General features: G+C 66.4%; 52 protein-coding genes and 1 riboswitch (2 of these 53 cut by a window edge). Of the genes, 20 read left to right on the forward strand and 32 right to left on the reverse strand.

Going from position 1 to position 57128, the window contains the following annotated elements; genetic code table 11:
- Positions 1-112 carry the end of a GNAT family acetyltransferase gene (locus tag GD627_RS08735; RefSeq protein ID WP_152272181.1) on the forward strand. It extends 335 nt beyond the left edge of the window, so 112 of the gene's 447 nt are visible here — the last part of the coding sequence; its start codon lies beyond the left edge, outside the window; it ends in the stop codon at positions 110-112.
- 24 nt (positions 113-136) lie between these two features.
- Here GD627_RS08735 and GD627_RS08740 read toward each other — a convergent pair whose 3' ends face one another.
- The gene (locus GD627_RS08740) at positions 137-544 is read right to left on the reverse strand and encodes a GntR family transcriptional regulator (protein ID WP_104161272.1); all 408 of its coding nucleotides are present in this window, start codon (positions 542-544) and stop codon (positions 137-139) included.
- Positions 541-1116 carry a hypothetical protein gene (locus GD627_RS08745; RefSeq protein WP_152272182.1) on the reverse strand — a complete coding sequence of 192 codons (576 nt, stop codon included), beginning with the start codon at positions 1114-1116 and terminating at the stop codon, positions 541-543. The genes GD627_RS08740 and GD627_RS08745 overlap by 4 nt, the downstream gene beginning before the upstream one ends.
- A gap of 1540 nt (positions 1117-2656) precedes the next feature.
- Between GD627_RS08745 and GD627_RS08755 the strand changes: the two genes are divergently transcribed.
- On the forward strand, positions 2657-3520 hold the full coding sequence (locus tag GD627_RS08755; protein WP_152272183.1) for a MerR family transcriptional regulator: 864 nt from the start codon (positions 2657-2659) through the stop codon (positions 3518-3520).
- On the opposite strand, the gene GD627_RS08760 is transcribed toward GD627_RS08755, so the two are convergent.
- Together GD627_RS08760 and GD627_RS08765 are read right to left on the reverse strand one after the other, a co-directional pair.
- Complete coding sequence (locus GD627_RS08760; RefSeq protein WP_152272184.1) at positions 3513-3986, reverse strand: hypothetical protein; 474 nt, start codon at positions 3984-3986, stop codon at positions 3513-3515. The two genes, GD627_RS08755 and GD627_RS08760, sit on opposite strands and share 8 nt — an antisense overlap.
- Positions 3987-4139: 153 nt before the next feature.
- Complete coding sequence (locus tag GD627_RS08765) at positions 4140-4727, reverse strand: DUF3060 domain-containing protein (RefSeq protein ID WP_152272185.1); 588 nt, start codon at positions 4725-4727, stop codon at positions 4140-4142.
- A 198-nt stretch (positions 4728-4925) separates the two neighbouring features.
- On the opposite strand from GD627_RS08765, the gene GD627_RS08770 reads away from it, so the two are divergent.
- Positions 4926-6263, forward strand: a complete 1338-nt coding sequence (locus GD627_RS08770) for an APC family permease (RefSeq protein ID WP_146362088.1) — start codon at positions 4926-4928, stop codon at positions 6261-6263.
- Between the two features lie 60 nt (positions 6264-6323).
- Here the strand turns inward: GD627_RS08770 and GD627_RS08775 are convergent, their stop codons facing one another.
- Positions 6324-7424 (reverse strand): glycosyltransferase, encoded by a 1101-nt coding sequence (locus tag GD627_RS08775; protein WP_152272186.1) that lies wholly within the window; start codon positions 7422-7424, stop codon positions 6324-6326.
- Positions 7425-7514: 90 nt separating this feature from the next.
- Between GD627_RS08775 and GD627_RS08780 the strand changes: the two genes are divergently transcribed.
- A complete protein-coding gene (locus GD627_RS08780; protein WP_152272187.1) occupies positions 7515-8408 on the forward strand; it encodes a glycosyltransferase family 2 protein in 894 nt (297 codons plus the stop codon).
- Here the strand turns inward: GD627_RS08780 and GD627_RS08785 are convergent.
- The 9 genes from GD627_RS08785 to abc-f form a co-directional block, all read right to left on the reverse strand.
- Positions 8392-9441 (reverse strand): glycosyltransferase, encoded by a 1050-nt coding sequence (locus GD627_RS08785; protein ID WP_152272188.1) that lies wholly within the window; start codon positions 9439-9441, stop codon positions 8392-8394. The two genes, GD627_RS08780 and GD627_RS08785, sit on opposite strands and share 17 nt — an antisense overlap.
- Before the next feature lie 12 nt (positions 9442-9453).
- Positions 9454-10479, reverse strand: a complete 1026-nt coding sequence (locus tag GD627_RS08790) for a glycosyltransferase (RefSeq protein ID WP_152272189.1) — start codon at positions 10477-10479, stop codon at positions 9454-9456.
- Positions 10480-10666: 187 nt separating this feature from the next.
- Positions 10667-11119 carry an acyl-CoA thioesterase gene (locus GD627_RS08795; protein ID WP_152272190.1) on the reverse strand — a complete coding sequence of 151 codons (453 nt, stop codon included), beginning with the start codon at positions 11117-11119 and terminating at the stop codon, positions 10667-10669.
- A 171-nt stretch (positions 11120-11290) separates the two neighbouring features.
- Entirely contained in the window at positions 11291-12043 is a 753-nt protein-coding gene (locus GD627_RS08800) for a hypothetical protein (RefSeq protein ID WP_152272191.1), read from the reverse strand.
- Between the two features lie 27 nt (positions 12044-12070).
- Entirely contained in the window at positions 12071-13615 is a 1545-nt protein-coding gene (locus GD627_RS08805) for a DUF4389 domain-containing protein (RefSeq protein ID WP_152272192.1), read from the reverse strand.
- Positions 13616-13647: 32 nt separating this feature from the next.
- On the reverse strand, positions 13648-15048 hold the full coding sequence (gene lpdA / locus GD627_RS08810; RefSeq protein ID WP_152272193.1) for a dihydrolipoyl dehydrogenase: 1401 nt from the start codon (positions 15046-15048) through the stop codon (positions 13648-13650).
- Positions 15049-15142: 94 nt separating this feature from the next.
- Positions 15143-16660, reverse strand: a complete 1518-nt coding sequence (locus tag GD627_RS08815) for a carboxylesterase/lipase family protein (protein WP_246165404.1) — start codon at positions 16658-16660, stop codon at positions 15143-15145.
- A 133-nt stretch (positions 16661-16793) separates the two neighbouring features.
- Positions 16794-17009 carry a hypothetical protein gene (locus GD627_RS08820; protein ID WP_152272194.1) on the reverse strand — a complete coding sequence of 72 codons (216 nt, stop codon included), beginning with the start codon at positions 17007-17009 and terminating at the stop codon, positions 16794-16796.
- A gap of 287 nt (positions 17010-17296) precedes the next feature.
- Positions 17297-18934 (reverse strand): ribosomal protection-like ABC-F family protein, encoded by a 1638-nt coding sequence (gene abc-f / locus GD627_RS08825; RefSeq protein WP_152272195.1) that lies wholly within the window; start codon positions 18932-18934, stop codon positions 17297-17299.
- An 86-nt stretch (positions 18935-19020) separates the two neighbouring features.
- On the opposite strand from abc-f, the gene GD627_RS08830 reads away from it, so the two are divergent.
- The gene (locus GD627_RS08830; RefSeq protein ID WP_146362099.1) at positions 19021-19914 is read left to right on the forward strand and encodes an arginase family protein; all 894 of its coding nucleotides are present in this window, start codon (positions 19021-19023) and stop codon (positions 19912-19914) included.
- Positions 19915-19917: 3 nt separating this feature from the next.
- Here GD627_RS08830 and GD627_RS08835 read toward each other — a convergent pair whose 3' ends face one another.
- Entirely contained in the window at positions 19918-21435 is a 1518-nt protein-coding gene (locus GD627_RS08835; protein ID WP_246165405.1) for a carboxylesterase/lipase family protein, read from the reverse strand.
- A 184-nt stretch (positions 21436-21619) separates the two neighbouring features.
- Between GD627_RS08835 and GD627_RS08840 the strand changes: the two genes are divergently transcribed.
- Positions 21620-22273, forward strand: a complete 654-nt coding sequence (locus tag GD627_RS08840) for an SDR family oxidoreductase (RefSeq protein ID WP_152272197.1) — start codon at positions 21620-21622, stop codon at positions 22271-22273.
- Positions 22274-22370: 97 nt separating this feature from the next.
- Entirely contained in the window at positions 22371-23210 is an 840-nt protein-coding gene (locus GD627_RS08845; RefSeq protein WP_152272198.1) for an SDR family oxidoreductase, read from the forward strand.
- A 98-nt stretch (positions 23211-23308) separates the two neighbouring features.
- On the opposite strand, the gene GD627_RS08850 is transcribed toward GD627_RS08845, so the two are convergent.
- Positions 23309-24121, reverse strand: a complete 813-nt coding sequence (locus tag GD627_RS08850) for a lysophospholipid acyltransferase family protein (protein WP_152272199.1) — start codon at positions 24119-24121, stop codon at positions 23309-23311.
- Positions 24122-24285: 164 nt separating this feature from the next.
- On the opposite strand from GD627_RS08850, the gene GD627_RS08855 reads away from it, so the two are divergent.
- Entirely contained in the window at positions 24286-25230 is a 945-nt protein-coding gene (locus GD627_RS08855) for an alpha/beta fold hydrolase (protein WP_152272200.1), read from the forward strand.
- Here GD627_RS08855 and GD627_RS08860 read toward each other — a convergent pair.
- Positions 25190-25951 (reverse strand): glycosyltransferase family 2 protein, encoded by a 762-nt coding sequence (locus GD627_RS08860; protein ID WP_152272201.1) that lies wholly within the window; start codon positions 25949-25951, stop codon positions 25190-25192. The genes GD627_RS08855 and GD627_RS08860 overlap by 41 nt on opposite strands.
- Before the next feature lie 268 nt (positions 25952-26219).
- On the opposite strand from GD627_RS08860, the gene GD627_RS08865 reads away from it, so the two are divergent.
- Together GD627_RS08865 and GD627_RS08870 are read left to right on the forward strand one after the other, a co-directional pair.
- Complete coding sequence (locus tag GD627_RS08865) at positions 26220-27272, forward strand: YeeE/YedE family protein (protein WP_152272202.1); 1053 nt, start codon at positions 26220-26222, stop codon at positions 27270-27272.
- Between the two features lie 35 nt (positions 27273-27307).
- Positions 27308-27535, forward strand: coding sequence for a sulfurtransferase TusA family protein (locus GD627_RS08870; protein WP_152272203.1), 228 nt, complete (start codon positions 27308-27310; stop codon positions 27533-27535).
- Between the two features lie 51 nt (positions 27536-27586).
- Here the strand turns inward: GD627_RS08870 and GD627_RS08875 are convergent, their stop codons facing one another.
- On the reverse strand, positions 27587-28228 hold the full coding sequence (locus GD627_RS08875; protein WP_152272204.1) for a response regulator transcription factor: 642 nt from the start codon (positions 28226-28228) through the stop codon (positions 27587-27589).
- Positions 28225-29562 (reverse strand): sensor histidine kinase, encoded by a 1338-nt coding sequence (locus GD627_RS08880; RefSeq protein ID WP_152272205.1) that lies wholly within the window; start codon positions 29560-29562, stop codon positions 28225-28227. Before GD627_RS08880 ends, GD627_RS08875 begins: the two co-directional genes overlap by 4 nt.
- 177 nt (positions 29563-29739) lie before the next feature.
- On the opposite strand from GD627_RS08880, the gene GD627_RS08885 reads away from it, so the two are divergent.
- Together GD627_RS08885 and GD627_RS08890 are read left to right on the forward strand one after the other, a co-directional pair.
- Positions 29740-30822: an ABC transporter permease gene (locus GD627_RS08885; RefSeq protein ID WP_152272206.1), complete on the forward strand. Its 1083-nt coding sequence runs from the start codon at positions 29740-29742 to the stop codon at positions 30820-30822.
- 40 nt (positions 30823-30862) lie between these two features.
- Positions 30863-31600 (forward strand): ABC transporter ATP-binding protein, encoded by a 738-nt coding sequence (locus GD627_RS08890; protein ID WP_152272207.1) that lies wholly within the window; start codon positions 30863-30865, stop codon positions 31598-31600.
- Here GD627_RS08890 and ligD read toward each other — a convergent pair.
- Together ligD and GD627_RS08900 are read right to left on the reverse strand one after the other, a co-directional pair.
- A complete protein-coding gene (ligD, locus tag GD627_RS08895; protein WP_152272208.1) occupies positions 31597-32619 on the reverse strand; it encodes a non-homologous end-joining DNA ligase in 1023 nt (340 codons plus the stop codon). The two genes, GD627_RS08890 and ligD, sit on opposite strands and share 4 nt — an antisense overlap.
- 78 nt (positions 32620-32697) lie before the next feature.
- Positions 32698-33888, reverse strand: a complete 1191-nt coding sequence (locus tag GD627_RS08900; protein WP_152272209.1) for an MFS transporter — start codon at positions 33886-33888, stop codon at positions 32698-32700.
- 506 nt (positions 33889-34394) lie between these two features.
- A riboswitch (cyclic di-AMP (ydaO/yuaA leader) is annotated at positions 34395-34540 on the forward strand.
- 6 nt (positions 34541-34546) lie between these two features.
- Between GD627_RS08900 and GD627_RS08905 the strand changes: the two genes are divergently transcribed.
- Positions 34547-35467 (forward strand): LysM peptidoglycan-binding domain-containing protein, encoded by a 921-nt coding sequence (locus tag GD627_RS08905; protein WP_152272210.1) that lies wholly within the window; start codon positions 34547-34549, stop codon positions 35465-35467.
- Positions 35468-35554: 87 nt separating this feature from the next.
- Here GD627_RS08905 and GD627_RS08910 read toward each other — a convergent pair whose 3' ends face one another.
- The 6 genes from GD627_RS08910 to GD627_RS08935 all read right to left on the reverse strand — a co-directional run bounded on the left by GD627_RS08910 (position 35555) and on the right by GD627_RS08935 (position 43336).
- Entirely contained in the window at positions 35555-36229 is a 675-nt protein-coding gene (locus tag GD627_RS08910; RefSeq protein ID WP_146362110.1) for a response regulator, read from the reverse strand.
- Positions 36226-38748 (reverse strand): ATP-binding protein, encoded by a 2523-nt coding sequence (locus GD627_RS08915; RefSeq protein ID WP_152272211.1) that lies wholly within the window; start codon positions 38746-38748, stop codon positions 36226-36228. The genes GD627_RS08910 and GD627_RS08915 overlap by 4 nt, the downstream gene beginning before the upstream one ends.
- A 3-nt stretch (positions 38749-38751) precedes the next feature.
- Positions 38752-39360, reverse strand: coding sequence for a potassium-transporting ATPase subunit KdpC (kdpC, locus tag GD627_RS08920; protein ID WP_152272212.1), 609 nt, complete (start codon positions 39358-39360; stop codon positions 38752-38754).
- A gap of 72 nt (positions 39361-39432) precedes the next feature.
- Positions 39433-41583, reverse strand: coding sequence for a potassium-transporting ATPase subunit KdpB (gene kdpB / locus GD627_RS08925; RefSeq protein WP_152272213.1), 2151 nt, complete (start codon positions 41581-41583; stop codon positions 39433-39435).
- Between the two features lie 2 nt (positions 41584-41585).
- The gene (gene kdpA, locus GD627_RS08930) at positions 41586-43247 is read right to left on the reverse strand and encodes a potassium-transporting ATPase subunit KdpA (protein WP_152272214.1); all 1662 of its coding nucleotides are present in this window, start codon (positions 43245-43247) and stop codon (positions 41586-41588) included.
- Positions 43247-43336, reverse strand: coding sequence for a potassium-transporting ATPase subunit F (locus tag GD627_RS08935; protein WP_146362115.1), 90 nt, complete (start codon positions 43334-43336; stop codon positions 43247-43249). The genes kdpA and GD627_RS08935 overlap by 1 nt, the downstream gene beginning before the upstream one ends.
- A 322-nt stretch (positions 43337-43658) precedes the next feature.
- Between GD627_RS08935 and GD627_RS16570 the strand changes: the two genes are divergently transcribed.
- Both GD627_RS16570 and GD627_RS08945 read left to right on the forward strand, forming a co-directional pair.
- A complete protein-coding gene (locus tag GD627_RS16570; RefSeq protein WP_194266010.1) occupies positions 43659-44369 on the forward strand; it encodes a TetR/AcrR family transcriptional regulator in 711 nt (236 codons plus the stop codon).
- The gene (locus GD627_RS08945; RefSeq protein WP_152272215.1) at positions 44353-45102 is read left to right on the forward strand and encodes an SDR family NAD(P)-dependent oxidoreductase; all 750 of its coding nucleotides are present in this window, start codon (positions 44353-44355) and stop codon (positions 45100-45102) included. The genes GD627_RS16570 and GD627_RS08945 overlap by 17 nt, the downstream gene beginning before the upstream one ends.
- Positions 45103-45113: 11 nt before the next feature.
- Here GD627_RS08945 and GD627_RS08950 read toward each other — a convergent pair whose 3' ends face one another.
- Positions 45114-46451: an alpha-amylase family glycosyl hydrolase gene (locus tag GD627_RS08950; RefSeq protein WP_152272216.1), complete on the reverse strand. Its 1338-nt coding sequence runs from the start codon at positions 46449-46451 to the stop codon at positions 45114-45116.
- Between the two features lie 132 nt (positions 46452-46583).
- Between GD627_RS08950 and GD627_RS08955 the strand changes: the two genes are divergently transcribed.
- On the forward strand, positions 46584-46835 hold the full coding sequence (locus GD627_RS08955; RefSeq protein ID WP_146362119.1) for a hypothetical protein: 252 nt from the start codon (positions 46584-46586) through the stop codon (positions 46833-46835).
- A 10-nt stretch (positions 46836-46845) separates the two neighbouring features.
- Here GD627_RS08955 and GD627_RS08960 read toward each other — a convergent pair whose 3' ends face one another.
- The 4 genes from GD627_RS08960 to GD627_RS08975 all read right to left on the reverse strand — a co-directional run bounded on the left by GD627_RS08960 (position 46846) and on the right by GD627_RS08975 (position 51961).
- Positions 46846-48936, reverse strand: coding sequence for a transglycosylase domain-containing protein (locus tag GD627_RS08960; RefSeq protein WP_246165406.1), 2091 nt, complete (start codon positions 48934-48936; stop codon positions 46846-46848).
- 315 nt (positions 48937-49251) lie between these two features.
- Positions 49252-50883 (reverse strand): ribonuclease J, encoded by a 1632-nt coding sequence (locus GD627_RS08965; protein ID WP_146362422.1) that lies wholly within the window; start codon positions 50881-50883, stop codon positions 49252-49254.
- Positions 50884-51127: 244 nt separating this feature from the next.
- Positions 51128-51361 carry a zinc-ribbon domain-containing protein gene (locus GD627_RS08970; RefSeq protein WP_146362120.1) on the reverse strand — a complete coding sequence of 78 codons (234 nt, stop codon included), beginning with the start codon at positions 51359-51361 and terminating at the stop codon, positions 51128-51130.
- 9 nt (positions 51362-51370) lie between these two features.
- Positions 51371-51961: a sugar O-acetyltransferase gene (locus GD627_RS08975; protein WP_152272217.1), complete on the reverse strand. Its 591-nt coding sequence runs from the start codon at positions 51959-51961 to the stop codon at positions 51371-51373.
- A gap of 97 nt (positions 51962-52058) precedes the next feature.
- Here GD627_RS08975 and GD627_RS08980 point away from each other — a divergent pair, with 97 nt between their 5' ends.
- From GD627_RS08980 to GD627_RS08995, 4 genes are all read left to right on the forward strand, one after another.
- Entirely contained in the window at positions 52059-53036 is a 978-nt protein-coding gene (locus tag GD627_RS08980; protein ID WP_152272218.1) for a glycosyltransferase family 2 protein, read from the forward strand.
- A gap of 161 nt (positions 53037-53197) precedes the next feature.
- Complete coding sequence (locus tag GD627_RS16815) at positions 53198-54865, forward strand: HNH endonuclease (protein ID WP_152272219.1); 1668 nt, start codon at positions 53198-53200, stop codon at positions 54863-54865.
- 146 nt (positions 54866-55011) lie between these two features.
- Positions 55012-55632: an L-threonylcarbamoyladenylate synthase gene (locus tag GD627_RS08990; protein WP_146362124.1), complete on the forward strand. Its 621-nt coding sequence runs from the start codon at positions 55012-55014 to the stop codon at positions 55630-55632.
- Positions 55633-55746: 114 nt separating this feature from the next.
- Positions 55747-57128, forward strand: the 5' portion of a protein-coding gene (locus GD627_RS08995; RefSeq protein WP_152272220.1) for an alkaline phosphatase. Its footprint extends 976 nt past the window's final position; 1382 of the gene's 2358 nt are visible here — the first part of the coding sequence; it begins with the start codon at positions 55747-55749; its stop codon lies off the right edge, out of view.

Consider the following 57128-nt stretch of genomic DNA (forward strand, 5'->3'; position numbering starts at 1 on the left):
TCCGGTTATCGGGTTCTATGACCAGCTCGGATACGAGCTCTCAGACGTTCAGGTTAGGGCTAAGTGGCTCAAGGCAGGTGATCACGCCCACACAGGTTCAGCTGCCCTCTGAAGGATCCCTCAACGGGCGCTTTTCTTACCGCGATGGGGTAGGTGGGTCGTCTGGGTTCGGGCGTGAACTGGGTTCCTGGTGTAGCTGTGTCCAGGCATGGGCGAGAAGGTCTTGTGTCTCTCGAAGGCTGAGTCCTTCTTGGATTGCCCGATGAGCAAGGTCTCCAACTGTTTTGATGAGGGGTTCTGTGCTGGTGTGACCGGGGTTGACCCGGGTGCCTGCTGCCCGCTTGGTGCGGATGAGCCCTGCTTTCTCGAGTTCTTTGTAGGCCTTTGCCACGGATCCTGGTGCTACTCGAAGGTCAGCGGCGAGCTGGCGGACCGGGGGCAGCCGTGTGTCGGCGGCTAACTGGCCGGCGCGGATCCGAGCGGCTATTTGGGAACGGATTTGCTCCACAGGGGACACTGATGATGAGGAGTCGATGCTGATCATCGCTCTGGCCCATGGTTAGAGGCGCGTGCTGTTCTTTCAGCGGACCAAAGGTCCGCTACTACGGTAAGAGCTTTGATGAGGAGGATAACCGCGGCCACGGCGACGGCCAGGGAGGACAAGATCGCAATCAGTGCGAGTGTGTGCCCAGGCTCGACCGGGACCGTGTTAGCAGTTGCGAAGGTATCGGCAGTAGGGACTGCGTCGAGGTGACTGACCCGTAAGACGTTGCCGGTTACGGCCAGGAGTCCTGCGACTTGGAAAGCGAGGGCTGCACTGGAGGTGGCCATGACGAACACGGTTCTTAGTGATCTGAGAGTCGTATCCACGTGGAAAAGACCCGGTGAGGTCGGTCTGGCTGCGGCGGCGATGCGGCGTAGCGACCAGTACACGACGATGATCAGCAGGACCGTGCTGATCATGACGGGGACGCCGTAGTACCAGCCGGGGAAAGGACCAGTCGAGGACAGGTTGTACTGCACGTCCACTACCAGTCCGTCCTCGATACCCCAGCCTGAGAGCCCGCGGCGCTGGTAGATGCGATGCAGCCCGTTTTCGTCGGTCGATGAGTACAACCCGGTGAGTACCAGTCCGAGAATGAGGGTGAGTGCCGTAGCAAGTGGAAGGGCGAATACCCACTGACGGGCAAACGAGGCGGGCCCCCTGGGTGTGAGCTCCGCATGAGTCCGCTCCCCTGGAGGTGAGTCCCAGAGTGTCCTTCGATGCAGGTTGTAAGTGATGAGTCCTGCGAGAGCGCCTACTGACGCGGCGAGAGCGTATGGGAGCCCGTACCCCTGCGGCCACCAAATGCCGACCTGCCACGTCAGGACAGTGGCGGACACCCCGATGAGTAAAGCTGTCAGTGATGCCCGCACCTCGCTGCGGTATACCGGAGCATGGTCACGGTCCCCGGATGCAGATGCAGGAACAGGTACGAGTGTCACTTGGGAGCCCCGGATGGCTCGTCGGACGAGAACCCACAAGCCGGCTCCGAGCAAGGCTGCTACAGCAACCGCTAACACTACCGCCATCGACCCCATGGAATGTCCTCCTAGGACTGCTTGTATCTTGACGACAATACAAACGGAAGGCAAAGCCTTGTGTCAAGGCAGCGATACAAGAGGTGCCTGATCACATCCGTGCTTGAGGCCCGCAAGCCGGTCCCCCAATGCGCCGCGCTACCGCCACTTCCCCCCCCACCAGCACTGTCATGTCGATGCTGGTGGGGAGGATTTGCATATACCCCGCTCTCAAAGATGCCCGGTGAAGGTGGCCCAAACGCTACGGCTCACCTGACGGACCACGGGATCCCCAAGCGGGCCATTTGGGCCTGCAGCCCATTCCCGTTCACACATATCCTCGTTTGTAGTCAAGGCATGAGCATGGTTGGCATTCTCCCTGAAGACGCCCCCGCCCCCGTGCTGAACGGGCCGAGAACCTGAAGCGCATGCCTATTCCTGTGCTGGGGCTTATGCCCCAGCCGTCGCTGGAGGACACGGACTCCGTCAGCATGAACTACGCCCGTACTGACCTTGGGTACAGCGAAATGACAGCGAGCATACCCGCAGGCGGACGAGGAGGTTCCGCCCTGGCCCCGGCCCCCTTGGCTGATCGAACAAGTGGCGCGAATGCGCTATCCGCAGCTGTGGGAGGCCGTTGCGAACCACATGGCACCGCGAACCGCATTCTTCGCTTCAAAGCGTCCTGGGTAACCACGTCAACCACATCCTCATGAACCAGTACCGGCAGGAGATCTGGCCAGGCGGCAAAGCCCTGGAGCAGCACCACGCGCTGAACTCAATCGGATCCAGGTCCGCTTTGCGACCCGGAGCTAACGACGATAGCCCGCTGGCAACGTTCGTAGACGCCGAGATGCCACACCGATCCCTCGCACCCAGAAACGTATTGCGGCATCCATATCCGTGGTCGGCCGTGCAATTCTCATGTGGGCAGTTGAGCTGGTCATATATGACGGCTACCCAAGTGACATAGTGCAGTTCAGCGGGATCCGGGTGGCCTCCGCGCGGTAGTGTCATGCGGGAAGCTGCACCGTCCGCACCGCCACGGAGTTCAACCGGGGCGTGACGTTCCGCCCCCTTCTGGAAGGCACCGCACATGCATTCATCGCTTATCCCGCTTCCGCCGCGCCAGGTCGGGATCGCCGACGCGGCACAGTTCGCCGGCACCACTCCGGAAGCGATCCGCCGTTACCACGGGATCGGCCTGCTGCCCGAGCCCGAACAGGGCAGCGAAGGCCACCGCCAATACGGCTATGACGACATGATCCGGCTGCTGTGGATCCGCAAGATGGTCGACGCCGGGATGGGGATGGACGACATCCGTGAAGTCTTTGCCGACCCCGCTCCTGTCGGCGCCGACAGCGGCCGCGGTGCCGCCGTCGGCGTGAAGCGCATGCGCACCTTGGAGGGCCGGATGGGCCTGCTCTCCGACGTCGTCACCGGCCGCCTCAAGGAGCTGCCGGAGGGCTGGCTGCGCCAGACGGACCTGGACAACCTGCTGGTCATGGAGCAGATCTTCGGGCCGCTCGGTGCGGCCGTCAACGCCGGCCGTTACGCCGCCATGGCCGCCCACCCGGGTCTGCGGGAGGAATCCGACCGTGTGGAGGCCGCCGAGGAGGCACTCGACGACACGGTCGCCGTCGACGACCCCCGGGTGGCGCGGGCTGCTGCCGAAAGGCACGCCTTCGAAGGGAAGCTGGACGCCGCCATCATCAATTGCGGCCAGGCGCAGAGAGACGATGAGCTTTTCGAGTCTTGGGATGCTCTGCACTCCGCTGGCGCGGCGAGTGAGAATGCCACCGGCCAGGACGTCAGCAGAGGGGAAAAGCACGTGAGCCTCATCGACGCCGTTGGAATGATGCCCTACGACTACTCCCCGGCCCGCCTGCAGTGCCTGAAATTGACCGGAGAGCTCGCCGCCAACGAGCCGCCCGCTGCCCCTGCTGCCGCTGCTAGGTAGCAGAAACGGCAGCTACGCCGTCGCCGGATCCATGCTTGAAGAGCGGGCCTGGCATGTCGCTGATACGGGTACCCTGCTCGGTCGTGGCGGCCATGACCATCACACCAAACTCGAAGCCTGAATAGCGTGTCCGTTTAAACAGGCCGGCCTTGGGCTCAGCGTGCGCGCCGGGCCCGATAGCCGAGACAAAGACATCGCTGGCCTCGTCGCCACTGGCAATGAAGGCCACCCGGCGCTCGAAGATCTCAGACTCGAAGCGGGCGCGCAACTCAACGACAAACTCGCCACCGACTTCCACATAGGGATGCATAACACTCCCGTCCCCCAAGGCGAATTCACCTGCGGGCTTCAACGTTCCGTCAGGCTGGCGGACCCATACCGTCGCGCGACCTTCCCGAACCTTGCCGTCTTTCGCCCATGCGACATCATCACGCGGATAACATCCCAAGGTCACCTCTGCATTCACAACGTCCACCCTTTCCGAAGCCATTAGGGCACAACGTTACGACGGCATTCGAGGTCCGATCCACATGACGCCCTCAGCCGCGCCGACCCGGTCCTCTCCATGCCGCCATCCTGCCGCAACAGGGCGGTGAGGGTTGTCCGGCCATGCCCGTGTTCAGCGGACCGAGACGGTGTTTGTCCCCTCGGTTTCGATGACGGGATCCCCGGAGGCGTAGGTGACGCTGTTGTTCTGCCCTTCGACCTCGATGTCTCCGGTCTGCTCAACGCCGACGGTGTTGGTGGTGCCGTCGACGTCGATCTCGGGCACATTCCGAAGGTCTGCCTTGTTGTTACTTCCCTCGACGTCGAGGCTCTCCGCATCCTCTCCGCTGACAGAGTTGTCATTGCCGCGGAGCTCGATGTCTTCACACTGACCGGTTGTCCGCACGCTGGCGCCATTAGTCTCGACGTCGATGTCCCCGCCGCCGGAGCAGGTAATGCTAACGCTGGTGTTCGCATCCGTAATCCTGTGCTCCTGACCGCGGCTAAGCGTGATCGCAGCACTGGAGGCAGACTGTGCCGCTGACGCGCTTGGATCCGTGGGGGAGGCGGAAGCCGTGCTTTCCGGTGTCCCGACGGTGGTTGACGAAGCGGTTCCGGTTTCCTCGGGTGCCGGCGCCGGGTCGGCGGTGCACCCGGTGATGAGTGCCAGGCCGGCGACGGCGGTGAGCACGGGCGCGGTGATGCGCAGATTACGGTACATGCGGGTTCTCCTCAGCTAGGCGGGCTGGTGTGGTGTGGCCTGCCCCAGGGAAGTTCGAGCAATTCCTCGCTTGGGGCTCTTCCGCTTGCCTGTTTATTGTCCGGCATCCCGGGCCGGACAATAGGAAGAAGGATTATGTCTTGCAGGTAGTTTCACCCAAGTATTGCGCAGGGGCGGCAAACGGTTTCCAATAGCCCAATGACGGAAGAGACCGGCACCACCACAGAAAAAACATCACCCGGACTGAAGCGTGCCGTTGGTGTGCCGCTGCTGTTCGCGTTTATCGTGGGCGACACCCTCGGTGCCGGCATCTACACCCTCGTGGGGACCATGGCCTCCGACGTCGGCGGTGCGATCTGGCTACCCCTGCTGATCGCCCTGGTGGTCGCGCTGCTCACTGCCGCAACCTACGCGGAACTGATCACCAAGTACCCGCACGCCGGCGGAGCCGCACGCTATGCCGACCGGGCCTTTGGCATCCCCTACGTGTCATTCCTCGTCGGATTCCTGATGATGGCTTCTGGAATCACCACGGCCGCTGCCCTGGCGAACGCCTTCGCGGGCGACTACCTCACGGCGCTCATCGACGTACCGGCCGCCCCCGCAGCCGTCGTCTTCATCATCCTGCTGACCCTGATCAACCTTCGCGGCGTCAAAGAGTCCCTCGCCGCGAACCTGATAGCTTCCATCATCGAGGTCACCGGCCTCGTCATCGTCATCGTCGTCTGCGCCATCGTCTTCGCCTCCGGCAACGGGGAACCCTCCCGGCTCCTCGAATTCGCACCGGACGTGCCGCCCCTGCAGGGCGCCTTCGCGGCGTCGATCGTCGCCTTTTTCTCCTTCCTCGGCTTCGAGGCGGCAGCAAACATGGCCGAGGAAGTCCGCAACCCGTCCAAGGCCTACCCCCGGGCACTGTTCGGCGCCATCTGCACCGCCGGGGTGGTCTATCTCCTGATCGCCCTCGGTGCCGTCATCGTGATGGACCCGACGGAGCTGGCAGAGTCCACCGGCCCCCTCCTCGCCGTCGTCGCCGCCAGCGGCGTCGGAATCCCGCCGGGACTCTTCAGCATCATCGCGCTGATCGCCATTGCCAACGGAGCGCTGCTGTTCATGGTCATGGCCAGCCGGGTCGGCTACGGCTTGGCGGAAGCGGACTTACTCCCGCGGGCCTTCAGCCGCGTGCTGCCGGGCCGCCGCACCCCGTGGGTCTCCATTGTTGTTGTTGCCGGATTGACGATTGTCCTGACCCTCACCGGAAATGTCGCCACCCTGGCGGAAACCACCGTGCTGCTCCTGCTCCTGGTGTTCCTTTCGGCCAACGTCAGCGTCCTCGTCCTCAAAAAGGACAAAGTGGACCATGACCACTTCTCAGCGCCCCGGTTCATGCCGGTCCTCGCCATCATCGCCAGCATCGCACTCCTCACCCAGCAATCCGCGGCCATCTGGCTCAGCGCCGCCGTCTACGTTGCGATCGGATCCTTGTTGTTCCTCGCTGCGCGGGCCGGACGCAAACACGAGGAACGCGCGAACGCGTAGCTGACCTGCGGCCCCCGCTGCCCGCTGGACCAGCCCGCACAAGCGGAACGACGCCGGCGGTTACAGCAGGGAGCGGTAGATCGCCTCATGGGCGGCGGCCACCCGGCGTCGCTCGGCGGTCCGTTCCTCCCGGCTTAGTCCGGACCAGTGCCGGGACGCGTGGACCTGCTTGAGCGCGGCGGCGAGGGACTGGGCGTCGAGCCCGTCCTCGTCATGGATGAACTCGGTGACGGCGGAGCGCTGCTGGGCATAGAAGCCGCAGGACGGTGCCAGCACGTTTGTGCCCAGGTCCGCGCAGGCCTCCAGCCAGCCGGAATGGGTGCCGAAACGGTACGGCAGCACGGACACGTCCAGGCTGGAGAGGTAGTCCCACAGCGCCGGCTCGTCGAAGTAGTCGCGCACCTGCAGCTCCAGCCGCCCGGCGGCGGCGGCCTCCGTGAGCCAGCGGTGCAGGTCCGGACGGAACTTATCCCCTCCCGGTGTGAGGATGTCCGGGTGTCCGTTCACCTGCAGCACGGCGCCGGGCAGCTGCTCCACGGCGTCGAGCAGGTCCGGCAGGATTGCCCCGTCCATCATGTTCGGGCGCAGGCTCTTCAGGTGCACGCCGACGCGGAACTGCGTCCGGGGCCCGGCAGCGAGCCGCTGCGACTGGCGGCGTTCCAGCTCATCAAGATCCACCACATGCGGGTGCGGCAGCACCTGCGGGCGGCGGCCCCATCGACGCTCGACGACGTCGGCGGCTCCGGGGGTGAGCGTGATCAGCGCATCGGCCGCGGAGACCAGCACGTCAAGCTGCGCATCGTGGGCCTGAGGCGTGAGATGGTGCGGATTGCGCAGGTCATGGACCGTGTAGACCAGCGGTTTGCCCTGCGCCTTCAACTCCGCGGTGACGGCCCGCAGATCCGCCGGGGAAATAGCATCGAAGCCGAAGTGGATATGCATCAGGTCGAAACCATCCGCGTTCTCCCGGATCCAGGCGGGGTCCAGCATGACCGGCGGCCACCACGTCGCTTCCGTGGACTGGCCCGGATTGCGGGGGTCCGGGTCCGGCAGGCGCACAACGGGGTTCGGCTCCCCCGGGACGGCTCCGGTGTGCCGGATATAGACCTGGCTGTGCGGCACCGATGCCACCCGGATGATCGAACCCGCCGCCGTGCCCATGCCTGCTCCTTCTCCGCCGCAAATTCCTTTCTTCAGTATACTTAGTTCTTTCCGGCGCCCGGCTGTGGGCGCCTCCGGCGGAAGGTAACAATGCAGCCCACGGGCTCTGGATTTTCGGTCCTGATCATCAGCTCCGGGCGGGACGCCCACCTCGCGAACACCGTCCGCGGCATCGGACGCTCCACCCACCTGCCCGCAGAAATCGTGGTCTGCTACCTGAACCAGCCCGACGCCGTTCCCCCGCGGAGCGGAGTACCGCTGCGGGTGGTCCATGTGTCGTCCGGGCCCGGAGACCCGCTCCCCCTGGGTGCGGGCAGGAATGCCGCGGCAGCTGCGGCCCGGTCCCGCACGCTGGTTTTCCTCGATGTGGACTGCATCCCGGCCCCGGCAATGTTCGAGCATCTGCTGGCGGACCTGGACCGCAGCGGCGGCCTGGTGATGGCAGCACCCCGCTACCTGGCAGCCGACGCAGACGTCCAGGCCTGGGTGGCCGACGGCGACGAGTCAGTGCTCCTGCATGGTTCCGTTCCTCACCACGCACGCGCTGCCCTGGCGCCTGTGCCGGGAGAGCCGGCACTTAGCTCGCAGGACTATGCCCTGTTCTGGTCCCTCGGATTTGCGGTGCACCGGGACACGTTCGCCCGGATCGGCGGCTTTGATGAATCCTTCGCCGGCTACGGCGGAGAGGACACGGACTTCGCCTTCACGGCCCGGCGGAAGGCTGTGCCCCTGGCGTTCTCCGCGGCCACAATGTTCCACCAGCACCACGGCGTGCACCGCCCGCCCCTGCAGCATCTGGACTCCATTGTGGTCAATGCCGCGGCATTCCGGCGCAAATGGGGCAGCTGGCCGATGACCGGCTGGCTGGAGGCCTTCGCCCGGGACGGCTACGTCCGGTGGGACCGCGACGGAGACGAGCTGCGCCTGCTGCGCCGCCCCGATCCCGCCGAACTGGCAGCGGTCAGGGTCAACGCGCCTTACTAACGGCTGCGAGGAACCGTTCCCGGTAATCCTCCTCGGACACCAGCAGTGTGCGGGCCAGCAGCTCCGGGTCCGCTCCGCGCAGATCCTCCAGCAGACCCGCCCAGTCCGACACTGAAGCGAAGTCCGCCGCGGCGGCTGCCCCGGCCGCGGCCAGCGACGAAGCAAAGACCGCCTGCTCGCGGAACGGCCGGGGTTCGGGGATCAGCAGTGCCGGACGCCGGGCAGCGGCCGCAGCGGCAACCGCATTGTGTCCGGCGGAGGTGATGACCACGTCTGCGGCGGCCAGCCGGGGTCCCGGGTCCGCCACCACGCCGGGCAGGGACACGTTCACAGGGACCTCCCCCGGCGCGCCGGCGGCGTGGCCCAGGACCTCCCATTGCCATCCCGGGGTCTGCCGGGCCGCGGCGAACACATCCTCGAGGGGTACGCCGCTGCCGCCTAATGAGGTCTGCACCGCAACGGTCCGGGGCTGCACCGGAATGAGCCCGGGCCGCGGCGCCGTGTGCGGGGCGAGCATGCCCACGTAGGTGCTCTTGGCGCCGTAGGCCTGCAGGTGCGCCGGGTCCTCGACGGCTTCCGGGAAGTAGGCGACCAGCCCGTGCACGGATTCGTACGCCAGCCGGTGGGCCTGGTCTGTCCGTTCCCCGTGCATCCGCCGGTGAATCACCGGGTAGCCGGCCAGCCGAGCAAAAACCGCCACCTCCACGGACACGTCCACCACCACTACGTCCGGGGCAAATTCCTCCCACAGCCGGTGCAGCCGGGCGAACCTGGCCTGCAGTTCGGGGCCGGCCGGTGCGTAGTGCAGGAACTGCCCCGGTCCGGACGCAAAGGGACCCTCGGGGGCGACGTCGGGAGGCAACGGAGCGAACCGCGCGCCGCCGGGCAGCCGGGGCGCTCCTCCGGCGGGGGCGGTGCCGGTCACCAGCAGCTCCACGCAGTTGAGCCGGGCCAGGTTCGCGGCATGCCGCAGGTGCCCGGTGCCGTGGTGATGGGCGTAGTAGGCGACACGGGGAAGGCGCAGGGAAGGCAATTACGGCTCCGGTTACGGGACGAGGGCTTCGGCGTGCGGGGCGGACGGCACGTCCGGAGTGAGCAGGGACCGGATCTGGTCTTCGTAGGAGTTCACCATGGCTGCCGCGCTGAAGCGGGCAGCCGATGCCCGCACGCGGTCCCGGTCCAGGCGGCGCGCGGCCGTGACGGCGGCAGCCAGGGCAGCTGCGCCGAGTCCGTCGGCGAGCCGCCCGCCGTCGTCGTCAATGATTTCCGGCATGGCGCCCAGCGGCAGGGCTGCAACCGGGGTGCCGCAGGCCATGGCTTCCAGTGCCGTGAGCCCAAAGGGCTCGGACCAGACCGGGGAGGCGATGAAGACCTCGCCGGATCCGAGGAAGGCGGCGAGGTCCCGGTGATCGAGGTGGCCGACGTGGCGGACTCCGCTGCCCAGATGCGGCGCCACGGTGCGTTCGAAGTATTTTGCGTCGCTGATGGGCCCTGCGAAATGCAGTTCCATGCCTGCCGCCTGCGCCGCGTCGATGGCAATGTGCAGGCCCTTTTCCGGTGTGACCCGCCCGGCCCAGACTGCAGTTCCGGAACGGGATCCCGTACCGGCCGGCCAGTCCGCCAGGCGGATGCCGTTGTGGATCACGTGCAGGTCCGGCAGGTGCGCAGACCAGCCCGTGGCATTGCGGGCGGACACGCTGACAAACCGGTGCAGCGGCGGCAGGGGTGCCCGCCCCTCCTCGACGGCGTCCACGATCCACGGCAGCGGCGGGGTGTGCAGGATGGTCAGCATGGGCACATCCGCGAGTTCGAGATACGGAAGCAGGCTCAGGGAGTTGTTGACCACGACGTCGAACCCGCCCTCCCGGACGGCCGTAACGGCGGAGCCCAGTGCGGTGTCGAGGACCTGCTGCTGGCGGCTCATCCGCTCCGGGGCAAGGCTGCGGCGGAACTCAAAGGTTTCCGGAAGGACCTCCACCACCCGTGCCCGGGACACGGAGCCGGCTTTGGCGAAAAGGGTGACATCGTGGCCGCGTGAGGCGAATTCATCCGCCATCAGGGAGGTGTGCATTTCCAGCCCGCCGAGGAACGGGCTGGAAATCGGGTGATGGAGGTGGGACAGGATGGCGATCCGCAGTGGCTTCCCGCCCGCCGCGTGCCCCTGCGGCAGGGGAAGTCGAGACTCATATTAGTAAGTATGCCTTGTATCCCGGTCCCGGGCCGGGAAGGGCACAGGCTCAGGACAGGTGCCGCTGGGGCTACTCAGAGAGGGCAGGTTCCGTGCCGAACGGCACCGGCGGGATGTGGTGGGACGGCAGTCGGTCACGGTCGTAGCTGATGGTGGTGTAGCCGTGCGGGACGGGTTTGCCGTGCTCATCCAGGTTGACGAACACAATCTTGTCGATGGTCAGGATGCTGCGGCGGGTGATCATGTTCCGCACCTCGGCCTGCATGGTCAGGGACGTCCGTCCGAACTTGGTTGCCGTGAGCCCCATTTCGATCAGGTCTCCCTGCACCGCCGAACTGACGAAGTTGATCTCCGACATAAACTTGGTGACTACCCTGCCGTTGCCCATCTGGAGGATGGCGTACACGGTGGCCTCTTCGTCGATCCAGCGCAGCAGGCTGCCGCCGAACAGGGTGCCGTTGGCGTTCAGGTCCTCGGGGCGGACCCATTTACGGGTATGGAAATTGATGTTTTCAAGGGGCATAACTTCAGCTTATCCACAGGTTTGCGGCGGACCGGGCCGATCCGTGGATGCTTTGATCACAGACCCCTGTTAGGTGCCCGACCCCCTGTGACGCCGCACGCGGGAAGGTCCCCTGCGGGCCGCCCGCCGCCGGCAGGAGCCGGCCGCGGGGCGTCGCAGATTCAGATTAATTCAGTCCGGGGCCTCATTAAGGACGTCTCCGATCCGGGTCACGTCGCCGTCGAGCGGCACCTCCACGGCTTCAAACGTACCGCCCTGCAGCAGGTTCCGGATCAGCTCCGCCGATCCGCCCACAAGCGTGGAGTCGCTATCCACCTCTGACGCCAGGAACCATGCCGCGTCCGCCGGCCATAGCAGGTTGGGGCTTTGGATCGGATCCCAGCCGTTGCGTTCCTGCCACCCGAGCTCGCTGAATACCGCCAGCTCCCCGGCAAACAGCAGGTAGTTCCGTGCCGGAAGTTCCAGACGCGGAGCCGGGTCCGCCGGCGCGGCCACCCAGCCCCATCCGTCCCACAACCCGGCAAGGCAGCGGTCCGGGGTCGACGTATGCAGGGTGAGGAGGGTAACGACGTCGGCCAGTGTCCGGGCGGGCAGCGCACCGACCAGGGGATCCTCGTAATGCCATCCCGGCTCGTTCCACACCGGATTGCGGTAGCCGGCCAGGATGGCGGGCCACTGCATCAGCGGGTGCGCCACGGTCCCCCGCATCTGTGCGAGTTCCTCCCAGCGCAGGGAGCGGGATTCGACCGTGACGGGTCCGTCCTCCTGCCAGTTCAGCAGCTGCGCCCGGATCGGATGGAAGATCCTCGCATAGGCCGCATATCCCTGCGGGACCGCACCGGAGACGGTCCCCGCCCGAGCAAGCCGCGGGGCAATCCACAACCCCGGCCGAGGGTCGGCAAGCGGTCCTTCCAGCCTCGTCATCCGGCCAGTATGCCCTAACCGGCCCCGTTAGGGATCCGTGCCGGCGATGGTTCGCACCGGCAGGTCGCGGGCATCCACCGGGCCCTGGTCCAGCCGGAACGGGGGATACTCGTCGCGCAGCAGCGCCGTGTAGGCCAGCACCCGGTAGGACCACCGCTGCAGTCCCATCACCAGGTCGAACAGCGGACGCGGGTAGCGGCCGGTGAAAAGCAGGGCCACGGCGGCCACCAGCACCAGCAGGGCGAGCAGGGAAACGCCGACGGTCCAGCTGCCCGCCGAGCGCAGGCTTTCGGCGGCCGGGTCCGTTGCCCAGTTCATCGCCCCGTCCCAGTCCCAGTTGCCGGCCTGCCGGACCATGACGTACCCCGAACCGCTGAACGCGCCGACGATCAGCGCCTGCGGGAGAACCAGCAGCCACCACTTCACCAGCACCAGCCCGCGGGACAGATGCTCCGGATACGTCACGTCGAAGTCCGCCGGATAGTCGGTCCGCTCAAGGCTGAAGGGCGGATACCGGTCCGTGCCCAGGACTCCGTTGGCATAAAAGGCCACCCGCCAGCTCCACCGGATTACCCCTACATTGAAATCGAAGAGGGCCCGTGGATAGCGGGTGGTGAAGAGGATCGCGAAACCGGCAACAAGGGTCGCCACTGCGAAGGCAATCCAGAGGAAGGCGAGCAGGAGGTAATGCGGGATGGCCAGGAACCACTTCACCAGCCACAGCCAGCGGGACAGTCCCGGATCCAGTTCCCCGTAAAGCCGGGCCGGGTAAGGCGCACCGGATCTTCCTGCGGTCAGCTGTTCCGCCCTGGCCGGCGTGTACGCCGGCGCGGCTGCTGCCGCCGGAGCCGCGGCATGACCGTAGGGTCCGTGGCCTCCTTCCGGGCCCGGATACCCGCCCGCCGCCGGATGGGGTCCGCCGCCTTTGCGGCCGGTGAGGATGCCGGCGAGGATCAGCGCTATGCCGCCGAGCACCAGGACGACGGCGCCGAGGATGAGCCATCCTGCCAGCGGGCCCAGCACCTCCACGCGCACGCCCGCCTGCAGATCGGCCGTAACCCGGGGCGCGGCGTCGGCGTTCATCACGACGACGGTCCAGTTCCCTTCCTGCAGCGGCCAGTCAATCTCCCGGGTGCCCGGCCCTTCGGAGGAGGCGGCCCAGAAATCCTGGAGCCCCGGCGGGGCGGGGATGCCGGCACCCGCGGTCTCCTCATACTCCGCGGAGAACGGGTCAAAGCGCACATCGCCGAGCTGTGAGTGCGGCACGCCGGCCAGGTACCGGTCGACGTCGGCCCGGGCGGCAATCCCGATGAACAGCTCGCCGTCCGGAGCGGTGCCCCGGATCTGCACCCTGCCGACGTTGTCCCCGGCGCTGATTCCGTTGATGTCGACGTCGTCACTGATCAGGGCATAGGTGCCCACGCTGTAGGTCTCTTCGGGAACGGACAGGTAGCCGTTTTCGGACTGGCCTGTCGCCAGGATGCCCACGGCAGCGGCAGCGGCCCCTGCGGTGAGCCCGGCCAGAAGCAGCAGGGAACCAATGACGATCAGAGCGATTCTGCCGGCATTCATAACTGTGCCCTTCGCTCAAGCGAGGCGGAAAACTAGAAGTTGATCATGTGGCCGGTCAATCCGTGGAAGGCTTCCTGCAGGGCCTCGCTCAGGGTGGGGTGGGTATGCACATTGCGGGCCAGCTCATGGGCAGTCAGGTCCCATTTCTGCGCCAGCGTCAGTTCAGGCAGCAGCTCGGAAACATCCGGTCCGATCAGATGACCGCCCAGCAGCTCCAGGTGCTCCTTGTCCGCCACGAGCTTCACGAAGCCCACCGGTTCCCCCAGCCCGTGTGCCTTGCCGTTGGCGGTGAACGGGAAGGTGCTCACCACGACGTCGTGCCCTTCGTCGCGTGCCTGCTGTTCGGTGAGTCCAAAGCTGGCCACCTGCGGCTGGCAGAACGTGGCACGCGGCATCATGCGGTAGTCGCCCAGCGGAAGGGTTTCCGCCTTGCCGATGGTTTCGGCAGCCACTACCCCCATCGCCTCCGCCACGTGGGCGAGCTGCAGCTTGGCGGTGATGTCCCCGATGGCATAAATGTGCGGGACATTGGTGCGCATGTACTCGTCGATCCCGATGGCCCCGCGCTCCGTCAGCTGCACCCCGGTCTTTTCCAGGCCGTAGCCCTCCGTCCGCGGGGCGAATCCGATGGACATCATGACCCGGTCCGCTTCGATGCTCCCCTCCCTGCCGTCCTTGTCCGTATAGGTGACGGTGACGGACGAGCCGTTGTCCTTTACCGTTTCCACCTTGGTGGAGGTCAGGATGGGGATGCCGAGTTTCTTGTACTGCTTGGCGATTTCCTTGGAGACATCCGCATCCTCATTGGGCAGCGCCCGGTCCATGAATTCGATGATGGTGACGTCCACGCCGTAGCTTCGGTGCACATAGCCGAATTCCATCCCGATGGCACCCGCACCGACGATCACTATTTTCTTCGGCAGGTCACGTTCCATGATCTGCTTTTCGTAGGTGACCACGTTCTCACTCAGTTCGACGCCGGGAAGCAGCCGCACATAGGTGCCGGTGGCGATGATCGCGTTGTCGAAGGTGATGGTCTCGGTGCCGCCTTTGGCCAGGTCCACTTCGATGGTGTGGCCATCGGAAAAAACGCCGTGGCCGTCATACTCCGTGATCTTGTTCTTCTTCATGAGGAAATGGACGCCTTTGACCCGGCCGTCGGCCACCTGGCGGCTGCGGTCAAAGGCAGCCCCGTAGTCGAAGCCGACCTCGCCGGTCATGCCGAAGGTTTTCGCCTGGTTGGTGAAGATCTGCGCCAGTTCGGCATTGCGGAGCAACGCCTTGGACGGGATGCACCCCACGTTGAGGCAGACACCGCCCCAGTATTTCTCCTCGATGATGGCTGTCCTCAAACCCAGCTGCGCGGCACGGATTGCTGCCACATAGCCGCCCGGTCCGGCCCCGAGGACCGCGACGTCGTAATGTTCGCTCATGGGAACCAACTCTCCTTGCCTGGGGTGCGGGAAAATGCCGAGCCGGCTTAAGGCTCTCACGCGGTGCGGCTGGGGGCACGGGTGCCCGGAAGCTTCAGACGTAGCCCCGGTACCCGGACCAGGCAAGGCGCCGCTCCGGGAAGGGATCCGACTCGATCCGGTCGAGCTTGTCGAATACCCGGGTGTGCCGGTGGAACTCGTCATAGGCGGGCCACCCGGCGCCCGGGTGGGAGTGCTTGGCAAGGCTCAGCAGCGAGCCCTGGAACCGTTCGGACAGGGCCTTCAGGTTCCCGGTTCCGCCCAGCAGGGTCAAGGCCCTCGCCGTCCCGGTGTTGATGTCTCCGAACATCACCGGCACATCGAAGGAATGGGTGGCGCCGAACCCGAGAAGGTTCATTGCCGGCGTTGCATAGTCATAGCGGTATGACCACGTGGGGGCAATGCGGGAGTGCCCCTCGGCCACCATCTGGCTCGGATACCAGAACACCAGGTCGCCGCTGATCTCCACGGACCGCCTGCGGGAAGGGTATCCGGGATAGGCAGCAACGACCCGGTCCCGGGCCAGCGGATCAGTGCCCGCAAACATCTTTTCGATCCGTTCGGGAGTGGAAGGCAGGATGTTGGAGACCTTGGCAAAAAGCGCGCCTTCCTGTGCCATGGTTCCCAGCACGAGGGGAACGGGAAGGGATTCACCGGCCAGGAAGGCGTCAATCGGATGCCGGGGCAGGAAATCCCCGTCAATGACCGGAGAGACGCTGAGCGATCCTGGTTGCTTGACCGGGCCGATCTTCGTTGTCAGTTTCCGGGTGGCATTCACCAGCTTGGCCGCCGGCATGGTGGTCAGGGCCTCCACGGCTGCCGAGGCGGGAACGCCCAGGATCTCCAGCAGGTCAGCGGCCCAGGAGGCATGGATGGCCGGGGAATAGGCCGCGGACGATGCAGGACTCTGCGCGTAGGCCTGATGGAACAGGCCCCGGGCGGCGGGAACGCACATCAGCGTCGTGAGGGCGAGGCCTCCGGCGGATTCACCGAACACGGTGACATTGGCGGGATTCCCTCCGAAGGCCTCGATGTTCTGCTGCACCCATTCCAGGGCAGCGAGCTGGTCCCGCAGGCCCATGTTGGCGTCGAACTGCCGTTCCGGCGTCGAATACGCACGGAAGTCCATGAAGCCCAGCGCGCCTATGCGGTAATTGAGCGAAACGTAGAGGACCTGGCCGTCCCGGACCAGCTTGGTTCCCCGGTAGGTGGGCTCCGCAGAGGATCCGGAGCTGAAGGCTCCCCCGTACAGGTAGACGAGGACCGGGAGCAGCCCGTCCTCCGGTTCCAGCGGTGCCGAGACATTCAGGGACAGGCAGTCCTCAGCCATGGGCACCTTGCGCAGGGTTCCCGTGAGGCTCGGCGCCTTGGACTGCGGGGGCACCGGGCCGAATTTCCCGGCCCTGCGGATGCCGCTCCAGCTCCGCGGCGACTGCGGCGCCCGGAGCCGCAGTTCACCGACCGGCGCTGCCGCGTAAGGAATGCCGCGCCACGTCCGCACGCCGTCGTCCACAATGCCCTGCACCAGTCCGTTGCTGGTTTCAACCACCAGCGACGCAACGTCAATAGTCACGGTCGACTCTTTTCAGCCGGGGATGCTCCCTTGCGACTATCCACGATAGGCCCGCCTCAGGGGCGCCGCCAGATGCAGGGCCGGTTGGCAGCCGCCACGGCCGGAGATCCGCGGCGGGATGCCAGGTGACGGGCTACGCGGCGGTGACCAGCCGGCGGCCCGCGACGGCGCGCCGTTCCTGCGCCGGACGGGTCATCAGGCGGCGGTGCTGGAGCACTTCCTTGAGGCAGAGCGCAGTGACCGCTGCTACGTTGAGGGCGATCTTCGTGCCGGTGGACCAATCGGTTCCCACGCACAGCATCCAGACCAGGATGAGGACCGGCACCTCAGCCGACCTCAGGGCCTTCACAGGGTGCTTTCGAGGCGAGTCGACGGAGTAGTCGCATGTGCTGCGGGTCCGTAAGAGTTGATCACCGCATTGCGGCGGCTACTGCCGCTGTGCACGGAGACTTTGCTGCACTTTCCAATCCATGGAGCCATGAGGACACTTCTTCCGTGAAATCGCCCGAGACCTAACGCGCCGCACCTCCCAAGGGTGCACCACAGCATACTTTTTATCACATTTTCGGGTACGCCGACGCCGCGCCGGTTCCGATGCGGTTTCACCGGCTCCGGGGCGGCGGCGGCTCGGGAACCTCAGCCGGCGCTGACTCTTCCGTCCTTCACTTCCCAGCGGCTGTCCAGGCGGACGTTTTCCAGCAGCCGGCGGTCGTGTGAGACCAGCAGGAGGGCGCCCTCATAGCTTTCCAGGGCCTCCTCGAGCTGTTCGATGGCGGGCAGGTCCAAATGGTTGGTGGGCTCGTCCAGAACCAGCAGGTTCACGCCGCGGGCCTGCAGGAGGGCCAGGGATGCGCGGGTCCGCTCCCCCGGCGACAGTGCCTGAACCCGGCTGCCGACCTGGTCCGCCTTGAGTCCGAACTTGGCCAGCAGGGTCCGGGCCTCCGACGAGGAGAGGTCCGGAACAGCGGCCTCGAAAGCCTCGCCCAGCGGGAGGTGCGGAGGCAGCTGGCCGCGGCCCTGGTCGATTTCCCCCACGGCTACGGAGGTGCCCAGGGAGGCGGTGCCGGCGTCGGGCACCTCGCGCCCGAGCAGCAGCCGCAGCAGGGTGGATTTGCCCGCTCCGTTGGGTCCGGTGATGCCGATCCGCTCCCCCGCGTTGACCTGCACCGACACCGGGCCCAGGGTGAACCCTCCCCGGCGCAGCACTGCTTCGTTCAGGGTGGAGACCACCGAGCTGGAGCGGGGCGCGGATCCGATGCGCAGCTGCAGCTGCCATTCCTTCCGCGGCTCCTCCACCTCGTCCAGGCGGGCGATGCGCGATTCCATCTGCCGGACTTTCCGTGCCTGCTTTTCGGAGGATTCGGTGCTGGCCTTGCGCCGGATCTTGTCATTGTCCGGGTTCTTCTTCATGGCGTTGCGGACGCCCTGCGAACTCCATTCCCTCGTGGTCCGGGCGCGGGACACCAGATCGGCCTTCTTGTCCGCGAACTCGTCATAGGCTTCCCTGGCATGGCGCCGGGCGACGGCGCGTTCCTCCAGATAGGCCTCGTAACCGCCTTCGTACACGGCCGTGCTGTTCTGCGCCAGGTCCAGTTCCACCACCGTTGTCACACACCTGGCCAGGAATTCCCGGTCATGGGATACCAGGACGACGCCGCCGCGCAGGCCGCGGACAAACTGTTCCAGGCGTTCCAGGCCGTCCAGGTCCAGGTCATTGGTGGGTTCATCGAGCAGCACGATGTCGAAGCGGCTCAGCAGCAGGGCGGCCAGCGCCACGCGCGCCGTCTGACCGCCCGAAAGCCCCGCCATCGGCGTATCCAGTGCAAGCTCCAGGCCCAAATCGGCCAGGACCGCAGGTGCGCGGTCCTCAAGATCGGCGGCACCGGAGGCAAGCCACCGGTCCAGGGCGGATGCGTAGGTGTCATCAGCCCCCGGGAGCTCCGACCCCAGCGCTTCGGCCGCCGCTTCCATCGCCTCGGTGGCAGCGGCCGCCCCCGTGCGGCGGGCCAGGTAGGCTCCGACGGTTTCACCGGCCAGCCGCACATGTTCCTGCGGAAGCCAGCCAACAAAGGCATCCGCCGGCGACGTGCTGACCGTGCCGGCCTGCGGCTCGGATGCCCCTGCCAGCAACCGCAGCAGCGTCGATTTTCCGGCGCCGTTGGCACCCACCACACCCACGACGTCCCCCGGTGAGACGGTGAGGGAAAGATGCTCGAAAAGGGTGCGGTGTGCGTGGCCGCCGGATAGGTCCCGGGCGACGAGGGTTGCAGTCATTCCTCCATTCTATTTTGTGCCTGCACCTGTTTAGGCCCGCCGGAGCGGCGGTAAGGTGGGCTTCTCCGACGTACCAAAGGACGATCATGACCTCCATGCATCCATCCGGACCAGGTAGTCTTCGGCTGATTTTTCCGCAGTGGCAGGGTGCTGCCGGAGCAGCCGCCGTCGGCTCGCTGCCCGCCGGGCCGCCGCACCAGACGCAGCTGTCCTACCACCTTGGACCGGCCCTGCTGGAGCTGCTCTCCCCGGAGCACGACGGACCCGCCGCCTACGTGCCGGTCAGCATTGATACCTCGGATGAGGCCGTGGAAACGGTGGACGGAATTTATGCCCGCGGGACAGTCCTGCACCAGCTCCGGGAGGCGCTGGCGCTGGTCTCCGAAACCGCTCCGGACTCGGTGGTCACCTTCGGCGGGGAATGCTCGGTGAGCGTGGCTCCCTTCAGCTATCTGGCCTCGCAGTACGGAACGGACCTGGCCGTGCTCTGGGTGGACGCCCACCCTGACACGGGGTTGCCCGGTGACAGCTACACCGGTTTCCGGTCCATGTCGCTGGCCACCCTCGCCGGAGAGGGTGACGCGGAATTCATCGACGCCCTGCCGGCAGTGGTGCCGCCGTCGAACATCCTCCATGTGGGCCTGCAGGACTGGCAGGATCCCGGCATTGCCAATAAGCAGCGGATGGGCATCGCCAGCGTAGGCATCACGGACACCCCGGAGGACACCCGCAGGATCGTGGACTGGCTGGCGCTGACCGGTGCCGCCAAGCTGGCGGTCCATGTTGACCTCGACGTGCTGGACCGGCGGGACTTCTCCGGCTCAACGGGCAACGGCACCCGCGGCATGCGTGCGCCTGATCTGCTGCGGATCATCGATGTTTTGGGCGACGCCGGGGAGATAGTCGGCCTCACCCTGGCGCAGCACGCCCCGCTGGAACTCCTCCGGCTCGGCGGGCTGCTCCGGGACCTGCCGGTCTAGGGGTCAGCGGTAGCCGCGGTAGCCGTTCCAGGCTTCGCGGCGGGTCCGGTGCGGATCATGCATGACCCGGTCGGTGCTGTCGAAAATCTTGGTGGTCCGTGTCCCGGTGCTGTAGCCCGGCCAGAGCCCCGGACGGCCGGTACGGGCGAACCTCAGCAGGGAGGCGCGGAAGCGGTTGCCGACGGCCACGGCGGTCCGCCTGCCGCCGGCCAGCGTCAGGAACCGTCCCACGCCGTCGTCGTAGTTTCCAAACACCGCGGGGATGTCCATGGCGTGGGTAGCGCCCATCCCCAGCAGGTTCGCCATGCGCGGCGCGTAGTCGAACCGGTACGCCCACGTTGGTGCGTGGGCGGAGTGTGCCTCCGCCACCTGGACGCTGGGCAGCCAGAAGACGACGTCACCGCCCACGTCCACCGCAGCGCGTTTGGACGGGTAGCCCGGGTAGGCCGCGAGGACCCGGTCCTTCAGTTCCGGCGCCGTGCGGGCAAACATGGTGTCGATCCGTTCCGCCGTGGTGGGAAGGATGTCCTGCACCCGGTCAAACAGTGCACCCTCCCGGAACATGGTGCCGATGACCAGCGGAATCCGGTGTGCCCGGCCCGTCCGGAAGGCATCAACGGGATGCAGCGGCAGGAACTCCCCGTCAACCACCGGCGCCACGGCCCGGGCGCCGGGCTCGGACTGCGGCGTCACCTTGCCGGCGAGTTTGCCGACCGCCTCCACCAGACGCTGCGCCGGAAGCGTCTGAAGCGCGGCGGGGGCCTCCGCCTCCGACACCCCCAGCAGGTCCATCAGGCTGCCGGCCCATTTTTCCGGCAGGCCGGGACCATAGGCGGTGGCCGGTGCCGAGCTCTGCACGAAGGCCCGGTGGAGCAGTCCCTCGGCAGACGGAACGCACATCAACGCGGTGATCGACATGCCCCCGGCAGACTCGCCAAAGACCGTGACATTCTCCGGGTCCCCGCCGAAGCCGGCGATATTGCGCTGCACCCAGCGCAGGGCGGCGACCTGGTCAGCCAGGCCCACGTTGACGTCGAAGGGCCGCTCGGGTGTCGAATACCGGCGGAAATCCATAAAGCCGAGCGCTCCCAGCCGGTAATTCATGCAGACGTAGATGACGTCCCCCTGCTCCACCAGTTTCCGGCCGTCGTATGCCGGGGAAGACGCTGCACCGAAGGTGAACGCCCCGCCGTAGAAGTACACCAGGACGGGGCGGGGCGGCGCGTTGTCCAGCGGCGCCGTGACGTTGATGGTGAGGCAGTCCTCGTCCATCGGAGTCTTCCGGCCGGCACCCATGGACGGCAGGTTGGGTTCCTGCGGCGGAACGGGCCCGAAGGCCGTGGCCTCCAGCGTCCCTTCCCAGGGCTCCGGGGGCCGGGGCAGGCGCAGCCGCAGGTCCCCGGTCGGCGGGGCCGCGTAGGGGATCCCCCGCCACGTCCGCACCCCGTGGGCGACCATCCCGCGCACCCTTCCGTCCGCCGTCTGCACAGTGAGATCCGGTGTTGCCGTAGTAGTTGCCACAGGGTTCCTTCCGCGGTTTTGCTGCCCTGCGCGATCATATCCGCGCCCCGATGCTGCGGCCATCCCCGACGGCACTATTCAGTGCGGCGGACTAAGCCCTCGGCGGACGCCGGGCTCTATTGCGGCGAAAAAAGGACAGCATGCTTATGGTGGAAGGACAGTTATTCAACCGAAGGAGTGCAATATGTCCCGCATCGCCATTATCGGAGGACACGGCAAGGTAGCCCTGCATCTGGCCCGCCGGCTCAGCGGCAAGGGCCACACCGTCACATCCCTGTTCCGCAATCCGGACCACACCGCCGACGTCGAAGAAACCGGCGCCCAGGCCGTCGTGGCCGACGTCGAGAACCTCTCCACCGAGCAGATCACCGATCTTCTCCGCGGCCAGGACGCCGTGGTCTGGACGGCCGGAGCCGGCGGCGGCGCTCCCGAACGCACCTACGCAGTGGACCGCGATGCCGCCATCCGCTCCATGGACGCCGCAGAGGCCGCCGGAGCGAACCGCTATGTCATGGTTTCCTACTTCGGTGCCGGCAAGAACCACGGGGTTCCCGAAGACGACGGGTTCTACGCCTACGCCGAGGCCAAGGCCGACGCCGATGAGCACCTGCGGGCCAGCAGCCTGAACTGGACCATCCTCGGCCCCAGCGCGCTGACCATGGACCCGGGCACCGGCCTCATCGAAACCGGCGCCGGTGTCGAGGGCTCCTCGGTGTCACGCGAGGATGTAGCCCAGGTGGCAGCCGAAGTCCTTGAGCGCCCCGAAACCGCCGGCCGGACCATCGAGTTCAACAACGGGTCGACCCCGGTGGCCGAGGCCCTGGATTCACTCGCCTAGTCCCGCCTTTGGCGGACACCGCCGCCGCACGGCCGCCCCGCACCGCACCGCCACGTCCCGCACCGCCACGTCCCGCACCGCCACGTAGAGGAGCATCATGAACCAGCCCGAACAGCAGCAGGAAGTACCCGGAACCCAGGCCCGGATGACACCGGTTCCGGATTGCGGTGAGGAAAGCTACCGCGGCAGCGGCAAGCTCCAGGGCAAGGCCGCCGTCATTACCGGCGGCGACAGCGGTATCGGCCGGGCCGTGGCCATCGCCTTTGCACGCGAAGGCGCGGACGTCCTGATCTCCTATCTGAGCGAGGACGAGGACGCGCGGGACACTGCCCGCCTGGTGGAAGAGGCCGGCCGCAAAGCCGTCCTGGTGCGGGGCGATCTGGACACCGCCGAACAGTGCCGGAAAGTCATCAGCACGGCCGTCGACGAGTTCGGCAGGATCGATGTCCTGATTCACAACGCGGCCTTCCAGATGGACCGTCAAACCATTGAAGAGATCCCGGATGAGGAATGGGAGTACACCTTCAAGGTCAACATCAATGCGATGTTCTTCCTGGTGAAGGCCGCGCTGCCGCACATGGCGGCGGGCTCCTCCATCATCGGCACTTCCTCGGTGAACTCGGACATGCCGGTGCCCACACTGGCACCGTACTCGGCCACCAAGTCCGCCATTGCCAATTTCTCCGCGAGCCTGTCCCAGCTGCTGGGCGAGCGGGGCATCCGCGTGAACAGCGTGGCACCCGGACCCATCTGGACGCCGCTGATCCCTGCCACCATGCCTGCGGACAAGGTGGCTTCCTTCGGCACAGATACTCCGCTGGGCCGGCCCGGACAGCCCGCCGAACTGGCGCCGGCCTACGTGCTGCTCGCCTCCGATGACGGCAGCTACATGTCCGGTGCCCGGATTGCCGTCACCGGCGGCAACCCGATTCTGTAACCGGTCCCGACACAAGGAACGGCAGCCGCTGATCGGCTGCCGTTCCTTTTTTGCCGTGGCCCAACCAACGCAACCGCGCTGGTGCACTCTGGGCGGTGCTAGCCGGTGATTTTGTACTTCTCCCGGTCCGCGGCGTCGAGGACCTGCTGTTCCTCCACGCCCATGGCGCTGCCGCCCCGGCTGCGCGGCATCCACCAGGCACCGGGCTCCGCGGCCACGGGGTAGGTGTCAATGCAATGGTCAATTCCAGCCTGCAGTTCATCCTGCAGCCGGCGGGTTTCCTTAACGACGTCGGCATCCGCGTCAACGCGGATCATTTCACTGACGTGCACCCGCACCGGAGTCTTCCAGACGGACTTCAGGCTCAGACCGTGGGCCCGGGTTTTCATCCGGTGGGCGCCCCAGATCGATACGGGAATGATCGGCACCCCGGCCTCGGCGGCCATGCGCACGGCACCGGTCTTCAGCTGCCGTACCGTGAAGCTGCGGCTGACTCCCGCCTCCGGCAGGACGGCAAGGTAATGCCCGGCACGCAGTTTCTCCACCGACTCCCGGTAGGCGGCGGCCCCGTCGGCGCGGTCCACAACCACGTGCTCGCACCAGTCACAGACGGCCTTGACGAACTTCTTCTTAGCGGCCTTCTTGGTCACGAGGAACCGCATGTGGACCTTCAGCTTCCGCCACATCAGCAGCTCCGCAAACGCAAAATCCAGATACCCGAAGTGCGTGATGGCCACCACGGCTCCTTTGCCCGGGACCCTGGTGCGGTTGAGGCCGCGGATCTCTTCATCCGCAGGGAGGTTCTCCAGCCCGGACGGGATCACCGGGATCCGAAAGAGGCTGCGGGCTGCAAGGCCCGTGAACACGATGCCTCGATAGACGAACTTGTTGGGGTTACGCTTTGCGGGCAACGTCGGCTCCTGAGTTGGGGAATTTCGGGGCAGGCAACGAAATTCTACCGCGGCAACGGCCCGGCGCGGATTCGCCGGTACGCCTACCGGGTAAATCGCCGGATCCCGTCCTCCAGGCACCGGAACAGGCGACGGCGGCAGCTGCGGGCGGCTATGTTTTAGCCATGGTGCTACACGGGAGGTTCGCCGGCCGGGGGTCTCCCGGCAAGGCCGGCGCGGAAGAGCCGGGGACGGTTGACCCGGCTGCCCTCCGGGACGCGGAACTGGGTGACGTTGACTGGTTCGCTCTTCCGGAGGGAGCGGTCCGTTCACGGTTCGCGGCGCCCAGCGGGTCCCTGGCTGCCGTCAGCATGGGAGAGCCGGGCAACCCACCGGTGGTCCTCGTGCCCGGTGCCATGGGGTCGAAGGAGGACTTCTCCCTGGTTCTGCCGGAGCTTGCGGCTGCAGGGTATTTCGCCTTCTCCTTCGATCTTGCCGGGCAGTACGAATCGGCGGGCGCGGGCCCTGAGCATCTCCGCCCGCCGCGCCGGCGGTACGACTTCGATCTGTTTACGGACGACCTCACGGCAGTGCTGACAGCGTGCGGCCCGGCCCATGTGGTGGGCTATTCATTTGCCGGCATTGTTGCCCAGCTGACCCTGCTGAAACGGCCGGACCTGTTCCGCAGTATTACCCTGCTCGGCTGCCCGCCCCAGGGCGGGCAGAGTTTCCGCGGCGTGAGCTGGATCGGCTGGGCGGCCCCCCTGGTCGGGGACAGGATCAGCGCGGACCTGATCGTCTGGGGCGTGAAGCGCAATTTCATCCGCGCTTCCCCGGGCCGGATGGCGCTTGTCATGCACCGGTTCACGCTCACCCGGAAGGATTCGATCCGGGACATGGTGGGACTGATGCGCCACGCCCCGGACCTGAGGCCGGCCCTGCGCGCCACTCCGGTTCCCAAATTAGTGGCCGTGGGCGAGCATGATGTGTGGCCGCTTCAGCTGCACCGCAGTTTTGCCGACAGCATCGGGGCGTCCTTTGCGTCCTACAGCAGCGGACACAGTCCCAGCGAGCAATCGCCGTACGAGTTCACCCGCGACCTGCTGCGTCTGTTCGGTTCCGCGTCCTGAGAGCGGCCCGCTCCCTGCGGCGCCGCAGCGGCGGCTCCTCGCGGAACTCCACTTTGAAGGTGTCATAGGCCATGGCCACCCGCCGGCCGAGGCCGCGCCACGTGCTGAACGGCCGTGCGGAGACGGCCACGCGCAGGTCCGGATCCCACCGGACCTGCATCCCGGGACGCACCTGATAGCAAAGGTCAAGGTCATCATGCACCCGCGGATTGTCCCGGTGCACCCGGGTCCTTAGCCGGTTCCACATGCTGCGGTGGAGGCCGAAGTTGGAGCCGAAGATCGGCGGGTGGCCCATCAACAGGGTCATGGACCAGCGGTACCCGCCGATGTAAAGGTGCTCCGCGATCCACCGGATCAGCCGGTTCGAACCGTAGAACTGACCCGGTCCGGTCACCGCAGTGTCTTCCCCCGCTTCAAGCAGGTCTGCTTCCAGCCGTTCCAGCCAATGCGGCGGCGGTACAGAGTCCGCATCCAGCCGGGCCAGCCATTCGCCCCGCGCCTCGTCAAAGCCGCGGAACGTCGCGGAGGAGACCCCCACGCGGGGTTCGTAGATCCGGCGCACTCCCGCTGCCCGGCAGACGTCCGCCGTTGCGTCGGTACTCGCGTTGTCCACCACCAGCACCTCGTCCGGTGCCCTGGTCTGCCGGGACACCGCGTCCAGGCAGGCGGCCAGCATGACGGCGTCGTTATGGGAAGGGATTACCACTGTGATAGTTGACATCGCGTCCTGGCTGCCGGTTGTCCGCTGCGTGCCCTCCCGATTGTGCCACCGCACCCCTTCCTCGGCCATGCCACGGGCGGCTGGGGCGGTGCCGGGCACCAAAACGGGAACCGCCCCTCCCGGACCGGCCTTCGTCCAGCCGCCCGTCACACGGCTTAACCCGCGGACATACGGGGCCACAATCCTTGGCGGGGCGAAACCTGCTCAATTAGCGTGGCAGGGCTGCGGCAGTCGGCTGCGCAATCCTCTTTTCCTAGGAGCAGTTTCCATGCTTATTTCAGGCCTGCTGGTTGGACTGGCGCTCGGGTTCGTGATGCAGCGCGGCCGCTTCTGCGTCACCGGTGCCTTCCGGGACGTCTGGGTCACCCGCAACACCCGGTGGCTCACCGCGTTCCTGGTGGTGGTGGCAGTGCAGAGCGTCGGCGTTTTCGCGCTGGACGCCGCCGGGGTCATCACCCTGGAAGCCAACGCGTTTCCCTGGCTCGCCACTATCGTGGGCGGCTTCATTTTCGGCTTTGCCATTGTCCTCGCCGGCGGCTGCGCCACCGGAACGTATTACCGGGCAGGCGAAGGCCTGGTCGGCAGCTGGCTGGCGCTGATCAGCTACGCCCTGTTTGCGGCCATCATGAAAACGGGACCGTTGGCGGGATTCAACACTGCAATGCGTTCGGTCACCGTGGAACAGAGCAACTTCTACAGCATCCTGGGTGTCTCGCCGTGGCTGTTCGTCGCGGTGCTGGTGGCGGCTGTGGCACTGGCTGTCCGGCATCACCTGGCCAAGCCCAAATTCACGATGGCGGCCCTGCCGGCGTCGAAAACCGGGTTGGCGCACCTCCTGTTCGAAAAGCCGTGGAACGCCTTCGCCACCGCCGTCGTCATCGGCCTCATCGCCATTGCCGCGTGGCCGCTGAGCTGGGCCACCGGCCGTGAAGACGGCCTGGGCATCACCACCCCCTCCTCCAAGCTGGTCACCTACCTTGTCACCGGCGATGCCGAGCTCGTGGACTGGGGTGTGTACCTGGTCATCGGCATCCTGCTCGGCTCCTTCATCGCAGCCAAGGGCAGCGGTGAATTCCGGGTCCGGGTCCCCGACGCCGCAACCGCTGTGAAGAGCCTCGGCGGCGGTGCCCTGATGGGCATCGGCGCCGCCCTGGCCGGCGGCTGCACCATCGGCAACGCCATGGTGCAGACGGCCCAGTTCACCTTCCAAGGCTGGACCGCGCTGATCTTCATGATCCTCGGCACGGGCGTCGCTGCGAAGCTCACCATCATGAACCACCGACCGGCGCCTGCCTCCGCACGCGTCCCCGTCGGCGTCTGATTCCCCCACCCAAAAGCTCGAAAAGGAAATACACCATGGCACAGGTCACCCTGGAAACCAACGGATCCGTCTGCCCCTTCCCCCTCGTGGAGGCCAAGCAGGCTATGACAACACTGACCAGCGGCGATGAACTCGTCATCCACTTCGACTGCACCCAGGCCACGGACGCAATTCCGCGCTGGGCTGCCGAAAGCGGCTACCCCGTCACGGATTTCTCCAAGCGCGGCCCCGCGGAGTGGTCCATCACGGTGCAGAAGCCCTAGCACCGCTTGACCGCCGCACCGCTGAAGCCCGGCTCCGCCGTTCCGCGCCAGTCAAGAGCGCAGGATCCGCTGGCGCCGGGCTTCGGCGATGGCGGCGGTCCGGTTGTCCACACCGAGCTTTTCGTAGATGTGCACCAAGTGCGTTTTCACGGTCGCTTCAGAGATAAACAGCTTCCGGGCGATGGCCCGGTTCCCGAGGCCCGTTGCCAGCAGCTCAAGCAGTTCGAGTTCACGGCTGCTGAGGGCCGGTGCCGGACTCCGCAGATGGCCCATCAGCCGGGCTGCAACCAGCGGCGACAATGCCGTCCGCCCGTCCGCAGCAGCAGTGACCGCGGTACGGATCTCCCCTGGATCCGCATCCTTGAGCATGTAACCGGCCGCCCCGGCTTCGATGGCCGCCAGGATATCGGCGTCAGTGTCATAGGTGGTCAGAATCAACACCGGCGGGCCGTCGGCCGCCCGGATTCTCCGCGTGGCCTCCACTCCGTCCATGCCCGCGCCCATCTGCAGATCCATCAGTACAAGATCGACTGGGGTGCCCAGCACCTCCTGTTTACGGACTTCGGCCACGGCTGATTCCCCGTCCGCGGATTCGGCGGCAACCCGAATGCCTTCAAAGTCCTCCAGCATGGCGCGCAGACCGGCCCGAACCACCGGGTGATCGTCAACCAGCAGGATCCGCATCACTCTCATGTCCGTGTCTTCGCCGGAGCCGGTTGCGCCGGTTGCTCGGCAGCCGGCAGCGGAAGCCGTACCGCCACCACCGCGCCTTCGCCGGGCGCGGATTCGATGCTCAGCACCCCGCCCAGATCCGCTGCCCGCTCGCGCAGGGAGAGCAGCCCGAATCCGCTGCCGTCCCGGCGGGGGACGTCCGGGAGCGTTGCGGTGCTGAAGCCCGCACCGTCATCGAAGACATCCAGCGTCACTGCGTCGGGGGCGTAGCTGAGGGTCAGTACCGCGGTATGTGCGCAGGAATGCGCCCGCACGTTGGCGAGGGAAGCCTGCGCCGCCCTCAGCAGGGTGGTTTCATACCGGGCATCGAGGTCCACTGGCTCTCCGTCCACCCGGAGGGTGCACTCCAGCGGCTGACCGCCGGAAGCCGCCTGCCGGGAGTTATCGGCGCAAAGGCGCTCCAGCCCCGCGATGAGGGTCCCGCTCCCCGTTGCCGGTTCGGTCAGGCCGCGCACAAACTTCCTGGCCTCGGCCAGGTTTTCCGACGCAGTGGCCTGGACGGTGGCAATGCGTTCCCGGGCCAGATCCGCCTGTCCGCTTTCCAGTGCCGCGCCGGCCGCCCGCGACATCAGGACAATGCTGGAAAACCCCTGGGCCAAGGTGTCATGGATCTCGCGGGCCAGGCGTTCCCGTTCCGCCAGGACGCCCGCACGATGCTGGGACGCTGCCAGCTGCCCGCGGGTACGCCGAAGCTCGGCCAGCGCACGCCGCTGGTTCACGCTTTCTCCGTGCAGCGCCGCGTAGGCGAAACCCATCACCACCGCAAAAAGGGCCCCCACCACCGGGCCCAACAGGACTGCGAGAGTAAACCCTCCGGAGTGCACGCCTTGGGCGGCGACCACCGCAGCCGTCATCGCGGTTACTGCCGCCAACGCGGGCACGGTCCGCAGCAGATGCAGGTCCAGGAAGAACAGGGGGAAGGCCAGCCAGGAAAAATCGGCGCTTATCAGCAGCAGAAGAAGCCATAGGAACGTTACGGCCGCCAGCCAATAGGGCCCGGCACGGCCGGGGTCCGGCCCGGTCCCCGTTACTGCGTAGCGTTTCTCTGCCACGGTTCCGGCGAGATAGACGACGGCGAGCACACAGGCGCAGGCATAGGCAGCCACGAGGCGGGGTGTTCCGGGCCCGTCCAGGGTCAGCTGGACCAAAGCCAGAACAAGCAGCCCGGCGAAGGCAACGTGCAGTGCTACCCGCAGCAGGCGGAGCACGGCGTCCCCTGCGACGGTCGCTGCAGCGGCAGACACGGTGCCGGCGCCGCCGTCGGGACCCCCACTGCTTTGATTCGGCGCGCTCATGATTCCAGCCTAGGTCCGGCAGTCGGCGTCGGCATCAACCAAACGGTTGAGCGCAGGACCAACCGGTTTCTCCGCCCGGATCATCCGTCCATGCGATGGGTTCGCCCCGGAACCGGCGGAGGGTTGAAAGGTACCCTCCACTGCCGCTGCGGCGGCCGATCCGAAAGGAAGCAAAACGTGTATCTGGCACTCCGCGACATTCGCTTCGCCAAGGGGCGGTTTGCCCTGATGGGCAGCGTCGTCGCCCTGATTACCCTCCTTCTGGTGCTGCTCTCCGGGCTTACCGCGGGCCTGGGCAACCAAAACACTGCGGCGATCAAGGACCTTGGCTCCGCCGGGGTGAACATCGTTGCCTTCGGTGCACCCGACGGCGGTGAAGCCAAGGTCTCCTATACGGAATCAACCGTCACAGCTGAGCAGTTGGCTGAGTGGCGGAAGACGCCCGGCATCGAGACCGCTGAACCCGTAGGCATCACCCAAACGCGCATTACCGGCGGGGCCAGCGCAAACGTGGCTGTCTTCGGCGTCGAACCGGGCAGCACTCTCGCGCCCCGCCAGGTCGGCGACGGACAGATCCTCATTGGATCGGAAACAGCGGATTCCCTGTCCCTGGATCCGGGGGACGAAGTGCGCCTGGGCGGCCGGGTCCTGACTGTTGAAGACATTGTCGACCAGTCCTACTACAGCCATACGCCGCTCGTCTGGACGTCCCTGGCTACGTGGCAGGCTGCGGCCCATACCAACGATGAGGGCTCCGACGCGGCGCCGGTGGCCACCGTGATCGCTGCCTCGGGCTCCGCCGCCGAGCAGGCAGACGACGCCGCAGGCACAGTCTCCACGGGTATCCGCGGCTCTTTCAACGGACTGGGCGCCTACACCTCGGAAAACGGTTCGCTGCTGATGATGCAGGCGTTCCTGTACGGCATCTCCGCACTGGTCATTGTGGCCTTCCTGGCGGTCTGGACCATCCAGCGCACCCGCGACATCGCCGTGCTGAAGGCCTTGGGCGGCAGCTCCGCTTACCTGATGCGTGACGCACTGGCCCAGGCCGGGACCATCGTTGCCGCAGGTGCCGTCACCGGCGGGGTGCTCGCCGTACTGATCGGCCTGGCCGCCGCTGCGGTTGCTCCGTTCATCCTGTCGGTTTCCACCGCACTGCTGCCGATCCTCGGCATCGTGGTGCTCGGGCTTGCCGGGGCGGCCGGCGCCGTACGCCGGGTTGCCAAGGTAGATCCGCTGACTGCTCTCGGCGGCAACTAGGGACCTCCAGTCTGTATTCCCAAGAAAGGACCAGCACAACATGGCAGAAACCTCAGCTTCGGCATTTGTTCCACCCACCCGCGCAGCCACTGCCGCACTGCACCTGCAGGACGTAACCCTCGAATACCCCGACGGCGTCAGCACGCTGAAGGCACTGGACCGGGTCAGCCTGGCTGTTCCCCGGGGAAAGATCCTCTCGCTGGTGGGTCCGTCCGGGTCCGGCAAGTCCTCCCTCCTCGCCGTTGCCGCCACTCTGATACGCCCGGCGTCGGGCACCGTGACGGTGAGCGGCCGGGATGCCGGCGAACTGGACGACGCCGGCCGGACTGCACTGCGGCGTACCGCACTTGGCATTGTCTTCCAGCAGGCGAACCTGCTTCCGTCCCTCACGGCCGTGGAGCAGCTCGTCATCACTGACCGGCTGCGCGGCAGGGCCGGGAAGGAATCCGAGTCCCGGGCGCGGGAGCTCCTGGAACTCGTGGGGCTGTCCCAATCCACCGCGGCGCGCCATCCCCACCAGCTCTCCGGCGGACAGCGTCAGCGGGTCAACATTGCCCGTGCCCTGATGGGCAGTCCGTCCCTGCTGCTGGTGGATGAACCCACCGCCGCGCTGGACCACGACCGGTCCGAGGCGATTGTCCGCCTATTGGTTGCCGTGACACGCGAATTCGACCTGGGTACGGTGATGGTGACCCACGATACCGAGTTCGTGCCCCTGACCGATGAGGTGGCGGCCATGCGGGACGGCAGGCTTATTGAACACGGCCCCGCAGCCTAGTCCTTCCGACGGGCGCGGCTGGGCTGGACCCGGGGCGGCTCCCCCGGCATCTTCGGATAGTCCGGCGGGAAGGGCAGCTCGCCCAGCCCGTTGGCCAGGTCCCGCTCCCACCAGCCCAGCAGCACATCAATGGAGCCCGGCCTGGCGTACATGTCTGCCCACGGGTCCCCCACTGTACGCAGCCGTTGAGGGATGGTGGCAATGGTGAAATCCGCCGGATGCACCCGCTCGAGCTCATCCCAGCTGACGGGGCAGGACACCGGGGCGTCCGGCAGGGCGCGCGGGCTGTAGGCACCGGCCATGGTGCGGTCCCGGTTGGCCTGGTTGAAGTCCACGAACACCCGCCGGCCGCGCTCTTCCTTCCACCACGCCGTGGTGACCTTCTCGGGCATCCGCCTCTCCACCTCCCGCGCTGCGGCGATCACCGCATGCCGCACGTCCTGGAACTCATACTCGGCCCGGATCGGTGCGAACAGGTGGATGCCGCGGTTGCCCGAGGTTTTGATGTACCCCTCCAGCCCGGCCTCGGCGAGAATCGCCCGCAGTTCCAGGGCGGCGGGAACGGCGTCGTCGAAGTCCGTGCCGGGCTGCGGATCCAGGTCGATGCGCAGCTGGTCCGGATTGTCCGTGTTTTCCGCCCGGGAGGGCCAGGGATGGAAAACCACCGTATTCATCTGCACCGCCCAGACAGCGGCCGCCGGCTCATCCAGCACCACCTGCGGATGGGACCGCGCGCTGGGATAAGTGACGGTAACGCCGCGCATCCACTCCGGCATGCCCCGCGGCGGGTTCTTCGAGAAGAACACCTCGCCCTCGATCCCGGCGGGAAACCGCTCCAGGGACACAGGCCGGTCCCCGTTGGCCCGGATAAACGCCTCGCCCACGTCCGCCATATAGCGGGCCAGATCAAGTTTGGTGATCCCGGGACGCGGCCAGAGCACCCGCCCGGGACTCGATATCCGTATTTCCCGGTCACCCTGCGGACCGGGAACCGTCAGTGTGGTTTCCTCGCGTGCCATGGTGCTGCTTTCCCTTGACGGAGCCGTTGTGGGAAAGAGGCTACCGTGCCGGGCGGCAGGAACACCCCGGGACATGCCCTACGGTGTGCCCGGGCGGTAGTTCCGCTGTCCGTGGACAAAGTGGTAGAGCACGGTGCTGGCCAGCAGGACGGCGGCGAGCACCCAGTACATTCCGTGGAAACCCGTGAGCGGCAGGAGCGCACCCAGCAGCAGTGGGCCGAGGCCCACACCCGCATCCATCAGGATAAAGAAGGTGGAGGTGGCCAGCCCGATCCGGGACGCCGGGGCCGTGCTGACGGCAATCGCCTGGGCACACGGCATCAGGGCGCCGAAGCCGAAGCCCACGAAAACCCCGGCCACGGCCATCACGGCGTCATTCGGTGCGTAGGCCAGCAGGGCCAGCCCGGCGGCAAAGGAGACCAGGGTCGGGTAGATCACCGCGTTGTCTCCGTGCCGGTCCTGGATGCGGCCCACAAACAACCGCGAAACCAGCACCACGCACGCGTAGACCACAAAGAAGAGGCTGGCGCCGAGCAGCAGACCCTCGTCCTGCGCATAGGAGTTGAGGAAGGAAAGGATGCCTGCATAGGCGGCGCCGGCAATGAACATGACCGAGGCGATGGCCAGCGCGGACGGGTCGATGATGTCCGTCAGATGCATCCGCCACTTGTTCTTTTGTTCCTCGGGACCCGGGGTGCGTTCGGGCAGGCGGAGCACCAGGGCCAGGACCAGGGCGACGGCGGCGCAGCCGGCCGCGAACAGGAACAGGGCACGGTAGCTGACCGAGTTCGCGAGGTAGACGGCCAGGAAGGGACCCACGGCGGTGGCCAGCGTGGTGGAAATACCGAAATATCCGGTTCCTTCACCGCGCCGGTGGACGGGAATGAGACTCATGACCGAGGCGGAAATACTCGTGCTGGCGGCCCCGAACGCCATGCCGTGCAGGATCCTCACGGTCAGCAGCAGCGCCAGGCTCGAGGCCGGGATGTACAGGAGCGAGGCGGCCACGAACACCGCGAGGCTGATGACGAGCAGGCGGCGGCGTCCCACGAAGTCCAGGAATTTCCCCGCGAACACCCGCGCCGTCAGGGCGCCGAGCACGAAGGATCCGGAGGCAAATCCGGCGGCGCCGTCCGAGGCGTTGAACTCCTGCACCGCGTACAGCGCCATGCTGGTCATCAGTAGATAAAACACCATGGAGATAAAGAGGTTGGTGATGATCGCCAGCACAAATCCCCTGGTCCATAGTTTCGAACCGCTGCCAGCCACTGCACTCTCCTGATCTGCTCGTCGATACTTGGCCCTGTATTGAAAGGCTCCCTAACAATATTAGGCATGCCGTGAGGCTGGTAAGGCGAGATTCCACCCCTAATAGCCGTGATCCCGGACACAGTTTGAGGAGCACTGGGATTGACGTTGCAGATGGGGTCACGCCTGTCACTCCCGTTTCAGCGGCGGAAAACGGCTCCGAGGAAACCAGGTCCGACGGAGGGCCGGTTTCCGCCGGTTGGTACGCATGTGATTTCTGGGAAAACATCCGTAACTTGCGCCCCGGCGGCTGAACGCCAAGCGTCTCGGCAGCAGAAGAATCCTTGTGACTGGCGTGGCTGAAAGCATGAAGTGAGACCCCTGTAATGCCGATTTAGCGGCCAAAAGCGAAGCAGCTCACACAATGGTTATCCAACCGTAACTTTCTTGTACGGTTATTCCCATGCCGCTTTCTGATGCGGCTCCTCCGGGGCTTGTTACCTAGCTCTGCCGCTGGTTCCGGGGGTCCACAGAACGCACCACACGGCAGAGGCGGGGGAACCAATTACGGGTTCCTTGAATCCTTGGGGTTAAGTCGACCGGTTTCCGCCGGCGGCCGGGTGTCTCCCATCCGAATCCGACAGCTCACCTCGCAGGTATTGGGAGAGGTATATTTCAAATGACTTTCAACAAAACTCGTGGCCGTCACCGTGCCGAGAACACCGCCGCATCGACCATCTCGCAGGCCGTTGCAGGCCGCGGACGGACCATGGGCAGCGCCGCAGCCGTAGTCCTCGCCGGTTCGGGCCTGATGCTCAGCATGGCAGCACCCGCTTCCGCCGGAGTTGTCGCCAATGACAACTACACCCCGACGCAGGCAGCTGCACCGGCCGCTGCGGTAGCTCCGGTTGCTCCGGTTGCACCCGTCGCCGCTCCGGAAGCTGCACCCGCCACCACCCACACCGTGGTATCCGGTGACACCCTCGGCCAGATCTCCGCCGCTTACGGTGTTGGCCTGGACTCCGTCCTGGCGCTGAACGGCCTCTCGCTGGCGTCCATCATCTACCCCGGCGATGTCATCACCGTTGCCGGCGAAGCCGCACCGGCCGTCGCAGCTGCACCCGTGGCCGCACCCGCAGCTGCACCCGCTGCTGCACCCGCCGCCGCTTACGAAACCGCTGCCGCCTACACGCCGGCTGCTCCGGCTGAGGCCGTCAACACCGGCGTCATCACCACGCAGTCGCAGTCGATCACCCCTGCAGCAACCCCCGCAGCCAGCGGCACCAACGCCATCATGCTGGCTTCGGCACAGTCGCAGCTGGGCGCAGCCCAGGACTGCACCGTGCTGGTTGAGGTTGCCCTGCGCGCCGCAGGCCACAGCGTGGGGGACCTTGCTCCCGCACAGCTGGCCGCCTACGGCACCCAGGTCTCCACCCCGGAGCCCGGTGACATGGTCTACTACGCCGACGGCGGCATGGGCCTGGCCCACATTGCCATCTACGTTGGCAACGGCGAAGCCATCCACAGCGGCTGGAACGGCAACCAGACCGTAGTCCAGTCCGTCAACGTCGGCTCCGGCCCCGTGTTCTACCGCGCATAAGGCTTCCTAGCCGCATCGTGCACCGATGAGCGTCCGACCCTCCGGGGTCGGGCGCTCATTGTTTTATGCCCGTGGTTCACGAAGGGGTCACGGCTCAAACCGGTACCCCATGCCGTGTTCGGTCAACAGGTGCTCCGGCGCTGCCGGATCCGTCTCCAGTTTCCGCCGCAGCTGACCAATGTACAGACGCAGGTAGCCGGAGTCCGTGGTTCCCGGACCCCAGACCTTGGTCAGCAGCGTCTGCCGGGTGATCAGCATCCCGGGATGGGCGAGCAGCTCCGCCAGGAAGCGCCACTCGGTGGGGGTGAGGCGGATCGCGGAGCCGTCGTCGAGCCGTGCAATCCGGCGTGCAGCCAGGTCCACCCGCACTGCCCCGAACGTGATTTCGCTGGGCCCGGCAGCCGTGGGCCTGCGGCGGGACAGGGCACGGATCCGGGCGAGCAGCTCCTCGGTGGAGAAGGGCTTGGTGACATAGTCGTCCGCTCCGAGATCCAGCGCCCGAACCTTGTCCGCCGGATCGATCCGGCCGGACACCACCAGGATCGGTACGGCACTCCAGCCGCGGACGGCTTCAATAACGTCCATGCCGCTCAGTCCCGGCATGCCCAGGTCCAGCACCAGCAGGTCCGGATGGGTGTCCACCGCCTTGCGGATGGCGGCGCTTCCGCTTTCCGCGGTCACCACCTCGTATCCGTACGCGCTCAGAGTGATCCGCAGTGCCCTCAGGATCTGTACGTCGTCGTCGGCGATCAGGATCTTCATCCGGCCACCGCCGACAGTCCGCTTGCGGGGACGCGGGGCGCGGCAACCGGCAGTGAGAGGACCATGGTCAGCCCGCCGCCGGGGGTGTCTTCGGTGTCCAGGGTTCCGCCCATGCCTTCCGTGAATCCCTTGGCCAGGGCCAGGCCGAGGCCAAGGCCGGTCGAGTTGTCGATGTCCCCCAGCCGCTGGAACGGTACGAAAATTTCCCCGCGCCGCTGTTCGGGAACGCCCGGTCCTGAGTCTATGACGCGGATTTCCACCCGGCCGGCAAACTCGCTGACCGACAGCACGATTCCGTCCGGGCTGAAGCGCACCGCGTTGGCCAGCAGGTTGACCAGCACACGCTGCAGGAGCACAGGATCGGCCAGGACCACGCGCGGCGCGGCAGGGATTTCGAGTTCCACCTCCGCCGGGCCCAGTTCCAGCTCCTCGAGCGCCGGCAGCACCGCATCGGCGACATTCACCGGCTCCAGGCTCACGCCGACGACGCCGGCCTGCAGCCTGCTGACGTCCAGCAGGCTGGTGACCAGTCCGGACAGGGAGGCGAGGGATTCCTCGGCAGTGGCCAGCAGTTCGTTCCGGTCCTTCTCGGACCAGGTGACGTCCGTCGCCCGCAGGCTGGTGACGGCCGCGGTTGCCGCCGTGAGCGGACGGCGCAGGTCATGTCCGACGGCGGCCAGCAGCGCCGTGCGGACCTTGTCCGCCTCGGCCAGGGACCCCAGTCCCCGAGCGGTTTCGGTCAGTTCCCGGTGCTCCAGCGCGGCCTCCAGCTGGGCGGTAATGACTGCCAGCAGGCGGCGGTCCGACGCAGCCAGTTCACGGCCCCACAAATCCAGGAAGCAGCGCTCCCCGACCGGGAGCCGGGTGAACGCGGGGTCGTCCGGTGCCACGGACGCCGGCCACTCGCCGTCGGCGTACAGGTCTTCACCCTCGGACCGCATCCGGGCGGCGCTGACGTTGAAGGCCTCGCGGGTCCGGCTCACCAGGGCACCGAGTGCGTCCTCCCCGCGCAGCACGCTGCCGGCCACGGAGGCCAGCAGTTCGGATTCCGACGCCGAGCGCCGGGCGGTGCGTGCCCGCCGGGCGGCGGCATCCACCACGTAGCTCACGAGCATCGCGTTGACGATGTACAGCCCCAGTGCCAGCATGTGGGACGGGGTGGCCACGGTCACGGTGTAAAGCGGAGAGATGAAGAAGAAATCCAGGGTCAGGCCCGAGAGCAGGGCGCCGAACAGTGCCGGCCAGATGCCGCCGACCAGGGCCACCAGGATCACCAGGAGCTGGTAGCTGAGCACGTCGCCGGTGATGGTTTCGGCGCTTCGGGCTGCCACCAGCCCGGCAGTGAGCAGCGGGCCGCCCACCAGCGCGAAGCCGAAGCCGAGCAGGCGCCGGCGCACCGAGAGGGCACTGCCGAAATGCGGCAGCACCAGGGTCCGGGCGGCCGCCGAGTGGGAGACCATATGCACGTCGATGTCCCCGGACTCCCGGATGACCGTGGCCCCGATTCCCGGCCCGGACAGCAGCGCCGCGATCCGGGGACGCCGGCTGACACCCACCACCAGCTGGGTGGCGTTGACGCTGCGGGCAAAATCCACCAGCGCCCGCGGTACGTCATTTCCCACCACCTGGTGGAAGCTGCCTCCGAGCTTCTCCACCAGGAGCCGCTGCGAAGCCAGCTCCCCCGGTTCCGGTCCGCGCAGCCCGTCTGCCCCGGAGACATGAACGGCCAGCAGCTTGCCGCCGGCGGACCGGGCGGCAATCCGCGCACCGCGGCGCAGCAGGGTGCGCCCTTCGGGTCCGCCGGTGAGCGCCACCACCACCCGCTCCCGTGCCTCCCATTTGCGGCTGATGCCGTGTTCTTCGCGGTAGCGGTTCAGCGCCGAATCCACTTCATCGGCCAGCCACAACAGGGCCAGCTCGCGCAGGGCCGTCAGGTTTCCGAGGCGGAAATAGTTGGACAGGGCGGCATCGACGCGTTCGGCGGGGTAAATGACGCCGTCGGCCAGGCGGCCGCGCAGCGACTGCGGAGTGAGGTCCACCAGCTCCACCTGTTCGGCGCCGCGCAGGACGGCGTCCGGCACGGTTTCGGCCTGCAGGGTGCCGGTGATCTGCTCGATCACGTCATTCAGGGAGTCAATGTGCTGGATGTTCACGGTGGACAGGACGTTGATCCCGGCGTCAAGCAGGGCCTGCACGTCCTGCCACCGCTTTTCGTGCGCCAGCCCGGGCACGTTGGTATGGGCGAGTTCGTCCACCAGCGCATATTCGGGCGCCCGCGCCAGGACCGCAGGCAGGTCCATCTCCTGCAGTTCCAGCCCCCGGTGCCGCAGGACGGCGCGCGGGATGGTTTCCAGGCCCTCGGCCACGGCAGCCGTCCCGGCGCGTCCGTGCGTTTCCACCAATGCGATGACGACGTCGGATCCCTCATCCCGGAGGCGGCGCCCCTCTTCGAGCATGGCGTAGGTTTTGCCCACACCGGGGGCCGCCCCCAGAAAAACCCTCAGTTGTCCTCGCGTCATGGACTAAGTGTCCAGCTCCGCCAGCGAAATGTTCAAAAGCAACACGTTGACGGTGCTGCTGCCGAGGATCCCGGCGAACGGTGCCTGCGTGGCGTCGTCCACCAGGGCGGAGACCTGTTCCGGGTCCAGGCCGCGTTCCCGCGCTACCCGGTCTACCTGCAGCCGGGCGTATTCGGGGCTGATGTGCGGATCCAGTCCGGAGCCCGATGTCGTGACGGCATCGGCGGGGACCTCTTCCGGAGCCACACCTTCCAGCTCCGCCACTGCCCCCCGGCGCTCCGCTACGGCGGCGGCCAGGTCCTCGCTCAGGGGTCCGAGGTTGGAACCGCTGGAGGCGCCGCCGTCGTACCCGTCTCCCGCCGCGGAGGGCCGGGACTGGAACCACTGGGGCAGGGCCGCGCCGTCGGCGTCTGTAAAGGACTGGCCGATCAGCTCCGATCCCACGTCGCTGCCTCCGCTGCTGACCATCGAGCCGTTGGCCCGGCCGTGCAGTGCGGCCTGGCCGATTCCCGCCATTGCCAGTGGATATCCGACGCCGAGCAGGAGCGTGAGCATCACCAGGACGCGGAGGGATACGCCAAGCTGGCGCATGCTGGTGCGGACGGGGTTCATTTCCTGCTCCTTGTAAGGGGGGTGCTGCGTTCAATCCGGATGAGGTGGAGGATGCGGATAAGGGCCGTCACGTCAGAACCCCGGGATCAGGCTGATCAGGAGGTCGATGAGCTTGATGCCGATGAACGGCGCAATGACGCCGCCCACCCCGTAGATCAGCAGGTTGCGGCTGAGTATCGAGGAGGAGCCGGCGGCCCGGTACTTCACGCCGCGCAGCGCCAGCGGAATCAACGCCACGATAATCACCGCGTTGAAGATCACCGCGGAGAGGATGGCCGAGGCCGGCGAATTCAGCTGCATCAGGTTCAGCGCGGCCAGGCCGGGGAAAACCCCCACGAACATGGCCGGGATGATGGCGAAGTACTTGGCAATGTCGTTGGCAATCGAGAAGGTCGTCAGGGCGCCGCGGGTGATGAGCAGCTGCTTGCCGATGCCGACGATGTCGATCAGCTTGGTGGGGTCCGAGTCCAGGTCCACCATGTTGCCGGCTTCCTTGGCCGCGGAGGTGCCGGTGTTCATGGCGACGCCGACGTCGGCCTGGGCCAGTGCCGGGGCGTCGTTGGTGCCGTCGCCCGTCATCGCCACCAGATGCCCGCCCGCCTGTTCGCGGCGGATCAGGGCCATCTTGTCTTCAGGGGTGGCTTCGGCGAGGAAGTCGTCCACCCCGGCCTCGGCGGCAATGGCCTTGGCGGTGTACGGGTTGTCGCCGGTGATCATCACGGTGCGGATGCCCATGGCCCGCAGCTGGATGAAGCGCTCCTTCAAGCCCTCCTTGACCACGTCCTTGAGGTGGATGACGCCCAGGATCCGGGTGCCGCCGTGGGCGTCCCGCACCGCCACCAGCAGCGGCGTGCCGCCTGAAGTGGAGATTTTCTTCACCTGGTCCTCGACGGCCATCAGGACGTCCACCTCTATTCCGCCGGATTCGGCGGTCCAGTCCAGGATGGCGCCGGAGGCACCCTTGCGGATCTTCGCTCCGTCAGGGAAGTCCATGCCGCTCATCCGGGTCTGGGCTGTGAACGGCACACTCACGGAGCCGGCCGGCGGTTCCGGGCGGCAGCCCTTTGCAGCAGCCAGCTCCACCACCGATTTGCCCTCGGGCGTGGGATCGCCGAAGGAGGACAGCACGGCGGCGTCGATCAGGTCGGTGCTCTGGGTGCCGTCGATCGGGATGAACCCTGCGGCCTGGCGGTTGCCGTAGGTGATGGTCCCCGTTTTATCGAGCAGCAGGGTGGTGACGTCACCGGCGGCCTCGACTGCGCGTCCGGACATGGCGAGGACATTGCGCTGGACCAGGCGGTCCATGCCGGCAATGCCGATGGCCGAAAGCAGCGCACCGATGGTCGTGGGGATCAGGCAGACCAGCAGGGCCACCAGGACGGGGATGCTGACGGTGGCGGACGAGTAGCCTGCCAGCGGGTTGAGCGTCAGCACCACCACGATGAAGATGAGCGACAGCGTGGCCAGGAGGATATTCAGGGCAATCTCGTTGGGCGTCTTCTGCCGTGCGGCACCTTCAACGAGCCGGATCATCCGGTCAACGAAGGTTTCACCGGGTTTGCTGGTGATCCGGACAACAATGCGGTCGGACAGGACACGGGTGCCTCCGGTGACGGCCGAGCGGTCGCCGCCGGATTCCCGGACCACCGGGGCGGATTCCCCGGTGATGGCCGATTCGTCCACGGAGGCAATGCCGTCAATGATGTCGCCGTCGCCGGGGATGATCTGCCCGGCCTCGACCACCACTACGTCATCAAGGCCCAGATCGGCCGAGGGAACCTCCGAGATGCCGGCCCCGAGGGCTGCGGGATCGCGGCCGGAGTCGTAACCCTCCACCCGGTAGGCGGTGGTGGTGGCCCGGCTGTTGCGCAGGCTGGCTGCCTGCGCCTTGCCTCGGCCCTCGGCCACTGCTTCCGCGAGGTTGGCAAAGATGACGGTGGCCCAGAGCCAGCCGGCAATCAGCCAGGAGAACGCGCCGGGGACGGGGGTGCCGCCGGAGTCCTGCGGGCCGCCGAGGAAGGGTTCGGCGACGGCGATCGCAGTGATCAGGACCGCCCCGATCTCGACGATGAACATCACCGGGGTGCGGACCATCAGCCGCGGGTCCAGTTTCCGGAAGGCTCCGGGCAGGGCTGCAGCCAGCGAGCCCGCAGTGATGCCGCGGGCGGCCGGAGCCGGGGCCGGAACCGATTCGGACTCCAGGGGTTTGGTAAGTGTGGACATGGTTATTGCAGTCCTTCCGCCAGGGGACCCAGCGCGAGTACGGGAAAGAAGGTCAGGGCGGTCACGATCACGGTGACGCCGCACAGCAGCGTCACGGACTGCGGCCGGTGGGTGGGCAGGGTGCCGGCCGAGGCGGGAACCTTGCCCTGCTCGGCAAAGGCTCCGGCCAGCGCGATTACGAAGATCATCGGCAGGAAGCGTCCCACAAGCATGGCCACGCCCAGTGCGGTGTTCAGCCACGGAGTGTTGGCCGTTAGCCCGGCGAACGCCGAGCCGTTGTTGTTGGCCGCGGACGTGAAGGCGTACAGCACCTCGCTGAACCCGTGCAGTCCGGTGTTCAGGATGGAGGTGCCCTCAATGTCGGCCCGGATCCCCGGGACCGCGAAGCTCAGCGCGGTTCCCACGAGGACCAGGGTCGGCATGGTGAGGATGTACAGGCTGGCGAGCTTGATTTCCTTCGGCCCGATCTTCTTGCCGAGGTACTCCGGGGTGCGTCCCACCAGGAGTCCGGCCACAAAGGCGGTGATGATCGCCAGGATCAGCATGCCGTAGAGACCGGAGCCGACGCCGCCGGGGGCCACTTCGCCGAGCATCATGTTCAGCATGGCCATCATGCCGCCCAGCGGGCTGAAGCTGTCATGCATGGCGTTCACCGCACCGGTGGACGTCAGCGTGCTGGTGGAGCCGAAGAGTGTGGACGCGGCGATGCCGAACCGCTGTTCCTTGCCCTCCATGGAACCGGCGGTTCCGTCCGCAGCACCGAATTCGAAGGCCGTCATGGCGGCCAGCGACACCGTGAAGATCGCAGCCATGGCCGCCAGGATGGCGTACCCCTGCCGCCGGTCCCCCACCATGGTGCCGAACGTGCGGGGCAGGCTGAACGGGATAACGAGCATCAGGAAGACTTCGACCAGGTTGGTCCACCCGCCGGGATTTTCAAACGGATGGGCGGAGTTGGCGTTGAAGAAGCCGCCGCCGTTGGTGCCCAGCAGCTTGATGGCTTCCTGGGACGCCACCGGACCGCCGGGGATCGTTGAGGTGCCGCCGAGGAGGTTGGTGACCGCGGTGAAGCCGTTGAAGTTCTGGATCACACCGCCGATCATCAGCACAATGGCGCCCAGGACTGCTCCGGGCAGCAGCAACCGCAGTACGCCGCGGGTCAGGTCCACCCAGAAGTTGCCGATGGTGGATGAGTTGCGTCCGGCCAGCCCGCGGATCAAGGCCACGGCCACGGCCAGCCCCACGGCTGCCGAGAGGAAGTTCTGCACCGCCAAGCCGAGCATCTGCACCGCGTAGCCCATGGTTACTTCCGGCGAGTAGGACTGCCAGTTGGTGTTGGCCACGAAGGACGCCGCCGTGTTGAAGGACAGGGCCTCGGGCACCGCCGGAAGTCCCAGCGAGCCCGGCAGCAGCGGCTGGACGCGCTGGAGCAGGTAGAGCAGGAGCATGCTGGCTCCGGAGAACACCAGGACGCCGCGCAGGTAGCTCTGCCAGGCCTGGCCGGAGGAGCCGTCCACTCCGGCCAGGCGGTAGAAGCCGCGTTCCACGCGGAAGTGCTTTTCGGAGGAGTACAGCCGGGCCATGTAGTCGCCAAGCGGCCGGTGGACCGCAGCAAGCAGGACCACCAGGCTCAGGGCCTGCGCAACCGTCACCCAGCCGCCCATCAGAACCGCTCCGGTCGGACAAGAGCAACCAGGAGGTAGCCGGCGGCGGCCACCCCGAGGCAGAGTGCCAGGACGTTGAAAACAATCACAGCTTTTCCACCGCCCCGGTCATCAGGACAAACGCAGCGAAAAGCCCTACGAAGCCCACTACAAATAAAACGTCAAGCACGGGAATTGCCCCCAGCCGGTCAGCGTGCTGCCCCTGGCAGCACGGGCACACCTTGTGCCGCCTTCGATTAGATGCCTCCGCCGGTGCCCGGATGACCATCCTCACGTTTCCCTCACGTACGGGTGCCAAACCCTTACGGAACGCATGTACCGGGCGGTTTATGACCCCGTCTACCGGGGCTGCCCCGGAGGCCCGCCCGGCGCGGTATACACTGTAAACAACCGACCACCGAAGGAAGACTCTTGTCACGGAACCTGCCCCTCAACCCGGCTGCCATAGCTGCGGCCGCCGTCCGGATTGCCGATGCGGACGGTTTGGATGCTGTATCCATGCGCCGGGTTGCCGCTGAGTTCGAGGTTTCCGCCATGGCGCTTTACCGCCACGTGGCGGACCGCAGCGCCCTGCTGCTGCTCATGGCCGAGGCCGCGACCAGGGATTACGCACTCCTGCCGGCACGGGATCTGGGCTGGCAGGAAACCCTGGCACACCTGGCCGACGCCCAGTGGCGTGCCTTCTCGGCGCACCCCTGGCTGCTGCGCATTATCCTGACCCCGCGGCGGCTCGTGAACATGGCGACGCCTGCCGAGGTGGAACTGATCCTCACCCGCCTGGCCTCCGCCGGCCTCACCGAAGAAGACGGTTTTGACTGCCTGCTGGGCATCTCGGCCGCCGTGATCGGCACTGCTGCGATAACGGCGGCGGCACACTCCAGGGCGGCGGAGAAATCCGGGCAGCCGGCAGCCGGGCACCGCCCCTGGACATCGGAGGATGCGGCGGAGTATCCGCAGGCAGCCCGGTTCCAGGCCCGGGGCATCAGCTACCCGGACTCACGCCGGTCACTGGAGTTCTTCGTCGCGAACTTCATTACCGGCGTCGAACAGAACCTCAACAACGCTCCGGACACTGAAAAACCGTCCGGTTTTACGGAAGGAAGAAATGAAACTCACGAATAAGACGGCCATCATCACCGGAGGCGCCGGCGGCATCGGCCAGGGCATTGTCCGGCGTTTCCTCGCCGAGGGCGCCAAGGTGGCAGTGGTGGACATCGACCAGGCGCAGGGTGACAAGCTGCTGGCGGATCTGGAGGGCAAGGGCGAGGTCATGTTCATCGCCAAGGACATCTCCAAGGCCGAAAACGCCGCGGCCATCGTGGCGGAAACCGTGGAGCGCTTCGGCGGCCTGGACATCCTGGTCAACAATGCGCATGCCTCCAAGCAGGCCCCCATTATGGAAACCACCCAGGAGATCTGGGACCTGTCCTTCAACACGGGCACCATGGCAACGTTCCACCTGATGCGCGCTGCCTACCCGGAGCTGAAGAAGACCCGCGGCAGCATCATCAACTTCGGCTCCGGTGCCGGCATCAAGGGCCTGCCCAACCAGGTGGCCTACGCAGCAGCCAAGGAAGCCATCCGCGCCATCTCCCGCACCGCGGCCAACGAATGGGCCGCGGACGGCATCCGCGTGAACGTGGTCTCCCCCGTCGCGCTCACCCCCGGCATTGTCCAGTGGAGCAAGGCGTTCCCGGAGGCCTACCAGGAAGTCGTCGACGGCGTGCCGCTGGGCCGGCTGGGCGATCCCGAAACGGACATCGCCCCCATCGTTGTGTTCCTGGCCAGCGAGGATTCACAGTACCTGACCGGCCAGACCCTCATGGCCGACGGCGGAACCATCAAGCTGTACTAAGCCAGGTTGTCCTAAGACGCAGGGCCGAGAACGGCCCAGCCCGATGCCGGCAGCGCCAGCCGCCCGCCCGTTCCGTCCAGCCCGCCCGCGCCGGCCAGGACGTCCCGGGCGGCGGCCGGCACCTGCACGGTGACCGACGTGTCCGCAAGGTTCATGGCCACAAAAAGCGAGTGGCCGGCGTCGTACACCTCATAGACGAGCTGCTCATTGCTCAGCGAGTGCACCCGGGCGCGGGCGGCATGCACCCAGTGGTGCCGGCGCCGCAGCCCAATCAGTTCCTGGTGCAGATGGTAGAGCGGCTGCCCGATCGCCGAGAGTTCGTCCGGCGAAGCGGGGAAGGACGGACGGATATCGTCGTCTCCCCCGGCGCGGTCCTCCTTGATGCCGCGGTACCCCTGCTCGTCGCCGTAATAGACCACCGGGGTGCCCGGCAGGGTGAACAGGAGCACCAGTGCGTGGGCCAGCCTGCCGGACGGGTCCAGCCGGCTGGCGATGCGGGTCACGTCATGGTTGCCGATGAACGTCAGCGGGACGAAGGTGTCCAGGAACGTGTTGTGCCGCTCCAACGCGGCGGCCAGTTCGTAGAAGTTCGCCTCTGCCAGGGAGCTCCAGACCGCCTTCCACAGTTCGTACTGGGTCACGGCATCCAAGTGGCCTGCGAGCACGTCCGCGGGATAGTCGCCGTGGATGTACTCCCCCACGAAGTAGGCGTCGGGGAACTCGCTGCGCACATTGTCCAGCACAGCGGCCCAGAACGGTGACGGCACCGCGTAGGCGGCATCCAGGCGCCAGCCGTCCGCGCCGCGGCCCAGCCAGTGCTTCATGACATCGGCCACGAAGTCCGCCACGGCCGGCTCGGCGTGGTTCAGGGCAACCAGGTGGTGGTGGCCCTCGAAGTCTGCGTAGTCCGGTTCGGTCCCGGGAGTCCAGCCCTCCGGCCAGGTGATACCGAACCAGTCCGCCGTCGACGCTTCCGGGCCCTGTTCTAGCGCCTGCCGGAAGGGTGCGAAGGAACGTCCGGTGTGGTTGAAGACCCCGTCCAGGAGGACCCGGATGCCTCGGGCGTGGGCCTCGCGGACCAGTTCATCGAAGTCCGCGTCATCGCCCAGGCGGGGATCGATGTGGTAGTAATCCGTGGTGTCGTACCCGTGGGTTTCGGAGGCAAACACCGGGCCGAGGGCGAGCCCGGAGGCGCCCATCTCCACGAGGTAGTCCAGCCACGCGGTCAGGTGCGGGAGCCGGTGCCGCACGGGTGCGTCCGTCTCCGGAGCTGCCTGTTCCGCCCCGGTGAAGCCCAGCGGATAGACCTGCCACCACACCACATGATCCACCCAGTCAGGTGTCGTCATTCGTTTTGTTCCCCTTCGCAATGGAAGCTAATGCCTTCTACAGTCTGCCATCAGCACCCTTAGCTTCGGGAATTTCCTCCCGGGCGGCTGCGCTTAAACCGGAAGAACCAACCGCAGAAGGAGAAGGACACCATGGCCTCAACCGCCGATTCCAGCATCCGGCTTTCCACGAAGCAGCGCGTCATCGACTACGTCCGCCGCTACGGGAGGGTCCAGCCGCAGGACATTGCCGAAGAGTTTGACCTGGGCGGGGTGGAGACCCTCAATGTGCTGACCGAGCTGGAAGAGATGGGGGCGCTCCGGCTGGTTTCCGGCGGCGACGGCGTTGCCGCCGTCCCCACCGGCCAGTCCCTGTGCGATCCCTACACCGGCACGTGCATCTAGCGCTTGGCGCCTAGCGCAGGCTCTCCGGCACCGAGGGGAAGGACTCCGCCCCGTACAGTTTCGCCACCGAGCTCATATACTCGGTCCACTGCGCACCGGCGAGGGCGGAACCGTCCACATAGGAGCGGGTCACGCCGTTGATCGACTGGTCGTTCAGCGAGGAGTACGAGTTCCAGTTACCCACCCAGGACGCCGTGGAAATGCCGGTGGTGTACCCCACGGTCCAGGTCTGCTCCGACATGTCCGTGGTTCCGGTCTTGGCGGCCGCCGGAACCCCGATCGGATGGATGCTGCCCGGTGACCCCTCGACCAGCTTCTGCAGCGGTTCGGTCACGGCCGCAGCCACGTCCGCACTGATGGCTCGGGTGCATTCCCCGCCGGCGACGTCGTAATCATTACCGGACCTGTCGGTGACCTCGGTGATGGCGGTGGGCGTGCAGTATTCACCGCCGGCGGCGAACGCCGCGTAGGCCGAAGCCATGGTCAGCGGAGAGACTTCCTGGCCGCCCAGGACGAAGGACGGGCTGGTCACTTCCAGCGGTTCCCCGTCGACGGCGCGGTGCACGCCCATACGGGTGGCGGTATCGCGGATGTCGCACAGGTCGAGCTGGGCTGCCTGGGCCACCGTGGCGGTGTTGACGGACTGCGTCAGGCCTTCCGCAACCGTCATCTTCTTTTCATAGCCCTCGGAGGCGTTCTTGAATTTCCACGCATCGAATTCCGCATTCGCGCCCAGGCAGCTGGCCTTCCAGTCGAAGCCCGCCGGGTAGGACGTGCGGGTGGCGTCGATGGTGTCGCCGAGTTTGTGGCCCGCCGCCAGCCACGCGGCGGTGGTGAACGGCTTCATGGTGGAGCCGGGCTGGAATCCGTAGGGCGTTCCCCCCATGCCGGCGTCCACGTTGAAGTTCAGCTGGGTTTTTCCGCTGCCTGGTTCCGGCGTGTACTCGGTGTTCTGTGCCATGGCCAGGATTTTGCCCGTGCCCGGTTCCACCGAGACGATGGCGGAGCCGGCACCGGAGGGATCCCCCACCGGCACCTGCGCCTCGATCTGCTTCTGGGCCTGAGACTGCAGCCTGGAGTCCAGGGTGGTCCGGATGGTCAGCCCGCCGCGGGCCAGGAGCCGGGCGCGTTCCTTGACGTCGGCGCCGAAGGCTTCGGACTGCAGGACCGTCTGTTCCACGTAGCTGCAGAAGTACTGGGCCGTCTCGGCTCCGGTGCAGCCGGAGACCACCGTCTGCGGATTGAGGTCCAGCCCGGTGGCCACGGCCTCGTCATACTCGGCCTGGCTGATCTTGCCGTTCTTCAGCATGGCGGCAAGCACCGTGTCCCGGCGCGCCTGCGTTCCCTCCGGGTTGGTGAACGGATTGTAGTGGCTGGGCGACTGGACCATGCCGGCCAGCATCGCCGACTGCGCCGGTGTCAGCTCAGCGGCGGAAATGCCGAAGAAGCTGCGGGCTGCCGCTTCCACTCCGTAGGTCTGCCCGCTGAAGAGCACAATGTTCAGGTACCCCTCGAGGATCTCGTCCTTGGAGTATTCCTTCTCCACGGCGACGGCGAGCTTGGCTTCGCGGAGTTTGTCCCCCAGGTCCTTGGTTCCGCTGAGTGTCAGGTCGCTGCCGGCCTTGCCGGAGGCGACGTCCCGGCTGATGAGCACGTTGTTCACGTACTGCATGGTCAGGGTGGAAGCGCCCTGCGTGTTCGAGCCGGACGCATTGGAGGCAACGGCGCGGGCAATGCCCTTGAAGTCGATGCCGTTGTGCTCGTAGAAGCGTGCGTCCTCGATGGAGACAATGGCGTCCTTCATGCTCTGCGACATTTCGTCCAGCTCCACCGGCACGCGGTTCTGCGCATAGAACGTGGCCATCAGCACGCCGTCGGCGCTGTAGATCTCCGACCCTTCGTCGAGGGGGCCGGTTTCCAGCTCGTCGGGGAGCTGGTCCAGTACTCCAACAGCCATATCCGTTCCCGTGGCGGCTACGGCAGCCATGGGAATTACGGTGCCAGCGGCGAGCACGCCGGCCAGCACACTGGCGAGAAGGAACAGAACCAGCCGTCCGGGCACTGCGAGTTTCGCCAGGAACGGGGATTTGGGGGGACGCATCCGCCCAATTTATCGACACTGCCTGTGAACCCTCTTGACCGTTTCCGCCCCGGGAGGTATGCGCCGGGGATGTGTGCATGGCCCGGCGGGGACAAAAAATCCGCGCCGTTACAGGGAACCGGGCCGCGCATCGGCTGCACCGAGGCGAAATCCGGGGGCGCCGGACAGGCACCGGGCCGAGAACAAAGTCACACCGAATGAGGCGGAGTATCCGGCCGCGGAGATCCGGCCCCGGAGACAAGGGAGGGGCCGCCGTCGAACTAACGACGGCGGCCCCTCCCTCTGTTTCAGCTAACGCCTCACAGCGCCTGCACTTTAGGCGTCGACGACAATCGAGGTGATGGCCGGGGTGCGGTTGTAGAAGCGGCGCATCCAGTTGGCGACGGCGCGCTCGATGATGTCTTCGAGGTCCTCGCCCTTCGCGCCGCGGCGGTTACCGGCGTTGGCCAGGGCCTTTTCCACGGCTTCCTCGGCCTTGGGCAGGTCCTCGGACTTGATGGTGAAGCCCTTGGTGAAGAACTCGGCCGGCTCGGCAATGGTGCCCGTGTCGGCGTCGACCAGGGCCAGCACCGTCACGGCACCTTCCTCGGCCAGCTGCATGCGTTCCTTCAGCGTTTCCTCAGTGGTGTGGCCAACGCTGTCGCCGTCCACGAAGACCAGGTCCACCTGGTGCTTGCCGGAGATCGTGGCGCGGCCGCGGCGCAGGTCCACGGTCATGCCGTTCTCGGCGATGACGACGTCCCGCGGATCCATTCCGGTGGCCTCTGCGATGGCTCCGTTGGCCTTGAGGTGGCGCCATTCGCCGTGCACCGGCATCACGTTGCGCGGCTTGACGATGTTGTAGCAGTAGGCGAGTTCGCCGGCGCTGGCGTGGCCGGAGACGTGCACCTTGGCATTGCCCTTGTGCACCACGTTGGCGCCGATCTTGGTCAGGTTGTTGATGATGCCGTAGATGGCGTTCTCGTTACCCGGGATCAGCGAGCTGGCCATGAGCACGGTGTCGCCCTCGTGGATGCGGATCTGGTGGTCCTTGTTGGCCATCCGGGACAGCGCAGCCATGGGCTCGCCCTGCGAACCGGTGCAGATCAGCACCACCTTGTGGTCATCGGTGCGCTGCAGGGACTTGAAGTCCACCAGGATGCCCTTGGGGATCTTCAGGTAGCCCAGTTCCTCGGCAATGGTCATGTTGCGGATCATCGACCGGCCCACGAAGGACACCTTGCGGTTGTAGCGCTCGGCGGCGTCAATGACCTGCTGGATGCGGTGGATGTGGCTGGCGAAGCTGGAGACGATGATCCGGCGCGGGGCGGTGCGGAACACGGTGTCGATGGCCGGAGCCAATTCCTTTTCCGAGGCCATGAAGCCGGGAACCTCGGCGTTGGTGGAGTCGGTGAGGAACAGGTCCACGCCCTCCACGCCCAGCCGGGCGAAGCCGGTGAGGTCGGTGATGCGGCGGTCCAGCGGGAACTGGTCCATCTTGAAGTCGCCGGTGTGCAGCGCCATGCCGGCGGCGGTGCGGATGGCAATGGCCAGGCCGTCCGGGATGGAGTGGTTCACGGCAAGGAATTCAAGGTCGAAGCCGCCGATGGTGCGGCGGTCACCTTCCTTGACCTGGATCAGCTTGGGCTTGATCCGGTGTTCCTTCAGCTTGGCTTCGATGAAGGCCAGGGTCAGCTTGGAACCGACGATGGGGATATCGGAGCGCTCGCGCAGCAGGTAGGGCACGCCGCCGATGTGGTCTTCGTGGCCGTGGGTCAGGACTACGGCAACGACGTCCTGCAGGCGGTCGCGGATGGCGGTGAAGTCGGGCAGGATGAGGTTGACGCCCGGGTGTTCTTCTTCGGGGAAGAGCACGCCGCAGTCAACGATCAGCAGCTTGCCGTCGAATTCGAAAACGGTCATGTTCCTGCCGATTTCGCCAAGGCCGCCGAGGTTCATGACACGCATGGTTCCCTTGGCTAGTTCCCGGGGGGCTTTCAGGACGGCAGGTGTTCTATTCACGGATGATGGTTCTTTCGTCGGGGATGGGATTTCAGGGTGGAACGGCAGCCGTACGGCGGCATTCCGGAAGTCTGTGGTGCGGCCAGAACAGGGCCGGCAGCTGTTGTGCTTCTTTCATTCTATTGACTTTTCCGCCGCGTCGGGACACCCGGCGCTTCCGGAGAGTCTCCGGACGTCCCATGAAGCGGCATCAGGGGCGCTGCAGCGCGTTCTTCTGTGACCGGCTGATCCCGGTGCTGCGGCCGCAGTTGGAGCAGGTAAAGGCGTACCGGCGGCTGGTGGTGAGCACGGGGATAAAAAAGACCGTCAGGCGGTTGGCCCGCTCTTCCACATGCTGCTCCGCGTAGGCACCGCAGTACTGGCAGGTGGCCGGCCGGGAAAAGAGCGTGCGGAGTACGGTCTTGAATCCAATGAGCACAAACACCTGACCACTCTAGACTGTCCGCACGGGCTTCGCCGGGTTGCCCACCACCACGGTATTCGGCGGCACGTCACGCGTAACGACGGCGCCGGCTCCCACCACGCTGTTCTCCCCCACCGTGATTCCGGGCAGGATGGTTGCCCCGCCTCCGAGCCAGACGTTGTTCCCGATGCTGATCGGCCGCGCGGCTTCGAGCTTGTCCCGCCGGGGTCCGGGCTCCACGGGATGCGTGGGAGTCAGCAGCTGGACGTTTGGCCCTATCTGAACGTCGTCGCCGATACTGATGGCCGCGACGTCGAGCGCGGTGAGGTTGAAGTTGATGAAGGTGCGCGATCCGACGCTGAGGTATTTGCCGTAGTCGACAAACAGCGGCGGGCGGATTTCCGTATCCTCACCCAGGCTCCCCAGCAGTTCGGCTAGGACGGTACGGGCCTGCCGGCGGTCGGTGGGCCAGGTCCGGGCATAGCGGTCCGCCAGTTCCATGGCGCGCAGGCTGTCGGCCGCGAGTTCCGGATCGTCGGCGAGGTAAAGATCACCGGCCATCATCCGCTCCCGCATAGTCCGGGGATCTCCGGCAAAGTAGTTCCGCGTGTCGGCGTCCATGGCAACCACTCTAAACGGCGCGCCCCGTGGGCCACAGGAGTACAGACGGCCTTTACTAAGCTTGCTTAGCAATAATGCTGTTGGATATGTTTCCGGCATGGTGAACCGCAGCCCTCGGCTGGACGCGGACTACATCCTGCCGCTGAAGTGGTCCAAAGAGACCGGCCTGCCCGAGCTGGTGGGGTATCTCGAGGTGCTCAGCAGGTACGTGCGGGTCCTTGTGGTGGACGGTTCCCCGGACGAGCTGTACTCCAGTCACGAAGAGGCTTTTCCTGCCGGCGTACGCCATTGCCGGCCCAGGCATCCCGAGTGTCGGAACGGCAAGGTCAACGGTGTCCTTACCGGCCTCGATGCGGCCGAGGGAAAATACCTGATCATTGCCGACGACGACGTCCGCTACGCGCCGGCGCAGCTGAGGCGGATCTGCGCACTGCTGGAGGACGCCGACGTCGTCCGTCCGCAGAACTACTTTGCATCTGGGTCCCCTTTACCCTGGCATGCCCGTTGGGATACCGGACGGACCCTGCTCAACCGGGCGTTCGGCTCGGATTATCCGGGGACGCTGGCGGTGCGGACAGAGGTGCTTCGGCGGACGCGCGGCTACAGCGGGAATGTCCTGTTCGAAAACCTCGAACTCCTGCGCACCGTCGCAGCTGCCGGCGGAACCGAACTACGTGCAGATGGCCTGTTCATTGCCCGGCTCCCCTCCTCCACAGCGCAGTTCTTCGGGCAGCGGGTGCGCCAGGCCTATGACGACCTGGCCCAACCGGTGCGGCTGGCTGCCGAGCTGTCCCTGCTTCCGCTGCTCTGGCGGACCGCCCGCAGGCCCGGGCGGCTGACCGCTTTTGCCGTGGCCTGCTCCGTGGCAGCGGAATACGGACGCCGGCGCAACAGCGGGCGGCAGGTGTTCGGACCGATGTCGGCCCTGTGGGCTCCGCTGTGGGTTCTGGAAAGGGCAGTGTGTGTCTGGCTGGCGGTGCAGTGGCGGCTGCGCGGCGGGATGCCGTATGCCGGTGAGCGGCTGACGACTGCGGCGCATTCGGTCCGCCGGATCAGGCGGTGGCTGCGGGGGTAGACCGGGCTCCCGCACACATCGTGTCCGCGAGCGCATGCTGCCTCCTAACGGCCTTCGCTGCAACGCCCCTTCAACCCTTGGGTGTAGTCCGCTAAAAACAGGTAGTAGATCGCGTATTTCTTTGCTTCCTCTGACTGTTTTCACCCGATAAAATCGAACACATGTTCGAATACTCAGCCGCGGAGCATCCCGGGCGACCCAATGAGGCCATGGTCAGCAGTGGACTGGTCAGCAGTGGACTGGTCAGCACCTGGGTTGCAGTGCTCGCAGACGAGGCCAGCACGGACCCTGCCCGGCAGCCCGACGCCGAACTCATTGACCGGATCCGCGCCCTTGAGGAGCTAAAGGCGGCGGCTGCGGGGGCGCAGGCCCGTGCGGCCGCAGCGTTCAATCTGTCCCAGCGCCAAAAGCAGGTACTGGCGGAAGTGCCAAAGAGCAAACAAGGCTGCGGTGTGGCCTCTCAGATAGCTCTAGCGCGGAGGGAATCGGCAAACCGCGGCGGACGGCTGCTCGGATTCGCCAAGGCACTTACGGAGGAAATGCCCTGCACCCTGCACGCGCTGAGTCAGGGAAGCATCAGTGAGTGGCGGGCAACGCTGCTGGTACGGGAGACCGCGTGCCTGAGTATCGAGGACCGCCGGCAAGTAGACCGGGAAGTAGCGGGCAATCCGGACGTGCTGAAGACCCTGGGCGACCGGCAGATCATCTCCCGCGCCAGGACGGCCGCGTACCGCCTGGATCCGCAGGCTGCCGTGAACCGGGCTGCGAAGGCCGCTTCCGAACGTTTCGTGTCCTGCCGCCCGGCTCCTGACACCATGACCTACCTGACGGGCCTGCTTCCGGTGGCCCAGGGCGTAGGCGTCTTCGCTGTCCTGTCCCGGGAAGCGGACCGGCTCACGGCGGCAGGGGACGGCCGCACCCGGGGACAGATCATGGCAGACACCCTCGTAGGGCGGGTGACCGGCCAGATGCGGCCGGACGCCATGAAGGTGGAAATCCAACTGGTCATGACTGACCGGGCGCTGCTTACCGGAGAGTCCGAGCCGGCCTTCGTTCCCGGATACGGTCCGGTTCCGGCGCAGTGGGCCAGGGATCTTGTCCGGAACCGCAACGGAGGCGAGCGCCAGGCCAAGGGTTCGGGCGGAGGCGGGAGTCAGGACCCGGGCCAGGAGCCAAGCGGGAGCGAGAATCCTAAAGGCTCCGTCCGAGGCTCGGACGGAGCCGGGAGTCACGACCCGGGTCGCAGTCAGAGCCCGGGTCAGGTTTCGGCCGGCCGCCACAAGCACCGGAAAGAGCGCTCGCAGGACAGGAACATCCAGACCTTCATTCGCAGGTTGTACACGGCTCCCGAAACCGGTGAGCTGGTTGCCATGGATGCCAGGGCGCGATTGTTTCCTCCGTCCCTGAGGCGGTTCATTGCCATCCGGGATCAGACCTGCCGAATGCCGTGGTGCGGTGCTCCCATCCGGCACATCGATCACGTCCGGCCGCACGGTGGAGGCGGTCCCACCAGCATCGACAACGGGCAAGGACTCTGCGAAGCATGCAATCACGCCAAGGAGGCTCCCGGGTGGTCGGCGGAAGTCGTCAACTCGGCCAGGATCATCAAGCCGCCGGGCACGTCAGCCACATTAGGTGCAGGCACATCAGGTGCAGGCACACTAGGCGCTTCAGGCAGACCGGGAACAACCGGTCTACCCCGACACACAGTGGAGACCTCCACTCCCACCGGGCACACTTACCGTTCCCTCGTGCCTCCCTTGGCCGGGGCGCCGGAGGCCCTCTCCCCCGTCGAACAGGTGATGGCGGACCTGGTGTGGGCAGCCTAGTCGGGCTTCCCGGCGCTCGCCGACCTCCATGGCATGGGCTCCAGTCCATCCCGCCGGCATCCGTCCCGGTCCGCCAGTCCCGGTCCGCCGGCATCCGTCCCGGGCTGCCAGTCCCGGACAGTGGCCGCCGCCGGTAGGCTGTTGGAATGGCCAGATACTTTGACATACACCCGGAAAATCCACAGCCCAGAGCCATCAGCCAGGTGGTCAACCTGCTCGAATCCGGCGGTCTGATCGCCTACCCCACCGACTCCTGCTACGCACTCGGGGTGAAGCTGGGCAACCGTGAAGGGCTGGACCGGATCCGCCAGATTCGTCAGCTGGATGACAAGCACCACTTCACCCTGGTCTGCCGGAACTTCGCCCAGCTGGGACAGTTCGTACAGCTGGACAATTCGGTGTTCCGCAGCATCAAGGCCGCCACCCCCGGAAGCTACACCTTCATCCTGCCTGCGGTTAAGGAAGTGCCCAAGTGGCTGCTCCAGCCCAAGAAGCGGACGGTCGGCGTACGGGTCCCGGACAACACCGTGGTGCAGGCACTCCTGGACAGTCTTGGCGAACCGCTGCTTTCCAGCACACTGCTGCTGCCCGGGGACGAAGATCCGATGACCGAGGGCTGGGAAATCAAGGAACGGCTGGACCACCAGGTGGATGCCGTGATCGATTCCGGCTTCTGCGGCCCTGACCCGACCACCGTCATCGACTTCTCCAGCGGCTCCCCCGAAATTGTCCGGCGCGGAACCGGAGATCCAACGCCCTTCGAGTAACCCCCGGGGTCGGTGGCCCTTTAAGGGTCCCTGCGGTTGACTCCCCACCGGCGCGCGCTGAGTCTGGCACGCGTCAAGGGGGAACCAACGCTAGTCACTCGCAGGGGAATCCACATGAAGAAGACGGCCAGCACATTATCAACGGCGATATTGAGTATCTGCGTCCTCGCGGGATGCGGAGTAGGCACCGGGCTTCCGGGCGTTATCGGCGGAACAGGCCATCCCACCAGCCATCCCACAGGCCATCCCGGACCCACCAAAACGCCCACTCCAACACCGACCATCTCCCCCACCGGCACACCGCCGACGTCGACACCAACCTCACCGCCGCCAACGCAGACACCCACCCCTCCGCCGCCGGACGACGGCGGGGACGACGGCGGCGATCATGGCGGTGGTCAAGGCGATGATGACGCCGTCAACGTGATTTTGATGGTCGGTGACGGCATGGGCACCTCGCAGCGGGACGCCATCCGGCTGGCCTCGGTGGGCCTGTCCGGAGAGCTGGCCATGGATACCCTGCCCCAGGTGGGACGGGTCCACACCAACTCGGCGGACCCCGGCACGTTTGTCACTGATTCGGCCGCAGCCGCCACGTCCATGGCCACCGGCGTCAAGACCTACAACGGAGCCATCGGCGTAGACCTGGACCAGCAGCCGGTAACCTCGGCCCTGGAAATTGCGGAACGGCTCGGCAAGTCCACCGGCCTGGTCACCACCGCCCAGGTCACCGATGCCACTCCGGCCGCCTTCGGCTCGCACGTGCTGGACCGGGATGAGCAGAGTGCCATCGCCGCCCAGTTCCTGCGCAGTTCCCACCCCGAAGTGATTTTGGGCGGCGGGGAGGACTACTGGTACCCCGCGGGGAACCCGGGACGGCTCCCGGACAACCCGGCAGAGGATGACTCCGAAGAGAGCGCCGGCACCGAAGGCAACCTCGTGGAGGAGGCGCAGGAGCAGGGGTACGAATACGTGTGGGACCTGCCCGGCCTGCAGGCGGCACAGGGCGACCTGCTGCTCGGTTTGTTCGCCAACGAGGAAATGTTCCAGTACGGGGATGACGTCGAGGAGGTCTACAACCCCACGGTTCCGCTTACCGAAATGACCGGGAAGGCCCTGGAGGTGCTGAACAGCAACCCGGACGACAACGGCTTCTTCCTCATGGTCGAGGAAGAGGGCATCGACGCGATGAGCCACGTCAACAACGGAGCGCTGACCATCGAGTCCGGCATCCAGTTCGACCGTTCGGTGGCCCTGGCCAAGGAGTTCGCCGAACAGGACGGCAACACCCTGCTGATCACGGTGGGTGACCACCAGACCGGCGGCATGACCATAGAACCCCTGGGTGATGCCACCAACCCGGACAGCCCGGTGCAGGAAGAACCCTTTGACGTCGCCGATTCGGACCAGCAGTTCCGGATTGACTGGACCACCAACGGACACACGGGCGACGACGTTCCCCTGACGGCCATGGGACCCGGTTCGGAAATGCTTAC

The organism is Arthrobacter yangruifuii (assembly GCF_009192775.1).
GTDB lineage: Bacteria > Actinomycetota > Actinomycetes > Actinomycetales > Micrococcaceae > Arthrobacter_B > Arthrobacter_B yangruifuii.

Bases quoted from the DNA above. Each gene is read 5' to 3' on its own strand.
- GD627_RS08740 (WP_104161272.1), bottom strand. From the start codon at position 544: ATGATCAGCATCGACTCCTCATCATCAGTGTCCCCTGTGGAGCAAATC.
- GD627_RS08755 (WP_152272183.1), top strand. From the start codon at position 2,657: ATGCATTCATCGCTTATCCCGCTTCCGCCGCGCCAGGTCGGGATCGCC.
- GD627_RS08765 (WP_152272185.1), bottom strand. From the start codon at position 4,727: ATGTACCGTAATCTGCGCATCACCGCGCCCGTGCTCACCGCCGTCGCC.
- GD627_RS08770 (WP_146362088.1), top strand. From the start codon at position 4,926: ATGACGGAAGAGACCGGCACCACCACAGAAAAAACATCACCCGGACTG.
- GD627_RS08775 (WP_152272186.1), bottom strand. From the start codon at position 7,424: ATGGGCACGGCGGCGGGTTCGATCATCCGGGTGGCATCGGTGCCGCAC.
- GD627_RS08780 (WP_152272187.1), top strand. From the start codon at position 7,515: ATGCAGCCCACGGGCTCTGGATTTTCGGTCCTGATCATCAGCTCCGGG.
- GD627_RS08790 (WP_152272189.1), bottom strand. From the start codon at position 10,479: ATGCACACCTCCCTGATGGCGGATGAATTCGCCTCACGCGGCCACGAT.
- GD627_RS08795 (WP_152272190.1), bottom strand. From the start codon at position 11,119: ATGCCCCTTGAAAACATCAATTTCCATACCCGTAAATGGGTCCGCCCC.
- GD627_RS08800 (WP_152272191.1), bottom strand. From the start codon at position 12,043: ATGACGAGGCTGGAAGGACCGCTTGCCGACCCTCGGCCGGGGTTGTGG.
- GD627_RS08805 (WP_152272192.1), bottom strand. From the start codon at position 13,615: ATGAATGCCGGCAGAATCGCTCTGATCGTCATTGGTTCCCTGCTGCTT.
- lpdA (WP_152272193.1), bottom strand. From the start codon at position 15,048: ATGAGCGAACATTACGACGTCGCGGTCCTCGGGGCCGGACCGGGCGGC.
- abc-f (WP_152272195.1), bottom strand. From the start codon at position 18,934: ATGACTGCAACCCTCGTCGCCCGGGACCTATCCGGCGGCCACGCACAC.
- GD627_RS08830 (WP_146362099.1), top strand. From the start codon at position 19,021: ATGACCTCCATGCATCCATCCGGACCAGGTAGTCTTCGGCTGATTTTT.
- GD627_RS08840 (WP_152272197.1), top strand. From the start codon at position 21,620: ATGTCCCGCATCGCCATTATCGGAGGACACGGCAAGGTAGCCCTGCAT.
- GD627_RS08845 (WP_152272198.1), top strand. From the start codon at position 22,371: ATGAACCAGCCCGAACAGCAGCAGGAAGTACCCGGAACCCAGGCCCGG.
- GD627_RS08855 (WP_152272200.1), top strand. From the start codon at position 24,286: ATGGTGCTACACGGGAGGTTCGCCGGCCGGGGGTCTCCCGGCAAGGCC.
- GD627_RS08860 (WP_152272201.1), bottom strand. From the start codon at position 25,951: ATGTCAACTATCACAGTGGTAATCCCTTCCCATAACGACGCCGTCATG.
- GD627_RS08865 (WP_152272202.1), top strand. From the start codon at position 26,220: ATGCTTATTTCAGGCCTGCTGGTTGGACTGGCGCTCGGGTTCGTGATG.
- GD627_RS08870 (WP_152272203.1), top strand. From the start codon at position 27,308: ATGGCACAGGTCACCCTGGAAACCAACGGATCCGTCTGCCCCTTCCCC.
- GD627_RS08875 (WP_152272204.1), bottom strand. From the start codon at position 28,228: ATGAGAGTGATGCGGATCCTGCTGGTTGACGATCACCCGGTGGTTCGG.
- GD627_RS08880 (WP_152272205.1), bottom strand. From the start codon at position 29,562: ATGAGCGCGCCGAATCAAAGCAGTGGGGGTCCCGACGGCGGCGCCGGC.
- GD627_RS08890 (WP_152272207.1), top strand. From the start codon at position 30,863: ATGGCAGAAACCTCAGCTTCGGCATTTGTTCCACCCACCCGCGCAGCC.
- ligD (WP_152272208.1), bottom strand. From the start codon at position 32,619: ATGGCACGCGAGGAAACCACACTGACGGTTCCCGGTCCGCAGGGTGAC.
- GD627_RS08905 (WP_152272210.1), top strand. From the start codon at position 34,547: ATGACTTTCAACAAAACTCGTGGCCGTCACCGTGCCGAGAACACCGCC.
- GD627_RS08910 (WP_146362110.1), bottom strand. From the start codon at position 36,229: ATGAAGATCCTGATCGCCGACGACGACGTACAGATCCTGAGGGCACTG.
- GD627_RS08915 (WP_152272211.1), bottom strand. From the start codon at position 38,748: ATGACGCGAGGACAACTGAGGGTTTTTCTGGGGGCGGCCCCCGGTGTG.
- kdpC (WP_152272212.1), bottom strand. From the start codon at position 39,360: ATGAACCCCGTCCGCACCAGCATGCGCCAGCTTGGCGTATCCCTCCGC.
- kdpB (WP_152272213.1), bottom strand. From the start codon at position 41,583: ATGTCCACACTTACCAAACCCCTGGAGTCCGAATCGGTTCCGGCCCCG.
- kdpA (WP_152272214.1), bottom strand. From the start codon at position 43,247: ATGGGCGGCTGGGTGACGGTTGCGCAGGCCCTGAGCCTGGTGGTCCTG.
- GD627_RS08945 (WP_152272215.1), top strand. From the start codon at position 44,353: ATGAAACTCACGAATAAGACGGCCATCATCACCGGAGGCGCCGGCGGC.
- GD627_RS08950 (WP_152272216.1), bottom strand. From the start codon at position 46,451: ATGACGACACCTGACTGGGTGGATCATGTGGTGTGGTGGCAGGTCTAT.
- GD627_RS08955 (WP_146362119.1), top strand. From the start codon at position 46,584: ATGGCCTCAACCGCCGATTCCAGCATCCGGCTTTCCACGAAGCAGCGC.
- GD627_RS08960 (WP_246165406.1), bottom strand. From the start codon at position 48,936: ATGCGTCCCCCCAAATCCCCGTTCCTGGCGAAACTCGCAGTGCCCGGA.
- GD627_RS08965 (WP_146362422.1), bottom strand. From the start codon at position 50,883: ATGCGTGTCATGAACCTCGGCGGCCTTGGCGAAATCGGCAGGAACATG.
- GD627_RS08975 (WP_152272217.1), bottom strand. From the start codon at position 51,961: ATGGACGCCGACACGCGGAACTACTTTGCCGGAGATCCCCGGACTATG.
- GD627_RS08980 (WP_152272218.1), top strand. From the start codon at position 52,059: ATGGTGAACCGCAGCCCTCGGCTGGACGCGGACTACATCCTGCCGCTG.
- GD627_RS16815 (WP_152272219.1), top strand. From the start codon at position 53,198: ATGTTCGAATACTCAGCCGCGGAGCATCCCGGGCGACCCAATGAGGCC.
- GD627_RS08990 (WP_146362124.1), top strand. From the start codon at position 55,012: ATGGCCAGATACTTTGACATACACCCGGAAAATCCACAGCCCAGAGCC.